General features: G+C 46.2%; 43 protein-coding genes (1 of these 43 only partly in view). 29 read left to right on the top strand and 14 right to left on the bottom strand.

Going from position 1 to position 57671, the window contains the following annotated elements; genetic code table 11:
* Positions 1 to 16 precede the first annotated feature (16 nt).
* Positions 17 to 595, top strand: a complete 579-nt coding sequence (locus BLV62_RS05740; protein WP_089759607.1) for an NADPH-dependent FMN reductase — start codon at positions 17 to 19, stop codon at positions 593 to 595.
* Positions 596 to 597: 2 nt separating this feature from the next.
* Here the strand turns inward: BLV62_RS05740 and BLV62_RS05745 are convergent, their stop codons facing one another.
* A complete protein-coding gene (locus BLV62_RS05745; protein ID WP_089759609.1) occupies positions 598 to 2562 on the bottom strand; it encodes a sialate O-acetylesterase in 1965 nt (654 codons plus the stop codon).
* Positions 2563 to 2686: 124 nt separating this feature from the next.
* On the opposite strand from BLV62_RS05745, the gene BLV62_RS05750 reads away from it, so the two are divergent.
* From BLV62_RS05750 to BLV62_RS05770, 5 genes are all read left to right on the top strand, one after another.
* On the top strand, positions 2687 to 4936 hold the full coding sequence (locus BLV62_RS05750; RefSeq protein WP_089759611.1) for a heavy metal translocating P-type ATPase: 2250 nt from the start codon (positions 2687 to 2689) through the stop codon (positions 4934 to 4936).
* 94 nt (positions 4937 to 5030) lie between these two features.
* Positions 5031 to 5237: a heavy-metal-associated domain-containing protein gene (locus tag BLV62_RS05755; protein ID WP_089759613.1), complete on the top strand. Its 207-nt coding sequence runs from the start codon at positions 5031 to 5033 to the stop codon at positions 5235 to 5237.
* Between the two features lie 18 nt (positions 5238 to 5255).
* Entirely contained in the window at positions 5256 to 5756 is a 501-nt protein-coding gene (locus tag BLV62_RS05760) for a DUF3347 domain-containing protein (RefSeq protein ID WP_089759615.1), read from the top strand.
* A gap of 15 nt (positions 5757 to 5771) precedes the next feature.
* Entirely contained in the window at positions 5772 to 7979 is a 2208-nt protein-coding gene (locus tag BLV62_RS05765; protein WP_089759617.1) for a multicopper oxidase domain-containing protein, read from the top strand.
* A gap of 11 nt (positions 7980 to 7990) precedes the next feature.
* Complete coding sequence (locus BLV62_RS05770) at positions 7991 to 10072, top strand: copper-translocating P-type ATPase (protein ID WP_089759619.1); 2082 nt, start codon at positions 7991 to 7993, stop codon at positions 10070 to 10072.
* Here BLV62_RS05770 and BLV62_RS05775 read toward each other — a convergent pair.
* On the bottom strand, positions 10067 to 11395 hold the full coding sequence (locus tag BLV62_RS05775) for an amidohydrolase family protein (RefSeq protein ID WP_089759621.1): 1329 nt from the start codon (positions 11393 to 11395) through the stop codon (positions 10067 to 10069). The two genes, BLV62_RS05770 and BLV62_RS05775, sit on opposite strands and share 6 nt — an antisense overlap.
* A gap of 87 nt (positions 11396 to 11482) precedes the next feature.
* On the bottom strand, positions 11483 to 12478 hold the full coding sequence (locus BLV62_RS05780; protein ID WP_089759624.1) for a S1C family serine protease: 996 nt from the start codon (positions 12476 to 12478) through the stop codon (positions 11483 to 11485).
* Between the two features lie 153 nt (positions 12479 to 12631).
* Between BLV62_RS05780 and BLV62_RS05785 the strand changes: the two genes are divergently transcribed.
* The 13 genes from BLV62_RS05785 (at position 12632) to BLV62_RS05845 (ending at position 34713) form a co-directional block, all read left to right on the top strand.
* Positions 12632 to 13201, top strand: a complete 570-nt coding sequence (locus tag BLV62_RS05785; protein WP_089759626.1) for an RNA polymerase sigma-70 factor — start codon at positions 12632 to 12634, stop codon at positions 13199 to 13201.
* A gap of 89 nt (positions 13202 to 13290) precedes the next feature.
* Positions 13291 to 14289: a FecR domain-containing protein gene (locus BLV62_RS05790; protein WP_089759629.1), complete on the top strand. Its 999-nt coding sequence runs from the start codon at positions 13291 to 13293 to the stop codon at positions 14287 to 14289.
* A 176-nt stretch (positions 14290 to 14465) separates the two neighbouring features.
* Positions 14466 to 18053 (top strand): SusC/RagA family TonB-linked outer membrane protein, encoded by a 3588-nt coding sequence (locus BLV62_RS05795; RefSeq protein WP_089759631.1) that lies wholly within the window; start codon positions 14466 to 14468, stop codon positions 18051 to 18053.
* Positions 18054 to 18371: 318 nt separating this feature from the next.
* Positions 18372 to 19805: an alpha-L-fucosidase gene (locus BLV62_RS05800; protein WP_089759633.1), complete on the top strand. Its 1434-nt coding sequence runs from the start codon at positions 18372 to 18374 to the stop codon at positions 19803 to 19805.
* 115 nt (positions 19806 to 19920) lie between these two features.
* The gene (locus BLV62_RS05805) at positions 19921 to 20826 is read left to right on the top strand and encodes a sugar phosphate isomerase/epimerase family protein (RefSeq protein ID WP_089759635.1); all 906 of its coding nucleotides are present in this window, start codon (positions 19921 to 19923) and stop codon (positions 20824 to 20826) included.
* A gap of 58 nt (positions 20827 to 20884) precedes the next feature.
* The gene (locus BLV62_RS05810; protein ID WP_211117671.1) at positions 20885 to 22477 is read left to right on the top strand and encodes a beta-N-acetylhexosaminidase; all 1593 of its coding nucleotides are present in this window, start codon (positions 20885 to 20887) and stop codon (positions 22475 to 22477) included.
* Between the two features lie 147 nt (positions 22478 to 22624).
* On the top strand, positions 22625 to 23011 hold the full coding sequence (locus BLV62_RS05815; protein WP_089759637.1) for a VOC family protein: 387 nt from the start codon (positions 22625 to 22627) through the stop codon (positions 23009 to 23011).
* Between the two features lie 242 nt (positions 23012 to 23253).
* Positions 23254 to 24870: a hypothetical protein gene (locus tag BLV62_RS05820; RefSeq protein ID WP_089759639.1), complete on the top strand. Its 1617-nt coding sequence runs from the start codon at positions 23254 to 23256 to the stop codon at positions 24868 to 24870.
* Positions 24864 to 25502 (top strand): hypothetical protein, encoded by a 639-nt coding sequence (locus BLV62_RS05825; RefSeq protein ID WP_139169955.1) that lies wholly within the window; start codon positions 24864 to 24866, stop codon positions 25500 to 25502. The genes BLV62_RS05820 and BLV62_RS05825 overlap by 7 nt, the downstream gene beginning before the upstream one ends.
* 16 nt (positions 25503 to 25518) lie before the next feature.
* On the top strand, positions 25519 to 26649 hold the full coding sequence (locus tag BLV62_RS05830) for a hypothetical protein (RefSeq protein ID WP_089759643.1): 1131 nt from the start codon (positions 25519 to 25521) through the stop codon (positions 26647 to 26649).
* Positions 26650 to 26673: 24 nt separating this feature from the next.
* Complete coding sequence (locus tag BLV62_RS28270) at positions 26674 to 31104, top strand: DUF6443 domain-containing protein (protein WP_089759645.1); 4431 nt, start codon at positions 26674 to 26676, stop codon at positions 31102 to 31104.
* Positions 31105 to 31110: 6 nt separating this feature from the next.
* Positions 31111 to 31659, top strand: coding sequence for a hypothetical protein (locus BLV62_RS05840; RefSeq protein ID WP_089759647.1), 549 nt, complete (start codon positions 31111 to 31113; stop codon positions 31657 to 31659).
* A gap of 369 nt (positions 31660 to 32028) precedes the next feature.
* Complete coding sequence (locus tag BLV62_RS05845; protein ID WP_089759649.1) at positions 32029 to 34713, top strand: class III lanthionine synthetase LanKC N-terminal domain-containing protein; 2685 nt, start codon at positions 32029 to 32031, stop codon at positions 34711 to 34713.
* A 94-nt stretch (positions 34714 to 34807) separates the two neighbouring features.
* Here the strand turns inward: BLV62_RS05845 and BLV62_RS05850 are convergent, their stop codons facing one another.
* Positions 34808 to 36220 (bottom strand): hypothetical protein, encoded by a 1413-nt coding sequence (locus tag BLV62_RS05850; protein ID WP_089759650.1) that lies wholly within the window; start codon positions 36218 to 36220, stop codon positions 34808 to 34810.
* Positions 36221 to 36275: 55 nt separating this feature from the next.
* Here BLV62_RS05850 and BLV62_RS05855 point away from each other — a divergent pair, with 55 nt between their 5' ends.
* The gene (locus tag BLV62_RS05855; protein WP_089759652.1) at positions 36276 to 37322 is read left to right on the top strand and encodes a glycoside hydrolase 5 family protein; all 1047 of its coding nucleotides are present in this window, start codon (positions 36276 to 36278) and stop codon (positions 37320 to 37322) included.
* A gap of 175 nt (positions 37323 to 37497) precedes the next feature.
* Positions 37498 to 38109, top strand: a complete 612-nt coding sequence (locus tag BLV62_RS05860; RefSeq protein ID WP_089759654.1) for a DNA alkylation repair protein — start codon at positions 37498 to 37500, stop codon at positions 38107 to 38109.
* Between the two features lie 171 nt (positions 38110 to 38280).
* On the opposite strand, the gene BLV62_RS05865 is transcribed toward BLV62_RS05860, so the two are convergent.
* Positions 38281 to 39492, bottom strand: a complete 1212-nt coding sequence (locus BLV62_RS05865; RefSeq protein ID WP_089759656.1) for a thioredoxin family protein — start codon at positions 39490 to 39492, stop codon at positions 38281 to 38283.
* Positions 39493 to 39899: 407 nt separating this feature from the next.
* Here BLV62_RS05865 and BLV62_RS05870 point away from each other — a divergent pair, with 407 nt between their 5' ends.
* Entirely contained in the window at positions 39900 to 40832 is a 933-nt protein-coding gene (locus BLV62_RS05870) for an AraC family transcriptional regulator (RefSeq protein ID WP_089759657.1), read from the top strand.
* A 72-nt stretch (positions 40833 to 40904) separates the two neighbouring features.
* Positions 40905 to 41861, top strand: coding sequence for a bifunctional helix-turn-helix transcriptional regulator/GNAT family N-acetyltransferase (locus BLV62_RS05875; protein ID WP_089759659.1), 957 nt, complete (start codon positions 40905 to 40907; stop codon positions 41859 to 41861).
* Here the strand turns inward: BLV62_RS05875 and BLV62_RS05880 are convergent.
* Both BLV62_RS05880 and BLV62_RS05885 read right to left on the bottom strand, forming a co-directional pair.
* A complete protein-coding gene (locus tag BLV62_RS05880; RefSeq protein WP_089759661.1) occupies positions 41848 to 42837 on the bottom strand; it encodes a nucleoside hydrolase in 990 nt (329 codons plus the stop codon). The two genes, BLV62_RS05875 and BLV62_RS05880, sit on opposite strands and share 14 nt — an antisense overlap.
* Positions 42838 to 42845: 8 nt before the next feature.
* Positions 42846 to 43820 (bottom strand): family 43 glycosylhydrolase, encoded by a 975-nt coding sequence (locus tag BLV62_RS05885; protein ID WP_225889518.1) that lies wholly within the window; start codon positions 43818 to 43820, stop codon positions 42846 to 42848.
* Positions 43821 to 43970: 150 nt separating this feature from the next.
* Here BLV62_RS05885 and fucP point away from each other — a divergent pair, with 150 nt between their 5' ends.
* Positions 43971 to 45245 (top strand): L-fucose:H+ symporter permease, encoded by a 1275-nt coding sequence (gene fucP, locus BLV62_RS05890; protein ID WP_089759662.1) that lies wholly within the window; start codon positions 43971 to 43973, stop codon positions 45243 to 45245.
* Between the two features lie 249 nt (positions 45246 to 45494).
* The gene (gene cfa, locus BLV62_RS05895) at positions 45495 to 46652 is read left to right on the top strand and encodes a cyclopropane fatty acyl phospholipid synthase (RefSeq protein ID WP_089759664.1); all 1158 of its coding nucleotides are present in this window, start codon (positions 45495 to 45497) and stop codon (positions 46650 to 46652) included.
* A 17-nt stretch (positions 46653 to 46669) separates the two neighbouring features.
* On the opposite strand, the gene BLV62_RS05900 is transcribed toward cfa, so the two are convergent.
* Positions 46670 to 47122, bottom strand: a complete 453-nt coding sequence (locus BLV62_RS05900) for an SRPBCC domain-containing protein (protein ID WP_089759665.1) — start codon at positions 47120 to 47122, stop codon at positions 46670 to 46672.
* Between the two features lie 69 nt (positions 47123 to 47191).
* Positions 47192 to 47548 (bottom strand): hypothetical protein, encoded by a 357-nt coding sequence (locus tag BLV62_RS05905; RefSeq protein ID WP_139169956.1) that lies wholly within the window; start codon positions 47546 to 47548, stop codon positions 47192 to 47194.
* Positions 47549 to 48115: 567 nt separating this feature from the next.
* Between BLV62_RS05905 and BLV62_RS05910 the strand changes: the two genes are divergently transcribed.
* A complete protein-coding gene (locus BLV62_RS05910) occupies positions 48116 to 48607 on the top strand; it encodes a low affinity iron permease family protein (protein ID WP_211117672.1) in 492 nt (163 codons plus the stop codon).
* Positions 48608 to 48638: 31 nt separating this feature from the next.
* Here the strand turns inward: BLV62_RS05910 and ligD are convergent, their stop codons facing one another.
* Genes ligD through BLV62_RS05925 form a run of 3 tightly spaced genes read right to left on the bottom strand, consistent with a single transcriptional unit; the run spans position 48639 to position 52932 of the window.
* Positions 48639 to 50606, bottom strand: a complete 1968-nt coding sequence (gene ligD / locus BLV62_RS05915) for a DNA ligase D (protein WP_089759668.1) — start codon at positions 50604 to 50606, stop codon at positions 48639 to 48641.
* 2 nt (positions 50607 to 50608) lie between these two features.
* A complete protein-coding gene (locus BLV62_RS05920; RefSeq protein WP_089759670.1) occupies positions 50609 to 52210 on the bottom strand; it encodes an alpha-amylase family glycosyl hydrolase in 1602 nt (533 codons plus the stop codon).
* A 53-nt stretch (positions 52211 to 52263) separates the two neighbouring features.
* The gene (locus BLV62_RS05925; RefSeq protein ID WP_089759671.1) at positions 52264 to 52932 is read right to left on the bottom strand and encodes a Crp/Fnr family transcriptional regulator; all 669 of its coding nucleotides are present in this window, start codon (positions 52930 to 52932) and stop codon (positions 52264 to 52266) included.
* 110 nt (positions 52933 to 53042) lie between these two features.
* Here BLV62_RS05925 and BLV62_RS05930 point away from each other — a divergent pair, with 110 nt between their 5' ends.
* Positions 53043 to 54806 carry a chloride channel protein gene (locus tag BLV62_RS05930; protein ID WP_089759673.1) on the top strand — a complete coding sequence of 588 codons (1764 nt, stop codon included), beginning with the start codon at positions 53043 to 53045 and terminating at the stop codon, positions 54804 to 54806.
* 71 nt (positions 54807 to 54877) lie between these two features.
* On the opposite strand, the gene BLV62_RS05935 is transcribed toward BLV62_RS05930, so the two are convergent.
* Both BLV62_RS05935 and BLV62_RS05940 read right to left on the bottom strand, forming a co-directional pair.
* A complete protein-coding gene (locus tag BLV62_RS05935; RefSeq protein ID WP_089759674.1) occupies positions 54878 to 55744 on the bottom strand; it encodes a glycerophosphodiester phosphodiesterase family protein in 867 nt (288 codons plus the stop codon).
* Between the two features lie 85 nt (positions 55745 to 55829).
* Positions 55830 to 56279 (bottom strand): NUDIX domain-containing protein, encoded by a 450-nt coding sequence (locus BLV62_RS05940; RefSeq protein ID WP_089759676.1) that lies wholly within the window; start codon positions 56277 to 56279, stop codon positions 55830 to 55832.
* A gap of 368 nt (positions 56280 to 56647) precedes the next feature.
* Between BLV62_RS05940 and BLV62_RS05945 the strand changes: the two genes are divergently transcribed.
* Both BLV62_RS05945 and BLV62_RS05950 read left to right on the top strand, forming a co-directional pair.
* Positions 56648 to 57349, top strand: coding sequence for an RNA ligase family protein (locus BLV62_RS05945; RefSeq protein ID WP_089759677.1), 702 nt, complete (start codon positions 56648 to 56650; stop codon positions 57347 to 57349).
* Positions 57327 to 57671: the beginning of an AAA family ATPase gene (locus BLV62_RS05950; protein WP_225889519.1), read on the top strand. The gene runs 765 nt beyond the window's last position; the window shows 345 of its 1110 coding nt (coding positions 1-345); its start codon is at positions 57327 to 57329; the stop codon falls past the right edge of the window. Before BLV62_RS05945 ends, BLV62_RS05950 begins: the two co-directional genes overlap by 23 nt.

Here is a 57671-nt window from a genome sequence, read left to right on the forward strand (position 1 = left end):
GGTAATAACGATCATAATGAAATCACTCCCTAAGTTATTGGCTATTTGTGGCAGCACCCGGCAGGCTTCTTCCAATCATCAACTTATTAATGCAGTCAAAACGCTGGCAGAAGGAATATTCGAGATAACTGACGCCATGCCGTTGGTTAACATCCCGCATTTCAATCCCGATGAAGATATGGACCCAGAACAGGCTCCGGCGCCGGTAAAGGCGTTCAGGGAACAGTTGGAGGCGGCAGATGCAGTGCTGATCAGCACTCCCGAATATGCAATTGGAGTGCCCGGCACCCTTAAGAACGCCATCGACTGGACCGTTTCTTCCATGCACTTTTCTTCAAAACCCGTAGCGCTGATAACAGCAGGAACCTCCGGATATAAAGCCCACCAATCATTACTGGGAACGTTGCTGATCATAGAATCGCGGATAACAGAAGCAACGCAGCTGGTTATCCCCGCGGTTAAGACCAAAATAAACAGCCAGGGAATTATCACAGATGAACTAACGTTGAACAACGTACGTAAACTGGTTAATTCGCTGGCTGATATAACAGCGGGGAAAGAAGTTACCTTGCTTCCTTCCCCGGGTTTGAGATAGGTTTACAGTTGAACTGCGAACTTATTGGTTTCGGTAATACCTTTCCAGTTATCTGTTCTGAACGGAGCAGCTGGGAAACCTTCCTGGTTGAAGAGGTTATCTTCCAGGTTATTGTCTGCCCATCCGAAACGAACGGCAACAGGGCTGGCTACTTCATCTGAATAAACAACTACTTTATTGCCATCCAGGTATGCTTTCGCATAATGGAACTGCTGGTCGGCCCCTGCTACTTCAAAACCGCGGATATAGCCGTATTTATCGTTTACTTTTAACCCGCCGCCGACGTTGGTATAAGTGATGGTTACCTTATTGCCGTTAACGGCCATCGACTGGTAGGTTGGACCTGCGCTTACCTGCGCCATTTTATAAGTATCGTTAAGCGCAATGGCTGCCAGTCGTTTACCCACATCCTGTTTATTGCGCGGGTGAATGTCTGTAGGCTCACCGATGTCGGTGATCACCGCCATTCCTGTATTAGGCAGCTGCAAAGTGAGGGTTTGCGCTTCTCTTAACTCTGCCCAGGAGCTTCCCACTTTACTGTTGCCGTTGCTGGCGTTGAAAGATGCCAGTTGCACAAAGTAGAAAGGAAAATCGCCCTGTTTCCATAGTTTTCTCCAGTCCTGGATCATTAACGGGAAAGACTGGCGATATTCATAAGCCCTGCCTGCGTTGGTTTCGCCCTGGTACCAGATAGCGCCTTTGATGCCCAGTTGGAGGATAGGGTGGATCATGGCGTTATAGAGGAGGCATGGGTAACTGTTGGGTCCGAGGCTGGAAGCGCCTGGCGAAACTGCGGCAACCTGGAATCCCCATTCGCCGGCCAGTGGCTGTTTGCGGCCGTTTATTTCCAGGAACAGGTCATCTTTCTGGCCATATACGCCGCCATTCCCTGCATTGTCAGTTACTTTTATGGCAATTACATTTTCGCCGGCCTTTAATATGCCTGCCGGTACTTTATAGACCCGCTGTGCGCTGTAATCGTTGGTGCTGCCTACCTGTACGCCATTGATATAGGTAACGTCGTTATCGTCAATAGCGCCCAGGCTCAGGGTTGCTCCCTTACCTGCATCTTCTGCCGGAATGTTAACGGTTTTACGATACCATACCACGCCGTCGAAATCTTTCAGTTGTTTGGTTTCCCAGTAGCCAGGCAGGCTCATTTTAGGCCAGCTCTGATCATTCAGGCCGGCATCTTTAAAAGCGGCTGCTGTAGTAGCGTCAGGGAGTTTTCCCTGCAGGGTTGTAATCTTCCGGATAAGCTTGTCCCTGATCGCTCCATTGAGCGAGTCGAGGTTCAGCACAGGAGTCCGTTTCATCAGCTCGCTGAATGTGCTGCTGTTAGCCATGCCTTCCCGGCTGATCCAGGTTTCTACCATGGTGCCGCCCCACGAAGTATGGACAAGGCCAATAGGTACATGCAGTTGCTCATTCAAGGCTTTGGCAAAGAAATAGCCTACGGCGGTAAATTCGCCGGTATTGTCGGGCGACGCCGGTTTCCAGGCGCTTGGCTTTACATCATCTTTAGGCGTTGCGGAAACATCTTTCGGCAGGTAAAAATGGCGGATGTTCGGGTTAGCCGACTGGGCGATCTCGTTAGTAGCATTGAACACCCTGCTTACCGGCCATTCCATATTGGATTGACCGCTGCATATCCAAACATCTCCCATTACGATATCGTGCAGCGTAATGCTGTTATTCCCTTTTACAGTGAGGGTATAAGAACCGCTGCCAGCGGCTACCGGAGCCAGTTCTACTTTCCATTGACCATTTTTATCGGCTTTCACCGTTTTTGTCTGGTTATTGAACTGAACGGTGACTTTTTCATTTTTATCGGCCCATCCCCATACCGGGATAGGTTTATCGCGTTGCAATACCATGTTATCGCCGAAGATATTCGGGAGGCGTACATTGGCAAAGGCCGCAGCCTGCAGCAGGCTGGCGGATAATAAAAGAACTGTTTTCTTCATGTCGTGGACGATTTGAGCATGTCATAAATGTAATAAAGACAATCTTAAAATTATATACATCAAATACTAAATAATGTAAAAGGGAAGGAGCAGGGCGGTTCTACCTTTGTAAAAAAGAAAGAAGATGGCTACAACCCTATCAATACAACCGAAAGTTGCAAATAGTCAGAAGATCATAAAAGAAACATTCCCGGTGCTGGAAATGACCTGCGCCGCCTGTGCGGTAAGCGTCGAATCAATGCTCCAGGCTGTGCCTGGCGTAAAGGCTGCCGGGGTGAACTTTGCCAACCAAACCGCCTGGGTCGAATACAGCCCCCAGTTGGTCACTCCCGAGATGTTGCAGGGCGCTATCAGGAGCATTGGTTACGACCTGCTGATCAATAAAGAGAACCAGGAAGAAGAACAGGCGGCGGCACAACAACAGCATTACAGGAAGATCAAACAACGAACTATCTGGTCGGCTATCCTGGCGGCGCCGGTAATGATCATCGGTATGTTCTTCATGGATATGCCTTATGGTAATTTTATCATGATGGCACTGTCTGCGCCGGTAGTATTCTTCCTGGGCCGTTCGTTCTTCATCAACGCCTGGAAACAGGCCCGGCATGGCAAAGCCAATATGGATACCCTGGTAGCTTTAAGTACAGGTATTGCCTGGGTGTTCAGCGCTTTCAATACGCTGTACCCTGAGTTCTGGCACCAGCGCGGATTGCATGCGCATGTTTATTTTGAAGCGGCGGCAGTAGTGATCGCCTTTATCTCGCTTGGCAAGTTGCTGGAAGAAAGAGCTAAATCCAATACTTCTTCAGCCATTAAGAAATTAATAGGACTGCAGCCGAAAACGGTGATGAGGATCAACCAGGATGGCCAGCCTGAAGAGGTATCCATTTCGTTGGTACAAGCCCGTGATATACTGATGGTTAAACCCGGCGACAAGATCCCGGTAGACGGCGAGGTAGTGGAAGGGCAATCGTATGTTGATGAAAGCATGATCACCGGCGAACCCCTGCCGGTATCAAAAGCTGCCGGTGCAAAAGTATTTGCCGGAACCATTAACCAGAAAGGCAGCTTCAGGTTTGAAGCTGAAAAAGTAGGGGCAGATACCCTGTTGGCGCAGATCATTAAAATGGTGCAGGAAGCGCAGGGCAGTAAAGCGCCTGTACAAAAGCTGGTAGACAAGATTGCCGGCATCTTTGTACCCATTGTTATTGGCATATCTATACTCACTTTCCTTGCCTGGATTATATGGGGCGGCAACAATGCCTTTACCCATGCATTACTGGCGGCAGTAACCGTGCTGGTGATCGCCTGCCCATGCGCCCTGGGCCTTGCTACTCCAACAGCTATTATGGTTGGAATAGGCAAAGGTGCAGAAAACAATATGCTGATCAGGGATGCAGAGAGCCTGGAGTTAGCATATAAAGTAAATGCTTTAATACTTGATAAAACAGGCACTATTACAGAAGGCAAGCCGGAAGTAACGAATATCCATTGGCTGAAAGAAGACGGTGTTGCGGCCGGGGTATTGTATGCGATCGAACACCAGTCGGAACATCCGCTGGCGAATGCGGTAGTAGCATACTTCAGGGATGCAGATAAAAGAATAAGCCTTGAACATTTCGACAGTGTTACCGGCCAGGGAGCCGTTGGCATGTATAAAGGACAGCGATACCTGGTAGGTAATGAAGCGTTGATGAACGCTAACAAAGTGGCGTTGCCGGCCCAGGTATCAGCAACTGTACAAAGCTGGCAGGCTAGCGCTCAAACAGTTATCTTCTATGCCCGTGAAAAAGAACTGCTGGCCGTCATAGGTATAGCAGATAAAGTAAAACCAGGTTCAGCGGCGGCTATTAAAGCATTGCAGCAAAGCGGCATAGAAGTATATATGCTGACAGGCGATAATGAACACACAGCAGCGGCAGTGGCGTCGCAAACCGGTATTAGACAATACAAGGCGGAGGTAATACCTTCAGGGAAAGCGGAGTTTGTGAAAACCCTGCAGGCGGCAGGCAAAGTAGTGGCAATGGCAGGCGACGGGATCAACGACTCACAAGCCCTTGCACAGGCAGATGTGAGTATAGCGATGGGTAAAGGAACAGATATTGCCATTGATGTGGCCAAGATCACACTCATCACTTCCGATCTGAACAGCATCCCGAAAGTGTTGAAACTTTCTGCAAAAACAGTGAGCACAATTAAACAAAATCTCTTCTGGGCGTTTATATATAACATCATCGGGATACCGATTGCGGCAGGCATCCTGTACCCGGTTAACGGGTTCCTGTTGGATCCTATGATCGCCGGCGCTGCAATGGCACTGAGTTCTGTAAGTGTGGTAAGCAATAGCCTCCGGTTAAAAACGGCGAAACTATAAAGTGATAATTATATAAAAGGTTATATGAATTGTATAACAGCCGCCCCTCGTTATCATACTACTTTTACATCATCAAACTAAAACATTAAATAAAATGGAAGCAAAATTCAAAACGAATATCAAATGCTCAGGATGTATTGCAACAGTAACGCCGGTATTGAATGAACTGGTAGGACCAGATAACTGGCAGGTAGACCTGCAGAGCCCTGATAAAATACTGACCGTTAAAAAGGTTGAAGATAAAAGCGAAGTACGGAATGCTATAGAAAAAGCTGGATTTAAAGCGATTGATATAGCGTAATCTTTTAAAATATTTTTTATGAAGAAGATAATGTTTGCACTATTGGCAATGGTAACGGCGCTCTTACAAACAGCAGGAGCGCAGAACAGGAATGTATCTCCCCAGTTATCGCCTATCCTGACCCAGTATTACAGTGTTAAAGAAGCGCTGACAAACAACGATGCCGCCGCGGCGGCAGCCCGGTCAGGCAAGCTGGCGAAAACGATCCAGGATATTACTATCAGCGCTTTGCCTGCTGCAGAACAGGCAGCCTTTGAGCCGTTGTCTGGCAAGTTGCTGACTTCTGCGCAAACCATTGCCGGCGCCAATGATTTAAACAAACAACGGGACGCGTTTAAAACATTGTCAGACGATCTTACCATCCTGGTTAAAGCAGTGCCATTATCCGCCGGCCCTGTTTACCAGCAATACTGCCCCATGAAAAAGGCTTATTGGTTAAGTGATAACAATACGATAAAAAATCCGTATTACGGCAAGCAGATGTTGACCTGCGGAAAGGTTACAGGTACTATTGAATAGATTTAGTTAGATCGAATGAAAGCATTATTTCTGTATATCGCCTTTATGAGCCTGTGCAGCACGGTTGTTGCGCAGGCTTCTTTAACCGGGAACCAACCTAAGGTTGTAAGATATGATCTGTATGTTGGCGATACCATGGTTAACTACTCCGGCAAAACAAGACATGCGCTGGCTGTTAACGGAACCACGCCCGGCCCTACACTTTATTTCACGGAAGGCGATACCGCCGAAATCCATGTGCATAATACCCTCCGCGAAGAAACATCCATTCACTGGCATGGCATCATACTGCCTAACCAGTACGACGGCGTACCTTATTTAACCACTCAACCTATTAAAGCGGGGAAAACGCACATATTCAGGTTCCCCGTAGTACAGCACGGCACTTATTGGTATCATAGTCATACCATGTTGCAGGAGCAAAGCGGGCTGCATGGCGCTATCGTGATGCGCAAAAGAGGCGAGGAGCCGAAGAATGAATATACCTTACTGCTGAGCGACTGGACGGACCTGCACCCTCATACCGTGAACCGTTACCTGCATAACGCGAACGACTGGTTCGCCATTAAAAAAGGCTCTGTACAGAGTTATGCCGAGGCAGCAAAAACCAACCATTTTAAAACGAAACTGACGAACGAGTGGAAGCGCATGAACGCTATGGATGTAAGCGATGTTTATTACGAACGCTTCCTCTCCAATGGCCAGGTAACGGACAGTCAGCCACAATTTAAAGCCGGCGATAGCGTACATCTGCGCATAGTTAACGGCAGCGCCTCTACGTATTTCTGGCTGCGCTATTCCGGCGGTAAGATCACCGTTATTGCCAACGATGGGGCCGATGTACAGCCCGTGGTAGTAGACCGGCTGCTGATAGGCGTTTCCGAAACCTATGACCTGGTGGTACCCGTACCTGAAAATATGCAGTACGAATTTATGGCTACAGCGGAAGACAGGACAAGGTCTACTTCCCTGTGGCTGGGGCAAGGCATGAAAATGCCGGTAGGCGAACTCCCCAAGCTGAAGTATTTCGAAGGGATGAAGATGATGAATGATATGATGAAGATGAACGGGGACCTGGATACCAGCACAGGAATGCAGATGTCTAACCAGGTAATGGATATGAATACCGTTATGTATCCCGAACTGGACGCTCCGCCCGCTAATGATCACAGCCGGCATGGCCGGATGAAAGGCATGGACATGAATAACAGCGGCGATATTGTTACCCTGAACTACGGCATGCTGAAAGCGCCTGAAAAAACAACATTGCCAGACGGCCCGGTTAAGCTTTTGAATTTTGAACTAACGGGTAATATGAACCGTTATGTATGGAGTATCAACAACAAAACTGTTTCAGAAACAGACAAGATACTTATTAAGAAAGGGGAAATAGTGAGGATGGTGATCTTCAACAATACCATGATGCGGCATCCTATGCACCTGCACGGGCACTTTTTCAGGGTGCTGAACGGCCAGGGCGATTATTCGCCGCTGAAAACGGTGTTGGACATCATGCCGATGGAAGTAGATACGATCGAATTTAAGGCGACAGAGAGCGGCGACTGGTTTTTCCACTGCCATATTTTATACCATATGATGAGCGGAATGGGACGGGTGTTCAGTTATGAAGACTCGCCGCCTAACCCTGAAGTGCCTGACCCGCGGATGGCTTACAGGATGTTGAAGAAAGATGACAGGATGCTGCATGTGATGGGAAGGGTAGGACTGGAAAGCAACGGCAGCGACGGAGAACTGATTGTTGCCAATACCAGGTATCGTTTGTCTACCGAATGGAGAGTGGGCTTAAACGCAGATCATGGCTATGAATCGGAAAGCCATTTCGGGCGGTATTTCGGGAAGATGCAATGGTTGTTCCCATACATCGGTTGGGATGTCAGGTACCGGCGCATGAGAGAGGCCGAGAAGAACCTTTTTGGGCAAACCAATACAAAAGATTACAGGCAGGTGTTCCATGTCGGGCTTGAATATACGTTGCCCATGCTGATCATTGCAGATGCTTCGGTAGATACAGATGGAAGGATAAGAGTGCAGTTAAGCAGGGAGGATGTACCGGTGACAAGGAGGTTGAGATTTAACTTCATGGTGAATACAGACAAGGAATACATGGCCGGTTTCAGGTATATCGTTACCAGGCGCCTGGCAATTTCAACACATTATGATAGTGATATGGGATATGGAGCGGGAATAACATTAAGCTATTAAAATCCAGGACTATGGACCATCAGCATCATGAAGGGCATGCCGGTCACGGCGCCCATCAGCATCCGCAGGTGAAAGCAGGCGGTGAAATACAACATGAACATCACGAACATCATGGACAGCATGAAGATCATGGGCATCACGGGCATCATGACCATCACGCCATGATGATCGCCGACTTCAGGAAACGGTTTTATGTGGTGCTGGTACTGACCATACCTGTAATGTTATTGTCGAAGATGATCCAGCACTGGATGGGTATGGAAATAAGTTTCCCGGGAGATAATTACCTGCTGCTGGCTCTTTCTACCGTTGTGTTCTTTTACGGGGGATGGCCTTTCCTGAAAGGATTGTGGGATGAAATGAAAGCGAAGGATCCTGGTATGATGACCCTGATCGGCTTTGCGATCACTGTGGCATATGTTTACAGTGTAGCTACAGTCCTGGGCTTAGCAGGAATGGATTTCTTCTGGGAGCTGACAACCCTGATCCTGATCATGTTATTGGGCCACTGGATAGAAATGAAGTCTATCGTTGGCGCCAGCAGGGAGCTGGAACTCCTGGTAAAACTCATGCCGGATACTGCGCACCTGGTAAAGGGCGACCAGGTAACAGAAGTGAAGACAGCAACCCTGAAACCCGGGGATATAGTGCTCGTGAAACCGGGAGAAAAGGTAACGGCCGATGGCGATATAACAGAAGGCGCCACATCACTGAACGAGAGCATGTTAACGGGCGAATCGCGTCCTGTGCAAAAGAAAACAGGGGATAAGGTGATTGCGGGGTCTATTAACGGCAACGGGGCGATAAAGCTCAGCGTTACGCATAGCGCCGCCGACTCCTACCTTTCGCAGGTAGTGAAGCTGGTGGAAGATGCACAACGATCCAAGTCCAAAACCCAGTTGCTGGCGGATAAAGCAGCACGTTGGCTTACCATTATCGCTATCCTTTCGGGCATCATTACTTTCGTGTATTGGTGGTTCGAGAAAAAAGATATGTCGTTCGCGATCGAAAGAATGGTATCAGTAATTGTGATCTGTTGCCCGCATGCCCTTGGATTGGCGATTCCGCTGGTTATTGCCCGGTCTACCGCGCTTTCAGCCAGGCATGGATTGCTGATCAAGAACAGAACGGATTTCGAAAATTCCAGGAAGATCACTACCCTGGTTTTCGACAAAACGGGTACGCTCACTGTCGGCAAATTCGAGGTATCCCGGTTGCGGGTAATTGATGGGAGTTTTACAGAAAATGATCTTGTTCGTATAGCCGCTGCTGTTGAAGGAAGTTCAGAGCATCCTATCGCTACTGGTATCATGGAAAAGTCGAAGTCTATGGGCGTAAGCCTGCCTGCTGCAGCAGAAGTAACAGCTATTACAGGTAAAGGAATAAAAGGAAAGGTAGAGGGAAAAGAAGTACTGATCGTTAGCCCGGCATATATTGCAGAGCAGTTCCCGCAAGTGGATATAAACAATAATATTCAACCGGGAGAAACAGTGGTGTATGTGGTTGCTGATCAGAAGGTGGCGGGATATATTGCCCTTGCAGACCAGGTAAGGCCTGAATCCGCGGGCGCTATCACTGCACTGAAGAAAATGGATATCAAAACCGTTTTGTTAACCGGCGATAATAAAGTAGTAGGAGAGAGCGTATCCCGTTCGCTGGGTATGGATGGTTACATTGCGGAAGTATTGCCGCATCAGAAGCTGGAAAAGATTCAGCAATTACAGTCGCAGGGCGAGTTCGTGGCAATGACTGGCGATGGCATCAACGACGCCCCGGCGTTAGCGCAGGCGGATGTGGGAATAGCCATCGGAAGCGGAAGCGATGTAGCTGCCGCTTCCGCCGGTATCGTATTAGTGAACAGCAACCCTGAAGATGTGGTAAGCCTTATCCAATTTGGTAAGGCAACATATCGGAAAATGATCCAGAACCTGGCCTGGGCAACCGGGTATAATGTGATTGCCATGCCCCTTGCCGCAGGCGTATTATATCACCAGGGTATTGTATTGAGCCCGGCCGCAGGTGCGGTGCTGATGACCGTTAGCACGGTAGTAGTGGCTATCAATGCAGGTATGCTGAAGGTCCGCAGATCATAGCGGGCCTTTGCTCACCATAACTCCCGCCTTATATACCGCTGCAATGTTCTGGGTATGTTTTATGTTGGCTGCAGGATTGTGATGCAGGATCAGCAGGTCGGCTACCTTCCCTTTTTCGATAGTTCCGTAACGGTCGGATATCCCAATAGCCTTTGCCGCGTTTTTAGTGGCAACAGTAATGGCTTCCAATGGCGTTAACCCTGCTGCCACCAGCAATTGCATTTCAAGGTGTTCAGAAAAACCTTGCGCCCTCACGGGGTTAGCGCCTGAATCGGTGCCTAACGCAATGATAATACCCGCATCATACAGTTTCTTCACATTTTTAGTGGCATTTTGAAAAGCCTGTTCGTTTCTTGGCAGGGCTTTAGACTGCAGTTGCTCCTGCTGGTACCTGGTGCTGCTCAGTTGTTCGTGTACGCCGGCTTCCAGCGACCGGGTAAAGAACGGATCGTTGATCCAGGACGGCGAATGCGTATAGGCGATAGCGTATTGATCCAGCGCCAGGGTTGGTATATAGATGGTATGATGCTTCTTTAGTTCCTGGACGGTTGTATTATCTATTTCTTTATCACGGATACTGTGTGCAATAATGTCAAGGCCGTCTTTTACCAGCTGCTGCGCATCTGCTTCGTAGTAGAGGTGTGCGGCTACCCGGATATTGTGTTTATGCGCCTGGTTAATTATTGCCTGGTAGATGGATTCACTCATTTTATTGGAGCCGCCGCCGAAATTATCGACCCATAATTTGAGCACTTCAGGATGCATTAATGCAACGCTGTCGGTATTGGCAATGGCTTCACCGGGCGACTTAGGCCGGAATAAGTACTTCATTGGCGGGGGGCCTCCGGGTACGCTGAAACCGAAGCCGGCGGAGTGGATCCTGGCGCCGGGCAGAAGATCTTTCGTGGTAGAATCCCTTAGCCCGCTGTTGAACAGCATCGGTTCGTCTGATCCCATCACCAGTATATTCGTTATCCCGTAATCGGTATATTTTTTCAGTTGTTTCAGGATATTTTCCCTGGTGTAGGTGGGCGCATTTTTTTCGCTGCCTATCATGCCTATATGCACGTGTGCGCTGATGATGGCAGGCATAATTGTTTTGCCGGAGCAGCTGATCACGGCAGCGCCGGGAGCTTTCAGTTGTTTGCCAACTGCGGCTATGACGCCGTTCTTTACCAGGATGTCGGTATGGGTCAATGGCGTTCCGCCATTGCCATCTATCAACGTTGCATCTTTTAACAGGATGGTACTATCATCAACGGTAGTACGAAAGCTCAATAGCGGGAAGAGCAACAACAGGGTCAGGAAATAGTACTGTTTCATACTATTAAGTTAATCAATTCTGCAAAAAGAAAGGCCGGGCAAAAACCTTAGTTTCTGCCGGCCTTCACAACTATGGTAGGCTGACCGTTAAAATTTCATTTCGCCGGGGATAACCTGCACTGCCTGTTTATGTCCTCCCCGCAGTACATCTACACTTACTCTTTTTCCTATATGCTTGTCAGATAGCAGCAGGTGAAGTGCGTCCACTGATGACACCGGTTGTCCGTCGAAGGCAATGATGATATCGCCGATCCGGAGTTCCGAATTGTAATAGTTGCCGTCCGGAACTATCTCGTAAACATACACCCCGCTGTCGACAGTCAGTTTATTGGCGGCGATCATGCGGCTGCTGAGTTGCACCTGTTGAGCGGCAATACCTAATTGCGCTCTCCTGATACGGCCGTTTAAAATAAGCTGACCGGCTATCCGGGCGGCGAGGTTGGAAGAGATGGCGAAGCACAATCCCTGGGCTGCCGAGATCATGGCGGTATTCACCCCGATCACCTGGCCAAGGGAGTTCACAAGCGGTCCGCCGCTGTTACCAGGATTCAGTGCGGCATCCGTTTGAATAACATTGTCTATCAACCTGCCGTTGCTCGCTCTTAACGTGCGTCCGAGCGCGCTTACCACGCCGGTGGTGACGGTATATTGCAGTCCCATAGGATTGCCTATTGCGATGGCTATCTGGCCAACCTGCAAGGCGGAAGAATCACCCAGTTGCATAGCCTTCAATCCACTTTCGTCTACTTTCAGTACAGCAAGGTCCGTAGAGGGGTCAGTTCCTTTTATATCTGCTGTTACTCTTCTGCCATCAACAAAAGAGACTTTGATACTATCGGCATTTTCAACAACGTGATTGTTGGTGATAATAAAACCATCGGAGGAAATAATAAAACCTGAACCGGCGCCATTCTGAGAACGATCCTGCCTGGTACGCTGATCTTTTACTTTCTTTTCAACAGCTATATGTACTACCGATTCGGCTACTGATCCAACTACTCCCGTTACCGTCCTGGAGTAGGCATCTAATAATCCCGCATCCTGGGATGGGGTTTGCGATAAAAAAGAAATCAGTTGTTCCATGAAGTAAAGGCTTCAAATTTATCTCCAGATGCCTGTCGGTGTCTTTTTGGCATCGGTTAAAGAGGGGAACTGACAATTTTACTATTTTGCAGGCAGGGAAAATCATAATTATTTACCTATTTTGACGCTTTATGCGTTGTCTAATCAGGTAGTATGCCAGGAGTAGAATATCAGGAATGGTGGGATGCTGTATGTACAGTGAACGATGAAGCATCGTTTCGCCAACTGTTTAACCATTTTTATACAGGATTGGTCAGGTTTGCGATGGAACTGGCTGCCAGCAAAGAGGCTGCAGAAGAAGTAGTGTCTGATGTTTTCATACAGCTCTGGAAGAACCGCGGACAGGAAGAAAGGATACAGCATCTTAAAACCTACCTTTATACAGCCGTCCGGAACCGCTGCCACAATTACCACAGGGATGCTTACAAACACCAGTGGCAGGCCCTTGACGACGTCCCGGAACCAAGCACCGATGAAATACATCCTTTGCTGGAATATAAGGAAATGAAGGAATGTATAAACCTCGCCATCGCTTCCCTTTCTCCGCAATGCCGCACCATTTTTCGCCTCGTGAGGGAAGAGGGATTCAAATACAAAGAGGTGGCCGCAATCCTGGATATTTCTCCCCGGACTGTCGAAACCCAGCTGGTAAGGGCAACCGGCAGGTTGCGGCAGGCATTGCAACAATACAACCGGCATTTGCAGCAATTATCTCCCCGCTAAAATTTTTTTTACCCTCTTGTAGGTAATCCATTTCATTTTTGTGTCTCTACATCCGGGAGGCCAATTTCCTATTCAAATTAAACTGGTATATGGACAATCATCGTTTAGATGAACTGATTAGCGCAAAATTATCGGGAATGCTGGATGAACGGGGGCAGCAGGAGTTAGAGGCCCTGCTGCAGGAAAACCCTGAGCAACGATTGATCCTGCAGCAACTGGAAGATTATTGGAATGAGCAGCGCATACCGGCAGCGCCGGCGCCTCACCTGTTTGATGAGATGATGGAAAAGGCCAATGCCAGGCCAGTGCGCAGGCTATGGGTGCGCTGGGTGGCTGCCGCCGCTGTCGCAGGTCTTATCTGTACGGCAGGCTTCTTATACCGGTCGGGCCGGCAGGAGGCGGCGCAGGTGGTACAAACGGCAAAGGGAGAAAGACGCCATTTCCAACTGGAAGATGGTACAAAAGTTTACCTGAATGCGGATAGTAAACTGAGTTGCAGGATCGACCAGCAAAGCAGGGAGATCTGGCTGGAAGGAGAGGCTTACTTCGATGTGGCGAAAGACGCCCGTCGTCCTTTTACCGTGCATGCCTTATCGTTGCAGGTACGCGCCCTGGGAACTGCATTTAACGTGAAAGCCTACCCCGGCGACAAGCGATTGGAAGCAACGCTGGTAGAAGGATTGGTGGAAGTGACGGAAGAAAAGCATCCCGGAAGGAAGATCAGGCTTCAGCCGTTGGAGAAAATTGCATTCCAGGCAACTGACGTGGATGCAGGAAGCAACACGGTTGCCGCTGTAGTAACGCCTGTGAAACTCAGTACGCCTGTATTGGAGAATGCAGACAGTACAATCAATGAAACAGCCTGGATCAACAACCGCCTGCAATTTGATATGATGCGCTTCGAAGAGCTGGCCCAACTGCTGGAGCGTTGGTATAACGTAAAAATTATCATCCAAAATACAAAAGCGAAAGACTACATTTTCAGCGGCTCGTTTGGTACAGAAACAATCGACCAGGCACTGACCGCATTACAGTTAACAGAAGATTTCAAATTCGAACACAACGGCACGTCTATTATTATTCACTAAAAAACCTTGTTATTTAAGAATTCTAAACGTATGAAAAACTAAAAGAAGCAAAAACACTGTTCAATGAAAAAAACACAGGAAATGCTGCAAACATTTCCTGTGAAGGCTAATCTGCAAGGTCGTCCTTTTCGCGATCGGCATAACCTTGCTATTAATTCACCTGTTATCACAAATTTATGGAAAAAGTCAACCCGTCGGATGCCTGCCGTCGAAGACCGGTATTGCGCAAGTATGTACTCATTATGAAGCTATCATTCTTTATTGTATTCCTTTCCTGTATGCAGGTTGCAGCTACCGGCTACTCCCAGCGCCGGATCAGCCTTGATCTGAAAAATACAAAGATCAAACGGGTACTGGACCGGATTGCCGGTCAATCAACCGTCCATTTCCTTTACAGTAACCGGAAGGTAGACCTTCAGCAGAAAATAGATGTCCAGGCGCATGGCGAAGCCCTGGATGTTGTTTTGAATAAAGTTTTGGATGGAACAGGATTTACCTGGAAAGAACTGGACAATGAACTGGTGGTGATCATACCAGCCAACACCGCCTGGGATAATATCAAAGTGAAAGGCCGCATCGTGAGCGCCGACGAAAACGAACCGCTGCCAGGGGTTACTGTGCAGGTAAAAGGAACCAGCATCGGCACCCTTACCGATGCAGACGGGAAATTCTCTATAGACGCACCCGCTGGCGGGCAACTGGTATTCCGCTATGTAGGCTACGAAGTAATGGAATTGCCTGTTAAGGCGAATATGGACGTGCAATTGAAAAAATCTTCCAGCGCCCTTACAGAAGTGGTGGTGATAGGATATGGCGTTACCCAGAAAAAAGACCTCACAGGGTCCGTTGTCAGCGTTACTCCCAAAGAGTTTAACAAAGGGATCATCAGCAACCCGGTACAGGTACTGCAAGGTAAGGTGGCCGGCCTGGTGATCAGCAAACCAGGAGGCAACCCTAACGGGAAAGTGAGCATCAGCCTTCGCGGCGCTTCCTCTCTTTCTGCAAGCAGCCAACCGCTATTCGTGGTAGACGGGATTCCGGGCATCGATATCAATGCCGTACCACCCGATGATATCGTATCCATAGACGTACTGAAAGACGCATCCGCAGCCGCCATCTACGGTTCCCGCGGCGCCAACGGGGTGATCATGGTCACTACCCGCAGGGGTAAAGACGGCGCTCCGCAGGTCTCTTACAGCGGTTATATAGGAATAGACCGGATCTCCAATACTTACGATGTACTGAGCGCAGATCAATATCGCCAATACCTGAAAGATAATAACCTCGACGCCCGCGCATGGGACCTGGGTTCATCTACCGACTGGCAGAAAGCAGTAATCCGCACCGGCTTAAGCCACAGTCATAACATCTCTATGAGTGGAGGGAAGGATAATACCCGCTACAGCGCTTCTGTCAACTACCTCAACAACGAAGGCGTTGTACTTAATTCCGGTCTTGAACGTATTATCGGCCGCATCACCCTCGACCAGGGAATGTTCAATAACCGCCTGCGCCTCGGGCTTTCCATGAACTACGTAGGCGAGAAAAACCGCTATGCAGGGCAGGACCAGGACGGAAATGGCGATAACAGGATCTGGGAGCAGATGATCGCTTACAATCCTACCGCCCCTGTTTACAACGCAGATGGTACTTTTTACGAAAAACTGGATATCAACGACAACTACAACCCCGTTGCCCTGGCTAACCAGATCAAGCATCAGCGGGCAATGAATAAATTTATCGGGTCGGCCAAAGCGACCTATGATATCACCAAGCACCTGACCTACGACCTCTTGTTAGGCCTGGAACGCGCATCCAGCGACCGGGGACTTTATTATTCCAAAGAATCGCCGGTGATAGAAGGAGCAGGAAGTAATGGAACCGCTACCCGTGCTTCCAGGACCTGGGATAATAAAACCCTTGAAACCTATTTCACCTACAACCAGCAATGGCAAAAGAATACGTTGAAGGTAACGGCTGGTTACTCTTACCAGAATTTCTTCACTAACAGTATGTCGGCCGGCAATACCCAGTTCGTTTCCGATATCTTCAGTTATAATAACCTGGGAGCAGGGCAAGGCGATCAGCCCGCGGTTTCATCAGGCGCTGAAGAGAATTCGCTGGTTTCATTTATCGGCCGCGCCTTTTACAGCTACCAGGATAAATACCTGCTGACGGCTACTGTACGTCGCGATGGTTCTACCAGGTTTGGTAAAGACCGTAAATGGGGTACTTTCCCGTCAGCTTCCCTGGCCTGGCGCCTGACACAGGAACCTTTCCTGCAGAACAGCAGCTGGTTGCAGGATCTTAAACTGCGTGTAGGCTATGGCGTTACAGGTAACCAGGAGATCTCCAATTATAAGTCGCCGCTTACTTACGCCCCCGGCGGTAAAGTACTGGACAATGGCCGCTGGGTCACTTCCTACCAGATCGGGCAGAACGAAAACCCTAACCTGCGTTGGGAATCGGCCGCCCAGTTCAACGCCGGTTTTGACTTCGTAATGTTTAAAGGACGCCTGAACGGTACCATCGAATATTACGATAAAAGGACCAAAGACCTGTTGTTCAACTATAATGTTCCATCTCCTCCCTATCTCTTCCCATCTATGTTAGCTAACGTAGGTAAGATAAGCAACAAGGGAGTGGAAGAATCAAAGGTTGTATTGCCTACAAAAGACCAGATCATCGCACAGATGAAAGTCTTAAGGGCTTTTCATTATTATCTTGCCATAGATGCCTTCGGGAATATTCCCATCGTGACATCCTTTGCCCAGACAGACCCTCCAAGGAATACGCCCAGGGCGGAAGCATTTAAGTTCGTGGAGAAAGAGATACTGGATAACATCCAGGCATTGCCGGCAACTTTGGATACAAAAAACTATGGAAAAGTAACAAAAGGAATGGCTTTCATGTTGCTGGCGAGATTATATGCTAACGCCCAGGTATATACGGGAACCGCCAGATGGGCTGATTGCATCAAAATGTGCGATTCGGTGACCAGGCAGGGCTACCAGTTGGAGGCCGATTATTTCGCCAACTTTTCTACCCACAACGAGAACTCAAAGGAAAATATCTTCGTAGTGCCTTACGATGCGATCAACGCCAAAGGCATGATGCTGCATTACCTGACCCTGCATTACAACAACAGGTATACCTACGGGCTGCCAAGTTCGCCATGGAACGGCTGGTGTACTTTGCAGGCATTTTACGAATCGTTCGAAGATGATGATAAGCGCAAGACCATGTTCCTGGAAGGGCAGCAATACTCGCAGGATGGAACGCCGCTGAAAACAGAGCAGGGCGACCCGCTTATCTTTACCCGCACCATCGGCGACCTGGCCAATGCAAAACAAACAGAAGGCGTACGTATCGTAAAATACGAGATCCAGAAAAACACCCCATACGCCGACCAGGATAACGACCTGGTGATCTTCCGGTATGCAGACGCCCTGATGTTAAAAGCAGAGTGCCTGTTGCGTATGGGCCGGGAAGGAGAGGCGCTGGCGATTGTGAACAATGTACGGGCCCGCAACTTTGAAAGCGCTAAACCATTACCGGCATTAACGCTTGATATCCTGCTGGCCGAACGTGGAAAAGAATTTATCTGGGAAGGTTGCAGAAGACAGGACCTTATCCGCTTCGGGAAATGGAACAGCGCCTGGCAATTCCATCCGGCCGACGGGGAATACCGTAAACTCTTCCCTATCCCCCAGGCCCAGCTAGACGCCAACCCTAACCTCGTGCAGAACCCTGGCTACAAGTAAGGGTTTCACGCAGAGGGGCAAAGAAGGCAAAGAGGCATAAGGAATTTTTTTAAGAGGCAAAGGGTTATATTAAGAGAATTAAGAAAGCAAAGGAAGCGAAGATTGTGTTTTATAGCAAAAGGATCTTTGTTTCCCTTACTTACTTTCTTTCTTTCTTCTTAATCCTCTTAATATAACCCTTTGCCTCTTAAAAAAATTCCTTATGCCTCTTTGCCTTCTTTGCCCCTCTGCGTGAAATAAAGCTGTGTTAAAGAGAAAATAGCATTACTGTAGCTACCAGAAGTTATTAACTTTGGCAGTTCAACTAAAATTTTTGTTATGAAAAAATGCTGGATAGGAACTTTCCTGTTGTTGTTTAGCGTATCGTTGACTGCCCAGAAGAAATTTGAGGCAAACTGGAATTCTCTTAACACACGTGGAATACCTACCTGGTTTAACGATGCCAAGTTTGGAATTTTCATCCACTGGGGCGTTTATGCAGTACCGTCATTTGCTGTAGTAGCGCCGGGAGGATATTCCGAATGGTATTGGCATACATTGAACAGTGGGAACAAAGCGAACAAAGAATTTCACGAAAAGAATTACGGAAAAGATTTCCAGTACCAGGACTTCGAAAAGCAGTTCACTGCTTCTCTTTATAATCCTGCACAGTGGGCCGATATTTTCCGTCGTTCAGGCGCCAAGTATGTAGTGTTGACCTCCAAGCATCACGAGGGTTACTGCCTTTGGGACAGCAAGCAGGCAGATGCATCCTGGGGCCGGCCATGGAACGCAGTAACGGGTACGCCAAAACGCGACCTGTTAGGCGATCTTACAAATGAAGTCCGGAAAGCTGGCCTTAAAATGGGCTTCTATTATTCGTTGTATGAATGGTACAACCCATTATGGCTGAAAGACAGGGCAAAATATGTGGATGAAGTAATGACCCCGCAGTTTAAAGACCTGGTAACCAAATATAAACCATCCGTGATCTTTTCCGATGGAGAGTGGGAGATGTCGGATACCGCCTGGAAGAGCCCTGCTTTGTTAGCATGGTTATTCAATGAGTCGCCGGTGAAAGATGAAGTGGCGGTTGACGATCGTTGGGGTAATAACACCCGTGGACATAACAATGGCGCAACCTACCTGACCTCTGAATATGGCGCTGGAATGCAGCCGGGAGTGATCTGGGAAGAGAGCCAGGGTATAGGCCAATCGTACGGCTATAACCGTATGGAGTCGGCCGATGATTACAAGAAAAGCGGGGAGCTGATCCTGATGCTGGTAGACATTGTATCACGCGGCGGAAACCTGCTGCTGGATATAGGACCAACCGCTGATGGCAGGATACCTGTAATTATGCAGCAGAAATTGCTGGAAATAGGCAAATGGCTGGATGTGAACGGTGAAGCTATTTATGAAACCAAACCATGCAAGACCCCTTATCAATGGAGCGCCGGTAAAATTCCGGAAGGTGATAAGGAGGCGTATATGTCTAAGTTCAAGGTAGCGGAGCTGGTAAAACCTTCCAAGGAGCATGCAAATATTGAGCTGTTCTTTACCCAGAAGCCGGGAGTGCTCTACTGCTTTGTACCTGGCTACCGCGATAAGGTAGTGATCAGGGACTACAACAGGAAAGCGGCTGTAGAAGTATTAGGCGTTAAAAAGCCGGTCAAAACGCAGGTACAGGGCAAGAACCTGTTGGTAGACCTGTCGAATCTGCGCCCGGGCGACCTGGGAGAAGGTCCGATCGTGATAAAATTAAAAGGATAATACCCGTTTTTTACATCGAAGGGTCCGTTCTGTTTTCAGGCGGGCCTTTTTTTATGGATGGTACTGGAAAAGAAATTAAATTTTTTTAATTTTAGTGAAAACCCAGTTCCACGATATGAATAGAAGAGATTTCCTCGCCAAAGGTAGCCTCGCAGTCGCCGGCTTATCTTTATCCGCCCGCTTATCGGCCATGGCCGCAGCTCCTAAACCAATTTTAGGGATACAATTATACTCCATCCGGGACGACATGAAAAAAGACCCGTCCGGCACTTTGAAACAACTGTCGGCCATGGGGTATAAATATGTGGAACATGCCGGCTATAAACAGCGTAAATTTTATGGCTACGAGCCTAAGGACTTCAAAAAGCTGTTAGGCGATCTTGGTCTTTCTATGCCCAGTGGGCATAGCGTACTGGGCAAACAGCACTGGGACGCCGCAAAAAAGGATTTCACAGATGAATGGAAATACACGGTAGAAGATTCGGCCATCGTAGGACAGAAATATGTTGTGAGTCCCTGGTTAGATGAATCGCTTCGTAAGAACTACGACGAATTCATGGCCTTTATGGATGTTTTCAATAAAAGCGGCGCTTTATGCCAGAAGTCAGGAATGAAATTCGGTTATCACAACCACGACTTCGAATTCAGTCAGCAGATCAATGGTAAAAAGATATTTGACCTGATCCTGCAGAGCACTAATCCATCTTTGGTAGTACAGCAGCTGGATATTGGCAACATGTACCATGCAGGAGGAATCGCATTGGATATCATGAAACAATATCCCGGACGGTTTGAACTGATGCATGTGAAAGATGAGATCAAAACCCAGAAAGGTGAGATGGGGCATGAATATGAAAGTACTGTGTTGGGGAAAGGGATCATTCCGGTAAAAGAAGTGATTGATTTGGGAAAGAAGAATGGCACAAAATATTTCATCATCGAACAGGAATCTTACCAGGGCCAGGCGCCTATAGATGCTGTAAAAGATGATCTGGCAGTAATGAAGAAATGGGGATATTGAGATCCCCGTTTTTGTATGACAAGCTATTAAAACTGCATTTTTTTTATCAAATTGCGATATGAAAAAAATGCTTCTATTGGTATTGGCCGGCGTACTGGCTATGTATGCCGCCAATGCCCAGGAAACCTGCCCACTGATACCAAAGCCCGCACAGGCCAAGCTCAGCTCCGGAGCTTTTATATTGAGTAAAGAAACAGTGATACAATTGCAGGGAAAATCGCTTTACTCACAAGGCAAATATCTTCAACAGCAATTATTGAACCTCTACGGGGCTATGCTGCCAATTGTTACAAAGCCAGGAAAACATACTATCCTGCTCCGGGAAGATAAAAACGCGGGAAACGGGGAGGGGTATACGTTAAATATATCTCCCGGCGCCGTTAGTATTATGGCCGGCGATACGGCCGGGATAATCAATGGTATTGCCTCTTTTATACAATTATCCGTGTTCGGTACCTTTTCAGATCGCCAGTTAATGATTAGCTGCTGGCAAATTAAAGACCAGCCCAAATATGCCTGGAGAGGCGTACTCCTGGATGAATCCCGTTTTTTCTTCGGGAAATCGAAAGTGAAGTCGGTGCTTGACTGGATGGCTTTTTATAAGCTGAACCGTTTTCACTGGCACCTGACAGATGCGCCGGGATGGAGGATCGAGATCAAACAATATCCTTTGCTTACCACGGTAGGGGGAATAGGGAATCATAACAACAGCAAAGCTCCTGCGGCCTTCTACACGCAGGAAGATATCAGGGAGATCGTTGCTTACGCAGCGCAGCGAGGTATTACCGTGATCCCGGAAATTGACATGCCGGGACATGCCAGCGCCGCCAACCGCGCTTACCCGGAATTCGACGGTGGAGGAAGTGAGAAATTCCCGCAGTTTACCTTTAACCCGGGCAAAGAAGGCACTTACCAGTACCTGGCCAATATCCTCAAAGAAGTGAGGAAACTTTTTCCTTCAGGCATCATTCACCTGGGTGGGGATGAAGTAACCTTCGGAAATGCAGGATGGGACAGAGATCCGGGTGTTATCAACCTAAAAACCAAATACGGGTTGACAGATAGAAAACAGGTGGAGGATTATTTCATCCAGCGGATGGCTGATACAGTGATAAAACTGCGTAGCAAGGTAATGGCCTGGGATGAAGCGGCGTCGGCATCCTTATCGCCTGCCAGCACTATTATTACCTGGTGGCGGCACGATAAGCCTGAAACATTGAATATGGCGCTGGATAAGGGCTACAAGGTGGTACTGTGTCCGCGTATTCCTTTCTACCTCGACTTTGTACAAGACAGTAGTCATAAGATCGGTCGGCGTTGGGCCGGTAAGTTCAATGATCTGCAAACTGTCTATAATTTCGATGCCAATAGTTTGCCGGGTGTGAGCGCTCATGCATCACAGGTACTGGGAGTGCAGGCTTGCGTCTGGACAGAGACAGTACAGAATCCTGAGCGACTGGACTTCCTGTTGTTTCCACGGATTGCGGCGGTAGCGGAAACAGCCTGGAGTACAGATAAAGACTTTACAGATTTCGAAAAAAGGTTGCAGGGGCACCTTGATTTTTATGACCGGGATAACCTTTACTATTATGATGCCCGCAAGCCGCAGCGGCACAAGGAATCGGGAGTAACCTCTTCGTACCTGGATTAGCAATATTTGATTTGAGAGATAGCCGCTACAAACCTGGTAGCGGATTTTTTTGTCGGCTTAAATGGCGTAAATAGCCCGATGGATTTCTTGAATAGCCGCTCGTTCTATCAGTTGATGTTTTACTTTTGAGTGAACAAATTCGAGTATATGAATACAAAAAAGGTCTGGGCCAATTTCAGTGTCCAGGATTTGGAACGAACTACTAAATTCTATAAGCAACTCGGTTTTAAACAGAACGGCGAGTCGGCGCAGTTGACCAGCTTTTTTTTTGGAGATGATAATTTTATTATTCATTTCTTTTTGAAGAAAGTATTGGAAGCTGGCATGGGCGGAAATATTATCGATACTAAAACCGGCAATGAAATTATATTCACTCTTTCTGCCGAAAGCAAGGAAGAAGTTGATAAATGGGAAGAAGAAGTGAGGCAGGCCGGAGGAACGATAATAGCGAAGGCGGATGAGGCGCGGGATGGATACAGCGGTTTCGTGTTTGCAGACCCGGATGGGCATAGGTTTAATGTTTTTTGTATGTAGGGTATGTTTAGCTTGACATTAATTTTTCGATAACAGGCTGCTTATTAAAGCGGCCGGCGTAGCATACTTGCAAAATGCACCTACTAGTTAAGTTGCGGGAGAATTTTTTATTTTACCAATAAATTTTTTATTATTTTAGTAAGTAGATTCAAGTGAAATAGTTGTATTGTTTGTTGCAGGAAGTCGATTATTATAGCCCTTTAAATATTCTGTAGTAGTAAAAAATATCTCAATATCCCGCTATGAAATATAGAATTCTCTGGTTAACCTTATGTCTGTTTGGAGGCCTTGATGTAAGTGCCCAGTATAGTTTCAGTAAAATTGGCAGTGTTTTAAATGCGAAAAATGACGGACCTGGAAGTTTGAGTACCAGTGCGGTATTTGATGGAGTTGACCATGCTGGCGGTATTCTACAGGTCTCTATACCTATTTATGAAGTCAAGGGACGCTCTTTGTCCATGCCGTTAAACTTGACTTACTCTGCAACAGGAATTAAACCTAATAATGCGGGAGGAATTGTTGGACTTGGATGGTCTTTAAATATTGGCGGGAGTTGGACCAGTAGTGGCGCTTCTGGCTCGTACTCTCTGCCTATTGACGAAGCGGCCTTGCAAGGAGGCAGCGACTATGAACTAAAAAAAGCGCAGGAGGCGCTTGATAACATTACTATATCCATACCAAGTATTGATGCTGTCAACTTTCCGGGAGGCGGCGGACAATTTTTTACATCCGATAACGGGAATTACATATCAGCTCCTTTTAATCCTTTGTTAAGCTTGGGTAACTCGACATTAATAGACGGGCACGGAACGAGGTATTACTATGATTTGGTTGGGTCACGTGAGACCTGGAAATGGACATTTTACAGGAAGGACCATGACTTCATCAACAATAGAGATACACTTAAATTTGTTGACTCTATAGATAATAGACCATCTGGAGGCGTTTGGCGGTTGAAATACATGATTTCTGCTGACCAGAAGGACACCATCCAGATTAAATATGACCAAAATAATTTTGTTCACAGAAGTGCTGCGGACACGATGTACTCTGAGGCTGCCGCTGTGTCAATGATATGCAAGTTTAATGGTATCGACCCAACCAGCCCATTCGAATGTGATAACAGGTATATCGTCCAGGAACCTAACCTGACAAAAGCTGGATCCGGGGCTAGCAGGGACGAGCAATTTCCCTCAAGAATCCTGTTTGCGGGAGGGCGAGTTGAACTTTCTTCCCGGTGGGGAATGTTAGATACACTGAAAGTATTCTCGAATGCCGGAGTGAGATTAACGAAAGTGATATTTACCTACGATACATTGACAAAGTTCAGAACAGCCTGGGACCTTACTCGCGACGACAGGTATATCCTGGCAAAAGTTGACTATTATGATTCGAAAGATAGCTTAGTTAATAACTATAGCTTCAGTTACTATCAGGATCTTCCGTTTCCGGCCGATTTTCAATCGAGGGCCTTGGATTACTGGGGGTTTTATAATGGAGCCACAACAAACAGGACACTGCTGACATACCCTCCCTACCTGGTGGGCAGCCAGAAGTATGGAATAGTAATGAATTTACTATCACCAGAAAAGAAAATTTCAAATACTATGGTTTCGAATGGCCAATCGACCGTCCGGCGTTGCAGGCAATTCAGTTGGCAGAGCGGCGACCGGTTTCTCTTGCTGCCCGTGTGGGAACGCTTAAATCAGTTACGAGTGCAACTGGGGCCAGGTATATTTACACTTATGGCCTGCATGAATATTGGGCCCAGGGAACTAACGGCAGTTTCTATAAGACTACCGGCGGCGGACTCAGGATCCAGGAGATACAATACAGGACATCTGATGACAAAATGGTAAAACGACGTCTCTATTTTTATGGAAGCGACAACAACGACAGGTTTGACCGGGTTGCGCCTCCTGGCCCGATGATGTATTTAACGCAGAAATATGTTTATGGAGTTAATAGTGATAGAACGCAAAATGTTGATCAATACTTGTTGTTGTCTTCGCCCGTCAACGAAACTAGTGTCTATAACGGAAGTCTCGTGGCCTATAAAAATGTAATGGAGGTAGAATATGATTCTAATTATATAGCCAGAGGGAAAACAGAATATTATTTCAAAAGGTTTACGCATGTTGGTGGGAAAATAGTTGGACCAAATTATGGAACTGGTTATATACCGTATTATGATGAGAGTTTTGCGCATTCTTTGCTGGAAAGAAAGATGATTTATGCATTCAATGATACTCCAAATGCAATAGGATTCAAATTGATTCGCGAGGAAAGAACTTCTTATAAAAAATTTGAAGACACGCAGAAGCGGAACTTTCAGAAAGTAGATCTTGGCCGGATCAGGGTTGGTAATTTCAAGCCAGCCCCTTTATATCAATCAACGGCTTTTTGCGTACCCGTACGCCGTTATGATCCTTATGCCACAGGGCCAAATAAGTTTTATTGGGATGAGGGGACGCCAGGCAGTTGCGAATGACAATGTTTTTAGTTTAATGTTGCCCGAAGATCCCAACGATAAATGGTACCCCGAAAAATACTATTTAAACCAGATGCAATACAATTCATATACCTACAAGCCGGATACCGTGACAACAGTAGATTATTATGGGACAGATAGCCTTGTGCATAAGATAACATATAAGTATGAGAATATGGCGCATCTGCTTCCTACTACTGCAACAGAGATTGTATCATATGCACCAGGTACAGAAGGATATCTGAAGCGTTTCAAGTACCCTCAGGACATTGCTTCTATAACAAATCCTGCTCTTTCGAGCGTCGATTCGACAAATATCAGAAAATTAGAACAGTTACATATATGGGACCAGCCTATTGAGCAGGAAACATACAAAGATGGCGTTTTCCAATTTAAACAACGCACTGATTTTGCCACTTGGACCGGCGGATTGGTTTTGCCCTCCCGCCAGAAGATCAAGTTAGGCACATATAACGTTGACACTGTTTCCACTGTTTATCAATACGATCAGTATGGTAACGTTTTGCAACAGGCGAATGATAAGGATATTCTATTGTCTTACATCTGGGACTACAATTCGCAACAGGCAATTGCTGAAGTGAGTAACGCTGCATATAGTGATATTGCTTATACAAGCTTTGAGGCAGAAGGCAGCGGAAATTGGATAATTCCTTCGGCCTTAAGAAATACAACAAGCGGGGCTACAGGACAACGATCATTTGATATGTCTAATGCAGGGGCAACAGGGATCACCAAATCTGGTCTGCAGGCCGGGACAACTTATAAAGTCTCGTATTTTACAAAGAATAGCGTTCCCGTTACTATTAGCGGAACACAGGGAGCGGTGACTAAAGGGAATACTATAGCCGGTGGATGGACTTATTATGAGCATAGGGTATCAGGCGTAACATCTGTTAAAATAACAGGAGCCGGGCTGATAGACGAATTAAGGCTACATCCTGAAAGTGCGCAAATGGTGACAGCTACTTATACTCCGCTGGTAGGCCAGACCAGTTCGTGTAATGCAAGGGGACAAGTGGCATACTTCGAATATGACGCCGCAAATAGACTTAAGCTGGTTAAAGACCAGGATGGTAAGATATTAAAACTCTATGACTATCAGTACCGGGCGCCATTAACCCGTTAATCCTAACCTTTGAAATTAAGTAGCATGTTAAACTCATACATCCGCACGATAATTGTAACTATATTAATTTTAGCAGAGTATGACACCGTGAGTGCGCAAAATATCCCTGTTGTTTCTAATCCGGTACCCGCCAGTCCTGTTAAACTGCCGCCCCCATATACTGCCAATAGAATCAATTTTGTTCGTACATGGGAACCAGCAGTTGCTTTAACAGATACGGCGTTTATAGCTTCTCCGTCAAGAACCATTTCGGAAGTTAAGCAAACGACCGCCTATTTCGATGATTTTGGTCAGCCCATGCAGACGGTGGTAAGAGGAATTAGTCCGGCGGGTAAAGACCTTGTTCAGCCGCAAATACTGGATATGTTTGGAAGGGAACAGTATAAGTACCTACCCTATATTCAACAGAGCGGCAATACAACAGATGGTAAATTAAAATTGATCCCTTTTGCTGCACAGAAAGCGTTTTATAGTGATCCAAACCTGAACCCTGGTGTAAGTGGTGATAGTGTTTTTTATAGTGAAACTGTTTTCGAACAATCGCCCCTGGATAGACCTGTAGCCGCCTATAGCCCGGGAAATGCCTGGTCGAAACATCCAGCGAATCCAACTGCAGACCATTATGTACGTTTTCAGTACCGTACTAATACAGTTGCGGACTCTGTCAGGATCTGGAAAATAGCAACTGCAGGAGGACTACCAAGTACAACATCCATTTATGGAACAGGAACCTTGTCTGTATCTACAACTATTAATGAAGATAATCAGGCGGTAATAGAGTATAAGGACTTACAAGGAAAGACTATTTTGAAGAAGGTCCAGTTAGATAACTCACCATCAACCAATACGCGTGGTTGGTTGTGCACCTATTATATTTACGACGCTTTCGATAACCTGGCTTGGGTCATTCCTCCTTTAGCATGTGAGAAAGTATTGAATAACTGGAACATTAGCGCTGTACGGGATCTTTGCTTTGAATACCAGTATGATAACAGGAATAGGATGATAGTAAAGAAAGTTCCGGATGCAGGAGCAATTTTTATGGTGTATGATGTAAGAAACAGGTTGGTCTTTTCACAAGATTCCGTCCAAAGAAAAGCGTCTCCCCAGGAATGGTTGACTGTTTTCTATGACGATCAGAATCGGCCGGTATCTACAGCGCTTTATAAAGCTAACACGACCCGTACTGCTTTGCAGGCAGCAATGAATAACGTTTCAAATGTAAAGCAGGCAATAAGTCAACAGACCGGTGTTTTTAATTTGGCTCTTGATACCTATGATGGATCTGCGACACTGTATGAAGCCATGAACCAGATTGAGTTGCTGCCCGGTTTCGATTCAAATAATTCCGAACTTATCTTACAGATCAATCCAAATGGTACTATTGCTACTACTGTTACCGTCAGCAACCCGCTTCCAAACATCCCGGCAAGTGCCCTTACCCCATTAACTTATACGTTTTACGACAATTATGACTTCCCAGGAAAGCTTAATGCTGTTCCGGCAGAATTTAGCCAACTACCTAATACGGCCGGGGCAGAGATAGTTAGCGCGCCCGATAACATGACCCCCGGCTTGGTTACCGGTACCCGTACCCGCATTTTAGGTACCAATCAGTGGTTAACTGCAACTAATTATTATGACAAGAAGGGGCGTATAGTGCAGGTGCTTGCCGAAAATATCAGTGGCGGTGTGGATATTTCTACGTCTCAATATGATTTTGGTGGCAAGTTGCTCGCTGCATTTGCCAGGCACAGGAATATTCGTAGTACAACGATACCTGAACTAACTGTTTTGACCACAATGCAGTACGATGGAGCAGGAAGACTGTTGTCTGCTGTTAAAAAATTAAATAATAATAGTAGTCTTGAACGAACTATTTTTAGCAATAAATACAATGAATTAGGTCAATTAGTTACCAAGCGGTTGGGTGTAACCGGTACAAATACCCAATTGGAGCAGCTTGACTATGAGTATAATATACGCGGTTGGTTAAGAAGCCTTAACAAAAATTACCTGAACACCACTAACAATACAACCAGCCATTTCGGAATGGAATTGAATTACGATAGGGGATTTCAGTCAAAATTCTATAGTGGAAACATAGCTGGTATCCGGTGGAAGGGGTGGAACGATAAGATTCCAAGGGCTTACGGGTTTGATTACGACAATGTCAGCAGGTTAAAACAGGCAGATTTTACACAGCAGAATAGTGGAAGCAGTAACTGGACAAATAACCTTGTTGATTTCACTGTAAGTAACCTTAACTATGATGCGAACGGTAATCTGTTAAAGATGAAGCAAAGGGGAATGGTTGGAACTAGTCCGGCTACCATTGATGACCTCAACTACAGTTATAAATCGAATAGTAACCAGCTTACAGCGGTTTCGGATACCAGCAACACGGCCAGCGCGAAATTAGGAGACTTTATAAATGGCACCAATACCGGCAACGATTATACTTATGATGGTAACGGCAATATGGTCTCAGATCAAAATAAAAAAATCAGTTCAATTAGTTATAACCATTTAAACCTTCCACAAAAAATAAGTATCACTGGAAAGGGAGTGATTAGTTATGTTTATGATGCGGCTGGTACAAAATTAAGAAAGATTGTTACAGACAGCACGGGAAGTAGTGTAAAAACTACAACAACCGATTATATCGGATCTTATGTGTATCAAAATGATAGTCTACAGTTCTTAGGGCATGAAGAGGGGCGTATAAGGGTTGTTTATGCTGCTGGTGTTTCACCGGCCTATGTATATGATTATTTTGTTAAAGACCATTTGGGAAATACGAGGTTGGTATTAACGGAAGAATCCTCAACAAGTAGTTACCTGGCTACTATGGAAACCGGCAATGCCCCGACTGAAAACCAGTTATTCAGTAATCTTGATCAAACCAGGTCACCTAAACCGGTTGGTTATCCGAATGATAGTGCCAACAATGAATCGGTGGCCAAACTTACCGCAACCGGAAATGGTAAAACAATTGGCCCGTCACTGGTGCTTAGGGTTATGGCGGGAGACACTGTGCAAATTGGTGCAAAAGCTTTCTACAAATCATCGGGTCCTAAAGAGAATAAAGAACAGTCTACTCCTGAGAATATTTTGGCAGATCTTGTTAACGCTTTTGGCGGATCAGAAAGTCCAGGTGTTGAACATGGTGGGTCAAATATAGTATCTACTCCTTTTAATAGCAATTTTTATAACAATGATTACAGGAGGCTGAAGGAGAAAGAGCCAGGGAATAATGACAATTACCGGCCTAAAGCCTATTTAAACTATGTGCTTTTTGACGATGAGTTTAAGCTGGTCGATGATAATAGCGGAGTTAAACAGGTGAAATCTACGCCGGATGAAATCCAGGTATTGTCGAATGACAAAATGGTGGTGAAAAAGAGTGGATTTTTGTATGTTTACACTAGTAATGAAGGTACGGAAAGCGTATACTTCGATGATGTGATGGCTACTTTGGCAACAGGGCCGGTGTTGGAGGAGACGCATTATTATCCGTTTGGACTCACCATGAGTGGGATATCTTCTAATGCGCTCAAAGGCGCAAATTATCCTGAGAATAGGCTGAAGTATAATGGGAAGGAACTACAATCAAAAGAGTTCGGAGATGGTAGTGGGTTGGAGCTGTATGATTATGGGGCGAGGATGCAAGATCCGCAAATTGGTCGTTGGTGGGTAATAGATCCATTAGCGGATAAAATGAGAAGATTTAGTCCATATGTTTATGCCTTTGATAATCCGATAAGATTTATTGATCCAGACGGGATGGCTCCTTGGGATAACTTTGTATTTAATGAGAAGGGTAGATTCTTAAGAATCGATAAGAATAATCAACCTGATAAAATTGTAGTTGAAAATTCCAAGACGCAGAAGGTAGAAGGTCAGTACGAGTTTAATGACCCGAAAGAAGATACTAAAGCAATTAAAGAAGGGAAAGTAACTCGGTTGGTTTTTATTTCGAGCGATCAGATAGGAGAACAAATGGATCAGAATGGTGTAAATAATACAACCGAAAATAGATTTGTTTACGCCGAGAGAGAAAGTAGACCTGCAGGAGATAAGTCATTACTTTCAGGAGTTAGTAATGGAAATTTGGATCAGGTGACATTCCCCTTGGTAAAGCCAGGTGCGTTGCATGTTGTAAAAGGGAATGGTGCCAATCTTGATGGTGTAGGGTATAATAATTATGATTTTGGTAATTTTTTGTGGGGCCAAGCTGGCCGAAAGCTGGGATTTAATATCAATACATTAAAAGATGCAGCCCATTTGAATAATGCAGTAAATGCACGGTCGGATAATCAAAACATGAAAAATAATACTCTTCTAGATTCTCCGGCAGATCAGAAAGCGATTACTGAAGGTTATTATTATCCGGAAGGAGTTCCGAGGGTTGTATTGCCGGACGTTCGGCGTATGCTTCCAGGTAAAATTTAACAATGTATGAAAATATGTTTTCTGGCTTTATTTGCTTTTTTATTGCTGAGTTGTTGTAACCAGACGAAGGGCTATAGGGAGAAGTGTAGTGAAAAGATAAATCAACTGGAAAGAAGTGATCTTGATCTTTTTAGGGGTGTTTTTATAGAAGCCCGTGTAGAGAGGAATGACACCTTTATTGTTTACTCCTTTGTAAAGGAATTAAATGGGCAAGAATTTTATTTGCCTAATTTTTCCCGCTATGATAGTATGATGATCAGTAATTCCAAAAATTTTGATGTATTAAAATATGGTCAATATTTTGGTTATTCAGCGCCTCAAGCGGCATGGCAGTATTCAAAAGAGTATGCAGATAGCATAATTTCAACATTTGAAAAAATGCGTGTATCTAGTGTGCTGGGAAGAAATGAAGGGATGCTCGTTTTTTACTTCGATGATAAGACTTACTTAGCATATGTACCTGATAAAACTAAAATAATTAATGAGTTTTGGAAAGAAAAAATGCAGACACTAGATAGTGTTAAACCTGGCTGGTACTTTGGAGAGGATAAATAAAGGATAGTTAACGTATTGCAATAAAGTGTAATAGTTAAGATTGGATCCGACAGTCGGGTTAATATTTTTAGGCAGCTGGCGGTATATCGTCCAGCTGTTTTTCTTTAGCCAAAGATAGTGTTTCTTCAAAAGTCTGCATCGGGGTAGAGACTATCATTTATAGAATCAAGCTGATTTGCTGCTTATGATAGAGCCAGTCTGATAATAGTATTTGCCATGTGTGAAAATTCCGCGTATGAACTTTCCCTGCTTTATACTCGAGTACTATCCCCCCTTGCCGTATTATAGCAGTCCTTCCCCTTAACTTACACCATCTATGACCAACTGCGTTTCCCTAATTCAAAACCCTCAAAAAAACCGTTCTATACAATGCAGGATATCGCAAAAGAACTACCATTTTCAGACATCGAAGCAAAATTTAAGGAGTTCCAGGACTATAGAACCATCCTGGATGAATTTGGCCTGTCGTATACCGACGACGAATACTACTGGCAGGTAGGTGAGGTAGAAGCCCCCCAGGGATGGATATTGCATTTGTCGGCCGTTCGTACGCAGATCGCAGACCTGTTCCGCCTGGTGATCCCTGAACTGGTCAGCGAAGATGTGCCCTTCAGGATCGTAAAAGATAATGAAGTGGCCAAATTGATGATGTATGCCAACCTGGGCGTAGGAAAACTGGGAAAGATCATGGCCGTCTACCCTAAAGAACATACGGATATAGTGTTACTGGCGCACAAACTGGTAACCCTGACTAAAGAGTTCAGGGGACCTGCAATTTTAACGGACCGGCATTTAGGTGGTACTGTCTACACCCGGTATGGAAGTTATAAAGGTATCCGGAACAAAGACAACCCCGCAGATCTTAACAGGTATATTTATAGCCCCAGTGGCGAACTGGTGCCGGATGAATATCTAATTCCCTTCGCTGTTCCTCCGCATTTAACATGGCCGTTTGAGGCTATCACCGATCCGCTGCCTCCTCCTTTGCCGAAACTCTGGAATAACGCATATAAACCTCTTTTCGTGGTAAGACAGAATGTAAAGGGGATGGTGGTCAGGGGTATCTACATGAAGTCTTTCCTGAACGTGAAGTATTGTATTATTAAAGAAGGTAAAATGGGGATGTGGGAAGATGAGTGGGGTAGAGATATCCAGGACAGGCTGCAGTGGCAATACGACCTATGCAACGACTTAAGCAATGATATCCCGTTTCCTAAGATCTTCGACCTGTTTAAAATGAACGGCGATATGTACCTGGCCATGGAATATGTAAAAGGTAAATCGCTGGAAGAGATCGTGGTGGCGACTTATAGCGGATTAAGCTGGTCAGAACTGCCGAAGTCAAGTAAACTCACACTGATCGATTACCTGGTCAGGATAGTGGCTATCATCAAGAAATTCCATGAAAGAGGGTATGTGCACCGTGATATCAACGGGCATAATTTCCTGATTGATAAAAAGAATAATATCAAACTGATTGATGTGGAGTTAGCCTACTCGATCAAAGATAACAGACCTGATCCGGCATTTAAATACGGGTCAGACGGCTTTGTTTCCCCCCAACAAGACAGACACCAGGTACCTACCGTGCATGAAGATATTTATGCGCTCGGAGGATTGATCAGCTTCGTACTAACCGGCCTTCATCCAAACAAATACAACAAGCTTGTCAGCGCATACACGAAAGAGCACTTCCTCGCATTGAACGACGACGAAGAATTAGCAGCGCTGGTTGCCCAAACCCAACTATTCGATATAAACGAAAGACCTTCAATAGATACCCTCCTGGCAGAACTCAACAGGTTTAACACGAAGGTGAAAGCACAAAAAGATTTCCCTAAGATCAAGGTTGGGAAACTGGATGATGCCGCCATCGGTACACTGATAAACAATGGACTGGAAGCCCTGGGTACTGAAAAGTACATAGAACCCAATGCAAAATGGCATTCGCCTATCGTAGTGAATGATGCGGCGTTAGGCGTACCGCAGATGGAGCGCACCTATATTGCCGGCGTTTACAACGGGATGGCCGGCACTTCGTATTTTGTTTCGCTGGCCAGCGCACTGGGGTATGATATTTCCAACCTGAAAAAAGTATACGGGAACTGTATTGAATATCTTACAAAAAAATACCTGAGAGATAAGAAGGAATTATCCCCCGGTATTTATGAAGGATGGGGAGGATTGGCCGTTACCATATTGCAGGGAGTCAATTCCGAACTGCTGCCGGGCGACGACGAAAACGGTAACATGATAGGCAACGCCTTTGCCAATGTAGCTGGCGGTATGGATCTGGGCACCGGGCTTGCAGGACAGGGTATTGCCCTGCTTTTATGTGGCGAAGCCCTGGGAATGGAAGCGATATACCCGATATTGACGCATTATACGGAAGCGATACTGGATGCGCAACAACCCGATGGCGCCTGGTTGGGCGCTGCCGGTAGTCCTTACGAAAATATTAAACACCCCGGGCTGGCAGTTGGAACCGGCGGTATTTTAATATACCTGATGGGATACGCCAAACAATTCCCTGATGAAAAAGTGACGGCGGCTATTAAGAAGGGATTGGACTGGATGATCAAACAGGCAAAGAAAGAAAAGAACGTATATACCTGGAAGTTATCCAAGGAGCCTACCCAGCCCGATCGTTATAGTCGCGATATCGGCGCTCCCGGCATTGCGCTCACCTTCATTTATGCCTATCATCATTTTAAAGACCCTTTGTATAAAGAAGTGGCTACCGGAACATTATTGGGGATCAATGAGCAGCCATGCCTGGTGGATTTTACTCTAACAACGGGCCTGGCAGGGCTGGGAGATGTTTACCTGGAGGCGGCAAAAGTATTTGGGGAAAGCATCTGGCAGGAAAGGGCGGATTGGATCGCTCACTTTTTTAAACATACCCAGGTAAAACACATGGATGGTTCAAAATACTGGATCCCATTGGTGAACCCTGATAGCCCGGCCGAATTGATGACTGGCTTCAGTGGAATTATGTACTTTTTGCTGAAATATCAGCATCCTGATAAACTAGCTCACCTTTTCTTGCCATAAACAACAGTCTCGGCTCTATTTGTTGATGGGGGATCTGTTCCTGTTCCGGGAACGATCCCCTTTTATTTTTATTAATTAACATGGCATTTACACTTCACACTTTCAATTGCAGTAATTTTTCGCTCATTATGAGTAAAAAACTAAAGCAAATGATCATAGGAAATACCTGGTAACGGAAAACAATAGGGGAGGCGAGGATACTGAATCCTGCGTTGGCTGCCAGGAGAATTACCATCAGCCATAAACATTTTTCAAATAAGGGATCCGGGCTTCGAAGCCGGCGGGTGGCAACCCATCGTATTAAAGTCCAGATGGTATACAGGTTAAGCGCCATGAAGAGCATAGGGAATAACATCAGTATCCATCCCTGCGCTGTCCAGGATATGGCTTTTACTTCCTGGCTGCGATACCTGAACCAATGGACGGCCGATTGGCTAACGGTATTAGCCCCCGTGTTGTAGACTTCCAGCTTTTCCAATGGAGGCAGGAAATAGTTGAAAGTATTGGGAAGAAGGAAATACCTGGCAAAAGCAAAAGGATGATGTTTGATAAGGAAGCTGCCATAGCTGCCATAGACGGGAGCTACAGCGCCCCAGCTTTGAAAACCTGCCGTGGTATCTGTTATTCCCGGCGCTTTTAAACTGAGGAAGTATTTTAAAGGAGCGTATGGATATTTAATGTAGAAAGCGCCCTGAGTAGGACTTACATGTTTAAGTTGTTCAGGAATACTGTCGAAGTACTTATGTACTTCCTTGTCAAATTCTTCTGTACCGGCAGGAGGGGTGGCTGTAACCTTGATGAAAGGATACATGTAAAAAGCATTGTTGGCCAGTTGCCAGCCTCCGAATACAGAAAACTGGGCATGACCGGTTAACGCCCTGGATTGATTGCGGGTATGTATTACAAACGCAGTGATCAACAGTAATGGAAGTATTATTCCTGCTACTTTAACGGCAGGTTTAAGATGACTGAGCAAATATGCGATCATTGAAACCAGGGGGTAATACATCGCGTTGTATCGCAATGTAAATGCAATAACGATCAGCAGTGCATGTAGGAAAATGATTGAGATAGCAGGACGTTGTATTAACTGCAGCAGTTGTATGGCCCATAAGAGGCTGACCGAAAGGAACAGGGCATCGCTGGAAATATAATTGCTCAGGTACAGGTGCAGTGGATTAAAGAAGAAACAAATAAATAGCGTCTTCACTACCCATGGCGCGGGGGCGAAATACTGTATGATCGTATGCAGCAAATAGAATAGAACGCCTTGCAATAACAGGTATTGAAACGCTACTACTGCGGTATCTGAAGTGGTGATATGATGAAACAGCGCCAGGAATTTGGAATAGCCGATAGGCCAGATACTGACATCCAAACCCATTTGCGCAGCGCTGATATAACTGTAAGAGTCGGAGAAATAATCGGCATACGGATATAACAGTTTGAATACAACAAGCTGGATGATACTGGCTAATAGGGCGGTAACAACGTGTTTGCGGTTCATAAATGGTTTATTGAGGGGTGGTAGTTGGCATATAGTAATATACAAAATATAAGTTATGAAATATCTCTTCTCCTGTTGTGTATCCTTGTTAATCCTCACTGCAGCAAAGGCGCAGGAAAGGTGGCCCGTTTCCCGCGCCAATGACTGGTATCAGCAGCAACCCTGGATCACTGGCGCTAATTTCCTTCCTTCCACTGCGGTGAATCAGCTGGAAATGTGGCAGGCCGAAACTTTTGATACAGCAACGATCAACCGGGAACTGGGATATGCGTCGGCCATCGGTTTCAATACTATGCGCGTATACCTGCACCATGTAGCCTGGAAGCAAGACAGTGCCGGGTTTAAACAACGGATAAACGAATATTTAACCATCGCTTCCCGCCTGGGGATCAAAACCGCTTTCGTATTTTTCGACGATTGCTGGAAAGATCAGTACCATGCAGGGCCGCAGCCGGAGCCCATTCCCGGTGTTCATAACAGTCAATGGCTTAAAGACCCCGGCGGACTTATAGATCAGCAACCCGCGTTAATGGATACGCTGGAAGTTTATGTAAAAGATATTATAACAACTTTCGGGCGCGACGACCGGGTGCGGTTCTGGGACCTCTATAACGAACCTGGTCACTTTGGGCATGGCGATAAAAGCTGGCCTTTGCTTCGCAATGTAGTGAAGTGGGCGAGAAATTGTCAGCCTATGCAGCCAATAACAATTGGAATTTATAACCCGGCATTTACCGGGTTCAATGAATTTCAGATAGCCAATTCCGATATCATCACTTTTCATAACTACAGGGACAGCAGTTCCATGATCGCGGCCATTGACAGCCTTCAACGATACAACCGGCCCCTGATCTGTACCGAGTATATGAAGCGACCCAACAACAGCACATTTCTTACTCATATGCCGGTGATGAAACGTAAGAAGGTTGGCGCTATTAACTGGGGACTGGTGGCCGGCCGGTCGCAAACTCATTATCCGCAAGGGAACAAAGGGGGAGAGCCGGTACCTGAGCTCTGGTATCATGATATTTTCTACCCGGATGGCCGGGCATTTGATCCGAAAGAAACGGCATTTATCCGGGATATGAATATGGCGCCGTAGGCTGGTTAACATTGTGTTGTGCAGAAACCATCTTCCCCGTTTTACTTTTTATTCTAACATGGATTATTTTGAATTGATACAGGTCAGAGGATGTTTACATTATGCTATTAGTAAGGGATGAAGAAGTAGTATGTCGAATAAATATCTACCTTCATGACAGATAAACCCTTTTAGTATGTTATCCTCCATCATCGCCCCATTGAAAGATCTGCAGCATGGTTTCAAACCCATTGTGGATGCAGGAAATAAAATATTGCAGAACGATGCATTGCAGCCCCTGGAGATCGCGGTATCGGTACTTTCGTCGGGCGCTTACCAGGAACGGGGACTGGGAGTGTATTTACTCGGCAGGCTGTCTTTAAATCACCCCGCGGCATTGGAGCTGTTGCTGAAACATGTGGTGAACGACCCGAGCTGGCAGGTGCAGGAAATGCTGGCCAAAGCGTTGGACGATTACTGCCGTATGAAAGGATATGAAAAAGCCCTGCCGGAAATCAAGCAATGGATCAAGGCGCCTCATCCTGCCCTGAACAGGGCTGTTATAGAGGGTCTTAGAATATGGACAAGCCGGCCATACTTCAAAGAGCACCCCGAAGTAGCAGTAACGTTGATCAGCAGCCTGGTTACTAAGCTCCCCCAAAAAGACAATATTTACCTGACCCGTTCAGTTGGCAATGCACTGAGAGATATAAAAAAGAAGTACCCCGACTTAGTAAAGAGAGAAACAGGAAAATGGAAATTAACAGATCCGGCAATTGCGACTGCTTATAAGCTGGTGTATAAATAACGGATAAATAAAGGATGTGGAATGCCAAAAGGGTTAAGGTGATGGGATAGCAAACGCCAATGAAAGTGAGGCACATGGTATAAAAAAACGACTGTCCGAAAAGCAATACAAGTTCTTGATAAAAATATCTCAAACTTTCAAATACCGCTTTTCAAACAGCCGTTCTTACTATTAATTTCCTTTCATCTTAGCCAACGTTTCAGCAAATGTCTTCTTCTGGTTATCAGGCACCGCGTTCAGCGCTTTTTCTTCCCAGGCAATCGCTTCATCCTTCTTGCCTAATTTGAAAAGCAAGTTGGCATATGTATCAATGTAATTTGGATTTTCCTCTTTTTCGATTGATCTTTTACTCCAGTTCAAAGCCTCTTTCAGATCGGCTTCTGCATTTCCCATTTCAAACACTGTCCAGGCATATTCGTTCAGTTCGTAAGGATTGGATTTATGACCGAATTTCTTCATGTAGGAAGTAATGCTTTTAACGGTTTCCTTATCATCCCTGAAAGCGCTGTAGTACATGCACTTTGCTTTTGCTACTGTTTCGTCGGCGATCCGTGGGTATTTTCCCCTGACGGATTTGTCGAAAGCCGCCCAGTCAGGTACCTTTTCCTTGCTGGCGCCGGAGCTGCGCAGTTCTTCAATGGTTGCGATAGACACCAGTTTGTTTTCGGCTGCATCTTTACCCATCACCTTATTCACCTTGTCAGCGTTTTTGAGAAGAATGTCAAAGCCTTTGCTCTTGGAAGAAGAGGTCGATTGCATGATCAGGTCCAATGTTCCAGGGTTGTAGATATTTGGCTGGATAGCCAGGTATTGCTGGAAAACAGAGTCCAGGCCGGCCTGGTCATATTTTTCAAGCGCCAGCACCGATAATTTGCGGAGGAAAGCCGTATCGTTGCGGTGCTCAGGATACTTTTTCAGCTGTGTGTAATACTGGCGTTCAGGTACCAGCGCATCTTTACAAACTTCGATCAGTTGATCAGCTTCGCGGCCGCCTACAAAACGGTCGGCTATTTCCCCATTCGGTGCAAATACCAGGAAAGTAGGATACGCCATGATCTGGTGTTGGGAAGCTATTTTATCGGCATCGGCATACCAGCTTTTAACAAACTCGTTATCATTGGGCGTTTTATCCATCTGCACTTTTACATTGATGAAGTTTTCGTTCATAAATGCGCCTACTTTCTCCTGGGGGAAGATGTTGGCCGTCATATATTTACATGGGCCGCACCAGGTGGTGAAGCAATCGACAAAGATGTATTTGTTCTCCGCCTTTGCTTTGGCTTTGATCTGTTCCCAACTGGATTCATGGTCGAAATGTGTGCCCTTCTCCTGCGCTATACCCAACAGGGGAGAGAAAAGGGCCAGAAATATTAACTTTTTCATGTGGTGGTTTTGATTTGGTGTTAAATGTAAATTACATTTTGCAGCGGCAGATAATTTCCCACTTAATTTTTGTTTTTAATAACGTACTAGATAAACTGGTGTGGCTTTCCGCAGGCCGGTAACCCGGCTGGATATACGGGATGTTGATCAATAAAACTGTTTACTGTAGCGCTTCAGCCCGTAAAAGAGAGGGGTAATAAATGATAAAAGAGGCCCTCTGTCCGTTATCTCGAAAGGCCTCTTTTGAATACGAAATGGATGTTCTTGTAACAGGTATCCGTAGCGCAAAAGTGCCAAACAAAATCTTATGTTGCTGTAAATTTCGTACTTATCTATAGCACATTTGTACCTGTATTTTCTGCAGGCAAAATAAATTATGTTAAATTGTCGAAGGTAAACCACTTATTATGCCCGTAAAAAGTTACTTACAAGCAGTTGACTTTACCAATCCAAAGTATTTGCAAAAACTGGTAGAGAACCGCCGGGTCTTTAACCTGAAGAATTGTGAGTTGAATATATTTGAAAGCTACCAGCAGGCATACCGGGTACCGCTTACCTTTAACGATTTTGTGATCACGAGTATGGTGCAGGGGAAGAAAGTGATGCATTTGTACGATAAACCATCTTTCGAATACCTGCCAGGCGAAACTGTGATTGTTCCGGCCAATGAAACCATGATCATAGATTTTCCCGAGGCGGCCAACGAAACACCTACGCAATGCATTGCCTTGTCGGTAGATGAAACCTATATCAGGAGCACTGTTCAGTACCTGAACGAATACTACAACCCGGGCGATGGAGAAAACAGTAACTGGCGCCTTCAATTTGATAAATATCACTTCAATAACGATGCGGATGTAGCAAGCCTGATCAATAAACTTGTCAGGATCTGCACCAGCTCCGAAGCATCGCGCGATATCTTCGCAGACCTCAGCATGAAAGAACTCCTCATCCGGTTGCTGCAAAGCCAGCAACTGTACAGGGTAGCAGAGGAGAAGGATCATCACACCAATAACACCCGCCTGCATTTCGTTCTTCACTACATTAACGAGCATCTTACAGAAAACATTTCCATAGATATGCTCTGCCGGAAGGCCTACCTTAGCCGGAACCTTTTCTTCAAATGGTTTAAGAACCAGTTTGGGATCACTCCACTTCAGTATATTAACCGGGAACGACTGAAACTGGCCAAACAACTGCTGGCCAATACCTCTTATAGCGTAAGCCAGGTAGGCATACAATGCGGCTTTAAGGATACCAACTATTTTGTACGGCTTTTCAAAAGCGCAGAAGGCATCACTCCCGGTACTTACCAGGCCATCAGTTCCTACAAAAAATAAAAAATTAGCCTTCCCTGATAGCTGGAATTAATTTTCGTTGTAAATTACGTAATCAGTTACGTAATTAGTTGTATGGAATTTTTTAATAAAACAGGAAAAATGGCGATAGGCAGCCGGCTTCGCCTCCTGACAGAGAAACTAACGGAAGATGCCGCTTCCGTATACCAGGCTTATGGCCATAATTTCCAACCGAAATGGTTCCCTGTTTACTTCGCCTTATTGGAAGGAGGGGCCAGCACTATCACCCAGCTCGCGAAGGAGATCGGTCATTCTCATCCCTCCGTCAGCAAGATCATTGCAGAAATGGTGAAAGCTGGTTTGGTAAAAGAATCGAAAGACCCAACCGACAAGCGAAGAACAACCGTTGAACTTTCCGCAAAAGGTTGGGAGCTGGAAGGTGTCATGAGAGAACAGTTTGAAGATGTAAGCAACGCGATAAAAGAACTAACCGCCCAGGCGAATAACGATCTTTGGCAGGCCATCAGCGAATGGGAATACCTCCTGGAACAACAGCCCCTATCGGAGAGGGTAAAGGTTCAGCGAAAAAAGAGAGAAAGCGGTTATGTCCGGATCGTTCCTTTTACTCCCGCTTACAGGAAGGCATTCAGGGACCTAAACGAAGCCTGGATCACCAGGTATTTTAAAATGGAGGAATCAGACTACAAGTCTTTGGACCATCCCGATACCTATATTTTAGACAAGGGAGGATACATTGCCGTTGCCCTCTATAAAGAAGAGGTGGTGGGAGTTTGCGCTCTCATAAAGATGCAGGACCCCGACTATGACTATGAACTGGCTAAACTGGCGGTATCACCGGCGGCACAGGGCAAAAATATCGGCTTCCTGTTATGTGAAGCGATTATAGAAAAAGCGAAGGAGCTGGGCGCAAAGAAGATCTATCTTGAAAGCAATACCATCCTGAAACCTGCTATACAGCTATACCATAAATTGGGTTTCAAAAAGGTTACAGGTCGCCCAACTCCTTACGAACGTGCCGATATCCAGATGGAGCTGGTTATTTCTGCTTAGGGCCTCGCTGCATCAGGTCATTGATCAGCGCTGTCACTTCCGGAACGGGCATTTTTACCTTCAGGTAATAATGCCCGCTCCCTGAATTATCCCAGTCGTTGTCGCCGTTCGGCAAACCTATGATCCGGCCTGGCTGCACATCAAAGTAAGGAGCTGCACCCATCACGCCAACCAATACGGCTGTCTGGTCCCAGCTCATTCTTCCCTGTGCATCTTCCGCCGCCTTGGGAATAGCAATGGCAAAGGCGTCTTTCACCGGGCTATGATTGATCTGCTGGTTATGGATCAACGGCAATCCCGTTTTGATCTTTTCCCCGATTTCAAATCCGCTGAATACAATTTCACCGGGCCAGTTGGAAAACACGTTCAGGGAAGCGGTACTATCGCGCATCACGTTGAATTCCCTTCCTTTCGGGAACGCTCCCGCCATGCTTACCAGTTGCTTCACTTTCTTTTCTACCAGCTCCTTTCCACTCAGTTTGCTGTAAGCGTCAGGTCCTGATTGCAACAGGTTGGATAGGTTGGTGAAAAAGCCAACAGTGATGATGGTAACGCTTTTGTCCGGCTGTTTTGCCAGTATCTTCCTGTACAACGCTACGGCATCAGGTACTTCATCATTGCTTTTAATGCGATGCGGATAGCGGGCCAGCAACGTATCCGACCAATGCTGCCAGTCGGCTTCACTCAATGCTTCGCCTTTGGGTACGCCTATGGGAATGTCCGGCCGTTTGAAATAGGTGTTGAATACGTTCAGTACTGATGCAATCCCCGGGTATTTGTTGCTGGCAACAGTAGCAAGTATCCGGGCTTTGTTGTCATTGGCGAGTGCATGCAATACGGCGATAGCGCCCACATCGTCATAATCCGGTCCCATGTCGGTATCGAAGATAACGGCCTTTGGCGCCCGCGACTGGCCGAATCCCTGGATGTTGCAGCAAAAAAGCAAACCAGCCAGGATGGTGTATGTAAATCGCATATTCTTTATTAAAAGGATGGAGAATCTGAATGCAAAGATGGTTGTTTGTCTTTGATCACAGGCCAGTCATTCACCCATTCAATTTTATCCAGCAACATTTCCCGGCCTTTGGTGTTTTCCCTGCTGAAGGCATGGTATACAAACCAGGTCTGGTGTTTTTTATCTTCCACTATATCCCCGTTATGTCCTGGTCCGGCAAACGTGCCGTTACCTTCCAGCAGCAGCGTACCGCCGCCTTCCATCAGTGAGCGGCCGTTCTGATCAAGATACGGACCTTTGAGGGATAAAGATCTGCCAACTTTCACCCGGTAAGTGCTTTTAACTCCTTCACAACAGGTGCCGGCAGAGCCGAAGTAGTAATAATATTTACCTCTCTTATAAATATAAGAGCCTTCGTACTGGTTATCTGCCAGTTGAAACTTTTCGCCTTTGACATGCGTACCATCTTTTGTCAGCTCAATACCATAGATACCGTGAAAACTTCCCCAGATCAGGTAAGGCGTTTGTTTGTCGACATACAGGAAAGGATCGATCGAATTAGCTACGCCGATCTCTTTACTATAGAACAGGCTTCCCAGGTCGGTGAACGGGCCTTCCGGTTTCTGGCTTACTGCTACGCCGATGGCAGGATTAGGATCGCCCCACAACGACCAGGAATAGAACATCAGGTATTTCTTCCTGTAGTAGGTAACATCAGGCGCCCAGATGCCGCCTCCGTCTTTCTTCCAGTCGGGGCGCTTTTCAAACGCATCTCCCACGAACGTCCAGTTAACGAGGTCCTTGCTTTTCACAACGGGAATAGTGTATTTGCCGCCGTTGGTAGCATAGGCGTAGAAATAGCCATCTGTGGCCTTCACTAAATTTGGATCAGGGAAATTGCTCCTGTAAACCGGATTGGCATATCCCGTGTCTGATTGGGCCGCCTGGCCCATGCTGCTAAGAGTGAATGTGCTGGCTACAGCCAGAAGTAAAAGTGTTTTCATATCTTGGAAGCGAACAAAATAAAAATTTTTGTTTCCCTTCTCCCGAAAAATCCATGAATGGCAAATAATAAATACTATTTCAATTCTTGAAATGTAGCTGTATATTAGTGGGCTATAGCCACGTTATAGGCCCACAAAAATTTAAATTTTATGATTTCACCTGAATCTTTGGAACAGGATACCACGTCAACATCTTCGGCTAAATCATCTGCGCATTTAGCGAAGTTTACAGAGAAAAAATATTTGGTTACACTGGCATTTGTTACTTCCCTGTTTATGTGCTGGGGAATTGCCCTGACAATGGGAGATGTATTGAACCGGCATTTCCAGAGTGTATTAGGTCTTACAAAAGCACAGTCAGGACTTGTACAGTTCTCCATATTCGGGGCATACGCCATTATGGCGATCCCTGCTGGGATTTTTATAAAGAAAGTAGGATATAAGAATGGTGTGTTGCTGGGATTAACATTATATGCACTGGGTGCTTTCCTCTTTGTTCCGGCGGCCAATGCCAGTTCATTCGGGATCTTCCGTATTGCCTTATTTGTGCTGGCATGCGGCATGGCAACCCTCGAAACGGTAGCCCATCCTTTTATGGCGGCGTTGGGCGATCAGCGCACCAGCGACCAGCGTATCAACTTTGCTCAATCCTTTAATGCTGTCGGCGCTTTTGTTGGGCCAATGATGGGATCTTATTTCCTGCTCCGCGAGAGAAGCGAAGCGGCAACAGACTCCCTTGGCGCTGTAAAACAGTTGTATATCTGGATAGGTGTGGCCATTGCCGCCATTGCTATCGCTTTTGCCCTGGTAAAGGTACCGCCGGTAAAAGACCCGCACGATGAAGATCAGCCGCTGGAAAAAACCGAAGCCGATACCAAAAGTTTATTTGCCCATAAGAATTTTGTATGGGCGGTAGTGGCGCAGTTCTTTAACGTAGCTGCGCAAGCCGGTACCTGGGCCTTCTTTATCAACTACGGCCACGAAAAAATGAATTATACAGATGAGAAAGCAGGCAAGCTGTTCTCTGTATTTATGTTAATGATGTTGCTGGGCCGTTTTGTAGGTACTTCCCTGATGAAATTCATCTCACCTAACCGGCTGCTCGCTGCCTTCGCTTTAGGCAATGTGCTCATGTGCCTGATCGTAGCGCAGGGATGGGGTATGATTTCCTTCATCGCCTTACTGATGATCAACTTCTTTTTCAGTATCATGTACCCAACTATTTTCAGCCTTGGGCTGAAAGACCTGGGACCGAAAACCCGCCAGGCCTCTTCATTTATCGTAATGGGTATGTTCGGCGGCGCGGTATTCCCGCTCATCATGGGCCATATTGCGGATACCAATATAGCTACCGCTTACTACCTGCCCATCATCTGCTACATTGTCATCTTCCTCTACGGCGCGCGACTCTACAAACTCCGGTAGTTTCACGCAAAGGGGCAAAGTTTGAAAAAAGGGGCATAAGATTTTTTTTAAGGGAAATAAGAAAGCAAAGAAGGAGGAAATTATGTTATATAATATTGTGTTATATAGCATTATACTATCTTCGCTTCCTTCATTTCCTTTGCTTTCTTATTTCCCTTAAAAAAAATCTTATGCCCCTTTTTTCAAACTTTGCGCCTTTGCGTGCAACCACGCGCGTGGGTTGTGTGTTTCATATAGAAATGTGTAGCCATGAACGCGAAAAGTATTGTTACCCGTCTCCTTGATGCTGCCGGTATTACTCCTGATGGCAGCGCACCTTATGATATACATATTAATAACGAGCAGTTCTACACGGAGGCCCTGCATAAAGGTTCGCTGGGCCTGGGCGAATCATATATGAAAGGGTACTGGGATAGCGAGGCGCTGGACGAATTTTTTGCCAGGATATTGTCTGCCCGGTTAGATGAAAAAATAAAACGAGACCTTGGATTCAGGATGCAGATACTGCTGGCCAGGCTATTTAATTTTCAGCGGCCTAACAAAGCTGTGGAGAATGGAAGCCGGCACTATGACCTGGGCAACGACCTGTTCGAACTGATGCTGGATAAGCGGTTGACGTATACCTGCGCATTCTGGGAAGGCGCCAGGAACCTGGATGAGGCCCAGGAGAACAAGCTGGATCTGACCTGCCGTAAACTTAACTTACGGCCAGGGATGCACGTACTGGATATTGGCTGCGGCTGGGGTAGCTTTGCTCAGTTCGCTGCTTCAAAATACGGGGTGAAGGTGACAGGCGTTACCATCTCCAAAGAGCAGGTGGCGTTGGCTAAAGAAAAGTGTAAAGGTTTGCCGGTCGATATCCGGCTAACGGATTACAGGGCGCTCGACGAGAAATTTGATGCAATTGTTTCGCTGGGAATGTTTGAGCATGTAGGGTATAAGAATTACAGGACCTATATGGAAGTAGCGCATCGCTGCCTGAAAGACAACGGCTTGTTCCTGTTGCATACGATAGGAGGCAATGTTGCGAATGCGTTTACAGACCGCTGGTTGAATAAATACATCTTTCCTAATGCCATGATCCCGACCATGGGATTGATAGGCCAGAGTTTCGAAGACCTTTTTGTTATGGAACACTGGCAGAATTTCGGGGTAGACTATGATCGTACTTTGCTGGCCTGGTACGAAAATGTGCAGCGGAACTGGGACCGGTTGAAATCGAAATATGACCAGCGTTTCTTCAGGATGTGGAAGTATTATCTACTTTCCTGCGCCGGCTCATTCAGGGCGCGTACCAGCCAGTTATGGCAGATGGTGCTAAGCAAGGAAGGAGTGCCCGGAGGGTATAAATTTAAGAACAGGGCAACGGTACCCGGGTATGCAACTGTAACGGGGAACGTTGTATGAACATTCCCCGTTTCCTGTTATTTTTTCATATAATCAAACGCTCCCTTACGGAGGTTGATGTTGTATTCTAAATAAGCTTTCATGCAGGAGAGGAAGTTAGACCAGCCGTAGGCATTGCCGTTCAGCCATTTTATTCCTTCTTCATTATTATCCAGCTTTCCTTCTGTAACTGTTACCAGGGTAGCATTGCCTGGCCTGGGTTCCAGCGTGATATTGACGTCTGTAAAATGCCCTCTTACTCCTTCCCATTGAAATGCAACTTGTTTATCTTCCACAACTGTTACTACCTTAATATCCATCTTTTCATCGAACTCCGGGAACTGCCAGGTGATCGTTTTACCTGCCGCTAAAACGTCAGACCCGTAAGAAATAAAGTAGTTCGACATTTTCTTAGGGTCAATAATGGCTTCAAATACTTCGTGGGGTGTTTTGCTGATCTGTATAGATCCCTTGATTTCAAGTTTTTCCATAATGAAAGATTTAAGAATAGAAAGAGAACAGCAATTTACAAAAACCAATCAGGAACCCAATAAACACTTTTATTGTTCCTTTCGTTTGTCTTCCATATGTTTTTCATAATTCTTCAGGTTCACAAGGAAAACCAGCAGGATGATAATGATAGTAACCAGTATAATATAGGCTGCCACAAATGGGAAATTGGAAATAGTCATCGGCATCAGGCTGGGTTCTTTTTCCAACGGGCGAAGAGCGGGCGTGTCTCCCGCCGGCGTTTTACTGGCTTCTTCCTGTACAGGACTGCTCACGGGCCTGGAAACATCGGACGGAGGAACAGCGTGCACCCCGATAAGTGTTTTGCTTTCTTCAGGAAGCGCTGCCCGGGTTTTAAAGGTTATCAGCAACAATAATAGGAGTAGGAGAGATGTTTTATTGCTCATGTCGCAACTTTTTTATGTCATCCATTAAAATGTTCATCGCAATAGCAGCAGTATCCCGGTGCTAACCGTTGATCTACATGGCAGGAACGGGTTCAAAACTCCACATTCTGGCTACGGGAATAGCTGATATGTGGATTTGTCTACTTGGTTCATGTTGGGCTGTTCACAAGATCTGTCAGGTAGCGGATATGCCATAACAGTGATTTTCTTTACCGCCATTACATGAAAAAAGAGAAAATGAATTAAAGGGAAATACCCGGCATAACAATGATTGTATTTTTCTCTGTTTATCCATCATCATCAGCCGGTCCTGTAACTCTTTAAGTATTAGGAAATAGTTGCCAATGCAGGGATTGAACGGCTGCCGGGAGTAATGCAGAAAATGTGACTTCACCTTTGGGTACAAAGTTTTCAGGATTGCTGGGTTTGTTCATAAGAAGTTTGTTTCGTCTCAATAGAATACAATTAACAGGCTGTAAGTGTTTGCTTGATAATTATATAAATAATGTAGTAATATGAGCCGGACTGGTGCAAAAGTTGTTATGGCTCAATTAAATGTTTCAACTTATGAAAGAGTTAACAACAAGTAAAAGCAGACACCTGTTTGAAAAGATGTCAGAGAAGGTGATTTCGATGACAGGCAGCCCCCTGGCGTTCTTTATAGCCCTTGGCACTATCATCGCCTGGGCGGTAAGCGGCCCCATATTCAATTACTCCGATACCTGGCAGCTGGTGATCAATACTGGAACTACCATTATCACGTTTTTAATGGTATTTATCATCCAGAAATCCCAGAATAAGGATTCGAAATCAGTGCAATTAAAACTGAATGAATTGATTGCGGCAAATAAAATGGCCAGCAACAGGTTGATCGATGTAGAGAGTTTGTCGGAAGAAGAACTGGATATCCTTCATAAATATTATTGCCTCATGGTGGAAGAAACCAAAAAGCGGGTGAATGTGCATGAATCCCATTCCGTGGAAGAGGCCATAGGTGATGCATTGAGCAAACATGAGGAGGACCTGAGAACAAGGAAGAAGAAAATGGACCAGGAATAGCATCCCACCGGTTAGCAGTTCCGGCTTCCTGTTATGCCTGTAACAACTGTTGCAGTTGCTGAAGGATCTTTTTCATATTGATACCTTTTCCCAGCAACCCTTTTAAAAGATCTCCTTCTGTTTCCAGGCGCTCTTTCATATTGTAGATATTGAAGTCCCCGATCTTTAACCCTTTTTTTACTTCTTCCCAGCGCAGGGGGGCCGATACCGTGGCTCCGGGCTTAGGGCGAAGGGAATAAGCCGCCGCCATGGTCTGTATCTGCCGGTTCTGCAAAAAATCCAGGTAGATCTTTCCCTTTCTTTTTGAAGGATTCCTTTCAATACTGGTGAATTTAGGTAATTGCCGGTGTACCAGTCCAACGATCAGTTCAGCGAGCATCCTCGACTGGTCAAATGTATATTTAGCGCCCAGCGGGATCAGTATATGCATGCCCGTTGATCCGGAGGTTTTTACGAAAGATGGCGCGCCAATACTGTCTAACACTTCTTTTACCACTTGCGCACATTGTATTACCTGGTTAAATGAATTGGTATCAGGATCGAGGTCGATTAAGCAATAATCAGGAAAGTCCGGTTTGGTAGTGCGGCTATGCCAGGGATTCAACTCAATACAGCCCATATTGGCCATATAAAGCAGGGTGGCAAGGTCTTCACATACAAGGAACTCTTTGCGGTTGCCGTCCGATTCGCTGATATAAGGAAACCTTGGTATCCAGTCGGCTACTTTATCTTCTACATTTTTCTGATAGAAGTTGAAACCTTTAATACCTTCCGGAAACCGGTTCAGCGACTGCGGGCGGTCTTCCAGGTAAGGAAGTATGTAATCGGCTATGTCGGCGTAATAGTTGATCATATCCCGTTTCGTGATCCCTTCGTCAGGCCAGTATAATTTGTTGAGATTAGTAAATTTAAGGAGTTGGCCTGCTACTTTCGTTTCTACCTGGTCTTCAGTTCCTGACAGGAAAAGACCGGATGCCTGCTTTTTCTTCCTGGTAGTTGCAGGCGGGGGCACTGTCTGCACATTTTTTTCATCTTTCGCTCTTTTGTCTTCCCTTAGCCCGACGAAAATGGGCTGCCTCAGGATACCGTCCCTGGTCGCTTCAGAGAACTTTACTTCGCATACCAGCTCTGGTTTCAGCCAGGTTGCAGGCATATTGGTTTTAGGCGCAACGGCAAAAGGACTGCGTTCTGTGATCAGGGGCTGGAATTTTTGATAGAGTGATTTCAGCAACTCGTCGTTAAATCCTCCGCCGGTATGGCCAATGTATTTAAGCTGGCTGCCTTCATACTTGCCCAGGATAACGGCGCCGAAATTCTTCCTGCTGTTCCTTCCTTCCGTGTAGCCGCAGATGATAGCATCCATTTTATGGGTGTATTTGATCTTCAACCAGGAGGCGGTACGCCGGCCAATGACGTATTTGCTGTCCATGGCTTTTCCCATGACGCCTTCCAGCCCCTTGCTCACCGCGGCTTCATAAAACGCTGTTCCCTGGCCGGTTATATGGTTACTGAAGCTGACAAGATTGCTGGCAGGAAGTACAGCGGCCAGGATCTCTTTTCTTTGAACCAGTGGCAGGTTGATGAGCGATCTTCCTTCGTACCATATAATATCAAAAACATAATAAACCAGTCGGGCGCTTTGTGTATGCTTGAGGTAATTCTGCAACACCTGGAAATCGGGATTGCCATTATCGTCCAGCGCTACTATTTCTCCATCCAGTACAGCATTTAGATTCAGCTTTTTAAGTTCCCTGTAGATAGCTGAAAATTGCTGGTTGAACGACTGGAGATTCCTCGACATTAAGTTTACATCGTTGCCCGAGAGATAGGCAACAGCGCGGTAGCCATCCCATTTGATCTCGAACAGCCAGTCGTCGTTGTCGAAAGCCTTCGTGGTGGCCGTTGCCAGCATGGGCTTGAAAGGTTGCGGGAAATCCTTGCTCACGCTGCCTTTCAGCAGTTCGTTCACCGATGGAGTTAATTTTTTCCTTCTTGCCATTATTATTTTTTTAATCGTATAACCAGTCCTTCATCGCCTAACAATGCAATGGGCGACTGCACTTCTGTACCTTCCCTGTTCACTTCCGTTGCTACAACAACGGTACCCGAATAACCGGTGCTTTCTGTTTCAAAAAAAGCAGGACGATGGGTCAGGTTTAGTATTATCAAAAAGCTGTCCTGGTTTTCTACTTTTCGTATATACGCCAGCAGTTGGTGGTTGGCAAGTACCTCTTTATAACTGCCCAGTTGCAGCGATGGTTCGGCATGCCGCAACGCGATCAGGCGCCTGTACAATTGCAGCAGGCTACCGGGTTGCGCCCGTTCTGCCTGCACATTGATCCGCGGGTAGTCAACGGCCACAGGCAGCCAGGGGCGGGCAGCAGAGAAGCCGGCATATTCGCTGTCGTCCCATTGCATTGGGGTACGTACCGGGTCCCTGCTCATTTGTTTATCTGGCATCCGGAGGCCTTGCGGGTCGCGGGTCTCAGCGGGCAATACAGGTACGTCTTTCATGCCTGTTTCTTCCCCGTAATAAATAGTAGGCGTACCCCGTAAGGTAAGCAGCAGGAGAGCTGCAACAGGTGTTTGCTCCCTGCCGATCCGGGTAGCAAGGCGGGGCCGGTCGTGGTTGCCCAGCACCCAGTTTGGCCAGCCATCGGCGGGCAGATGCTGTTCGTAGGAGTTGATAGCTTCCGAAAGTGCGGTAGCTGTCCAGGGCAGGGAAAGCAGCATGAAGTTGAAAGGTAAATGGGCGCCCGATTGATTCACGCCATAATAGGCCATCAGTTTATCCAGGGGCAGGTATACCTCTGCAATCATCACCCGGTCGGGGTATTCGTTGAATACCTTTCGCATGCCGCTTACTATCTCGTGCACGGCCGGCTGGTCGGTCGAGTAAAGGGGCAGCAGCGTATCGTATTCGGGCATACTGGATTCATACGCCGGGTTAGGCGGGTTATCCGGCCAGGTATCGTCTTTGATCACATGCCAGAGCACATCGATCCTGAAGCCGTCAACGCCTTTATTCATCCAGAACCTGATCACATCGTACATGGCTGCCTGCACTTCAGGGTTCCGCCAGTTAAGATCGGGTTGTTCTTTCAGAAAGCCGTGGTAGTAGTACTGTTGGGTGTTTTCGTCCCATTCCCAGGCGCTGCCGCCAAAAACGCTTCTCCAGTTGTTGGGCGCAGTGCCATCTTCTTTCGGGTTCCGCCACAGGTACCAATCCCTTTTCGCGCTGGAACGGGAGCTCTTTGATTCGATGAACCAGGGATGCTGATCGGAAGTATGGTTAGGTACAAAATCCAGGATGAGTTTCATATTTCGTTGATGCACTTCCTTTAGCAGGCGATCAAAATCTTCCATTGTACCAAAAAGCGGGTATATGCCGGTATAATCGGAAACATCGTATCCGAAATCGGCCATGGGAGAAGGAAAGATAGGAGAGAGCCAGATGGCGTTAATGCCCAGCCATTGCAGGTAATCGAGCCGCTGGATAATGCCATTGAGATCGCCCACGCCATCGGCATCGCTGTCCTGAAACGAACGCGGGTAGATCTGGTATATCACGCCTGTTTGCCACCAATAAGTCAGCTGTTCCATAGCAGTAAGATTGTTCTGTTGATGGAACGAATAACTATGGCGCTTTGTTTCGTTTAGGCTGAAGCTATATTTTTTAGTTTTTTGTCTTGCAGTACCGTGATGTTCTTCCCGTCTACTTCTATGAGTTGGTCCTGCGACAGTTCCTGCAGGTTGCGGTAAACTGTTTCGTAGGTAGTGCCTATATAGGAAGCGAGATCTTGCCGGCTGATATTGAACGGCTGGTTATGGTTCAGGTGATGCAGGTGAAGCAATGCGTCGGCCAGCCGGCCTTTTACTTCCTGGTGCACGAGGCTGCTCATCTTTCTTTCTATCTCCTGCAGTTCATCTGCAAAAAACTCCATTAGTTTAACAGAAACAGCAGGATTTACTTTCATAGACGCCGCAAAGAACGGGAGCGGTACAAAACAGACGGTGGTGTCCTCCATTGCGGTGGCTGAAATGCTGTAGATCTTTTCTGCACTGGTTAATCCCCTGTGCCCCAACACATCTCCTTTCTGGGCAAATCGCAGGATAAGCTCCTTGTCGCCCCATGGTTTATGGACCTTCACCCTTCCGCTATATAAGAAAAATATCCCTGTTACAGGTGTGCCTGCTTCAAAGATACTGGCGTTCTTTTTAAAAGATAAGTGTTGCCTATGTTCTGCGATCGCGGGTTTCCACTCGGCCATGCTTTGCTGGCAGAGGAAGCAGGTACGCAGATCACAGTTATTACTCTTCTTCATGGCCGCAATAGTAATATTTTTTCACCTGATTTTGTTAAAAAATGTTGTTTTATATGATTTAGATCATACTTTTGTAGTGATTTTATGAGATTTACTATATTTTTTGTTGTATGAGTCATGTTTTAGAGACGCCCTATAAGCGGGTGTTCTATATTAGCCTGCAAGCTGTTGTAAATGCGTTAGTTATAGGCTTCGTCGCAAAAGGGCTGGTGTTATTGATCAACCTGTTTACCAACCTGTTCTTTTACGGGAAATTCACCATTGCAGATAGTTCCCCGGCCGATAATCACCTGGGCCTTTGGGTGATCGCCATTCCAATCGTAGGAAGCCTGATCGTGGGAGTGTTGGCGCGTTATGGGAGTAAAGCTATCAGGGGGCATGGCATTCCTGAAGCGATGGAGAATATTATTTTAAATGAAAGCAAGATACCGCCCCGTATCACCTGGTTAAAACCTTTGTCTGCCGCTATTTCAATCGGAAGTGGAGGGCCTTTCGGGGCAGAGGGGCCTATCATTGCTACCGGCGGCGCTATTGGTTCGCTTACCGGCCAGATCATCCACATCTCTTCTGCAGAACGTAAGGTGATCCTTGCCGCAGGTGCATGCGCCGGTATGTCGGCTATTTTCGGCAGCCCGCTGGCGGCTATTTTGTTAGCGATAGAATTATTGTTGTTTGAATTTTCTCCCCGTTCTATCATTCCCGTTACCCTCTCCTGTATCACCGGTGCAGGCATGCACTTCTGGCTGTTCGAAAAAGCCCCGGTATTTGAAATGCCGGCTATCCCCGTAGCCAGCAACAGTGCGTTGGTTGCTTATGTAGTAATGGGAGTATTAACAGGCGTTCTCGCGGCAGGTGTGTCCAAATCTGTTTACTGGGTAGAAGATATGTTTGAAAAGCTGCCTGTTCACTGGATGTGGTGGCCGGCTTTCGGCGCGGTAGCGGTGGGCGTTGTAGGATACTTTGCCCCGCATACTATGGGTGTGGGGTATGATAATATCAGGAACCTGCTTACAGGCCAGTTGCCTTTGGTATTGTTATTCTCTCTCTGCCTGTTAAAATACCTTTCCTGGGTGATCGCTTTGGGCAGCGGTACTTCCGGTGGAACGCTGGCGCCTTTGTTTACTATTGGCGGCGCATGGGGCGCCCTCTTAGGAGTACTGGCCAGTCATTTATTCCCCGGAATAGGAATTAATATAGCTACAGCCGCGCTGATAGGGATGGCGGCTTTATTTGCCGGTTCTTCCCGCGCGTTGTTAACAGCTATCGTATTTGCCTTGGAAACTACCGGGCAGCCTAATGGCCTGCTGCCGTTGATCGCTGCCTGCAGCACCGCTTATTTTGTATCCTTCTTCCTGATGAAGGGAAGTATCATGACAGAAAAGATCAGGCGCAGGGGTATAGAAGCGCCTATTCATTATACGCCCGACCTGTTGCAAAGCTCTTTTGTGAATGCGGTTATGAACACCAAACCGGTGTTCGTCAATGAATACAGCGGGCAGGAACAACTCCGGCAGTTCCTTGACAGGAATTCTTCTTATTATCTCCAATACCTGCCGGTAACGGATGCAGCAGGAGTGTTTAAAGGGTATGCCGACCTGACCAAAGGGGTGATCAGCCCGGCAGGACACAACTACTTTGTACGCCCTACTGATACGCTGCAGGAAGTAGTAAAACTGTTGCAGGTATCCAAGCTGGATGTATTGGCAGTGTTAGACGAAAATAAACATATAGCCGGCACCGTTACAGCGGCCAACGTGATCACGATCTACGAAAAGAAAATAAAGAACGAGAATCGCTATCATTCTGCGTTTTATGGCGACAGACAACTGTTACGCGTAATGGCAAAGAGCAAACGTTTCTTTGCGATGAAATAACGATCATCTTCTGACAGTGGAATTAGGATGACAAACGAAAACGGCCTCCATATCGCTGGAGGCCGTTCTTTTTATTTGTGCAGACCTTTTTTCCGAAGGTAAGCCAGTAGCTTTTCAGGATGGTCTGTTTGTATCACATTGGCGTACTGCGCATCTTTCCTTAACTGGTCGAAGCCGGAATCCGCCTGCTTTTCTTCCATCTTATCATATTTCCCCAACGCATTGATCCAGACACGGGTACCTTTTTTCAATACCCGCATCATAGTGGTGTCATTGTAAAAAGAATCGTCCACATGCAGAACAGGGAATTTGCCGCCCTGGTCGCCCATGGCCAGCGCTTCATAGGTTTCATCTACATTGTGAACCCTTGGCATGATAGGGATCTTTGGATTGATGGCGCGTACTTTAGCTGCGTCTTTATGGTCGTACAGGAAAAAAAGCACCTGGTCTTCCATCTTATGCGCAACAATTGCATCAATGGTTTTGCCCATTGCATAATCTTCATCCGCTTTGAAGTCGATGTCAATAAGGATCTTGTCTTTCGCCAGCTTTAATACCTCGTCAAAGGTTGGTATTTTTTCCGCCGTTGGCTTGCCGTTGAACAACAACGGGAATTTTTGCAGTTCAGCATACGTATAGTCGCTGACTTTTCCTTTCTGTCCTGTTGTTCTTAAAATAGTGGCGTCGTGCATGATCACCAGTACGCTGTCTTTCGTAGCCCTTACATCAATTTCTGCAATATCAATTCCCTGGTTGATAGCTTCTTTGACTGCGGCGAGCGAGTTTTCAGGATACTTGCTATGTGCCGCCCTGTGTGCAGCTACCATTACATGTCCTGGCTTTTTACGGAATTCATTTAGAATGATGTCTACTGGTCTTGTCTGTGCATTGGCATAGAGAGAAGCAGCACAAAAGAGTAATAGGAAATAGCGCTTCATGTTCCGAATTGTATTGGATTTATAATTAGGTATAATGATCGTTCACTGACAGGTATAGGACAATATAGTAAATTTTTTTACTAAGTTACAGATGTGCTTTGGCTTCCTGCAGTAATCGTTGTTGCCGCTCGTTGATCAGTTGCATGGCGTCATCGAACGTAAACCAGCCGGCTTTATCTATTTCGGGGAACGATTGCCGTTTGCCCGAATGCGGCGGCCATTCAATATCGAAAGTATTGCACTTTACGGCTGCGGGGTCCAGGTCGCCGAACGCCATCCAGCACCATACTTTTTTATTGTTCTTTTGTACGACCGGCTGCAGGGCAATAAAAGGTCCGGAAGGCGCATAGCCTGTTTCTTCTTCAAATTCCCGGCGGGCGGTAGCAAGCAGGTCTTCTCCTTCCACAGGTTCTCCCTTGGGTATGGTCCAGAAACCGGCATCTTTCTTTTTGAAGAATGGGCCGCCTGGATGCACCAGCAAAAATTCAGGCTGCTTCCCTTTTCTTACTAGCAATATACCTGCACTCTCTTTCATGTTTCTGAAGTTACGAAATTGTCTAGCTACTTAAAACCTCCTTAAAAAACAAATTCAATGATAAATATCATCTTTTAATCTGTTCTTCGCTGCTACATTTGTAATGTTCTTCATGATTTAACAATTGCTGATATTTTAATGCAGGTTTCATAAGATAGGATTTAAGGCTAATCAGGTTAGTAAAGTGCAAGCAAATTAAAAAGGGTCATTCCGGAAAGTGGCCCTTTTTTCGTTTTTATCCCTATCTTTGCGTCCTTTACCCAAACTTCTCAACACTTTGAGCCATGTAAGGTCAATAACATACTAGTCTGAAAGCTGCCCCTCCCCGGGGCACAGGATTGTTATTCCCTTAACTTAAATTTTGTAACATGGCTGTTTCAAGAAAATATGGCCGGACCTACCATTACCCGTTTTCGCCTGGTACAACCAGCGACGATCGTATTGCTGCCAATTACTGGCGGCATATAGAAAAGATGCCGTTGGTACTGCATACAGAAAAACTGGATGGAGAGAATAATTGTTTGTCGAGATACGGCGTATTTGCCCGCTCGCATGCCGCTCCAACTACCAGTCCCTGGACCGAAAGCCTGCGTAGGTTCTGGCAATTGATAAAAGACGACCTGGGCGACCTGGAAATATTCCTGGAAAATCTATACGCAATACATTCCATTGCCTATCGCAACCTGGAGCATCACTTTTATGTGTTCGCGATCCGGGAACACGACAGGTGGCTGAGTTGGGAGGAAACTGTTTTCTACGCTTCCATGCTGGAGCTGCCAACAGTGCCCGTAATCGGCTATTCCAGGCCCGATGCAGGGAAAGAGGCGTATGAAGCCCAGGTGCGGCAGATGACTGCCGGCAGAGGGGCATTAGACCCTTATGATGTGATCACCGGCGAAGCCACTACGATGGAAGGCATCGTATCGCGCAACCCGGATGGATATAGTATAAATGATTTTGCCGCCAACGTTTTTAAATACGTGAGAAAAGGACACGTAAAAACGGACGAGCATTGGACACGGAACTGGAAACGTGCGCCATTAAAATATGAAGGAGGTAATTATGTTTAGTGTAATAAAGAACAGGGACCGGAACGCAGCATGGCAATACACTTTTATGCAGCAGATGAGTGAAACGCCGCAGGACAAAAGGCATCATGCCGAAGGTAACGTGGCCGTACACACGCAAATGGTGCTGGATGCGCTGGAAAGCGATCCGGCATACCAAGTCCTGGATGAAGAAGAACGCATGTTGTTATGGGCGGCATCGTGGCTGCACGATATAGGGAAAATACCAACTACGGTTGTTGATGAATCAGGGATCAGTTCTCCCGGTCATGCCCGTGTTGGCGCTGCTATGGCCCGGCAGTTGATGTACCGGGGCGGTGACGTT

This window comes from Chitinophaga terrae (ex Kim and Jung 2007) (genome assembly GCF_900107795.1).
GTDB classification, from domain to species: domain Bacteria; phylum Bacteroidota; class Bacteroidia; order Chitinophagales; family Chitinophagaceae; genus Chitinophaga; species Chitinophaga terrae.

Excerpts from the sequence above, each read along its gene's own strand:
- BLV62_RS05740 (WP_089759607.1), top strand. The coding sequence starts at position 17 with ATGAAATCACTCCCTAAGTTATTGGCTATTTGTGGCAGCACCCGGCAG.
- BLV62_RS05745 (WP_089759609.1), bottom strand. The coding sequence starts at position 2,562 with ATGAAGAAAACAGTTCTTTTATTATCCGCCAGCCTGCTGCAGGCTGCG.
- BLV62_RS05750 (WP_089759611.1), top strand. The coding sequence starts at position 2,687 with ATGGCTACAACCCTATCAATACAACCGAAAGTTGCAAATAGTCAGAAG.
- BLV62_RS05755 (WP_089759613.1), top strand. The coding sequence starts at position 5,031 with ATGGAAGCAAAATTCAAAACGAATATCAAATGCTCAGGATGTATTGCA.
- BLV62_RS05760 (WP_089759615.1), top strand. The coding sequence starts at position 5,256 with ATGAAGAAGATAATGTTTGCACTATTGGCAATGGTAACGGCGCTCTTA.
- BLV62_RS05765 (WP_089759617.1), top strand. The coding sequence starts at position 5,772 with ATGAAAGCATTATTTCTGTATATCGCCTTTATGAGCCTGTGCAGCACG.
- BLV62_RS05770 (WP_089759619.1), top strand. The coding sequence starts at position 7,991 with ATGGACCATCAGCATCATGAAGGGCATGCCGGTCACGGCGCCCATCAG.
- BLV62_RS05775 (WP_089759621.1), bottom strand. The coding sequence starts at position 11,395 with ATGAAACAGTACTATTTCCTGACCCTGTTGTTGCTCTTCCCGCTATTG.
- BLV62_RS05780 (WP_089759624.1), bottom strand. The coding sequence starts at position 12,478 with ATGGAACAACTGATTTCTTTTTTATCGCAAACCCCATCCCAGGATGCG.
- BLV62_RS05785 (WP_089759626.1), top strand. The coding sequence starts at position 12,632 with ATGCCAGGAGTAGAATATCAGGAATGGTGGGATGCTGTATGTACAGTG.
- BLV62_RS05790 (WP_089759629.1), top strand. The coding sequence starts at position 13,291 with ATGGACAATCATCGTTTAGATGAACTGATTAGCGCAAAATTATCGGGA.
- BLV62_RS05795 (WP_089759631.1), top strand. The coding sequence starts at position 14,466 with ATGGAAAAAGTCAACCCGTCGGATGCCTGCCGTCGAAGACCGGTATTG.
- BLV62_RS05800 (WP_089759633.1), top strand. The coding sequence starts at position 18,372 with ATGAAAAAATGCTGGATAGGAACTTTCCTGTTGTTGTTTAGCGTATCG.
- BLV62_RS05805 (WP_089759635.1), top strand. The coding sequence starts at position 19,921 with ATGAATAGAAGAGATTTCCTCGCCAAAGGTAGCCTCGCAGTCGCCGGC.
- BLV62_RS05810 (WP_211117671.1), top strand. The coding sequence starts at position 20,885 with ATGAAAAAAATGCTTCTATTGGTATTGGCCGGCGTACTGGCTATGTAT.
- BLV62_RS05815 (WP_089759637.1), top strand. The coding sequence starts at position 22,625 with ATGAATACAAAAAAGGTCTGGGCCAATTTCAGTGTCCAGGATTTGGAA.
- BLV62_RS05820 (WP_089759639.1), top strand. The coding sequence starts at position 23,254 with ATGAAATATAGAATTCTCTGGTTAACCTTATGTCTGTTTGGAGGCCTT.
- BLV62_RS05825 (WP_139169955.1), top strand. The coding sequence starts at position 24,864 with ATGGTAAAACGACGTCTCTATTTTTATGGAAGCGACAACAACGACAGG.
- BLV62_RS05830 (WP_089759643.1), top strand. The coding sequence starts at position 25,519 with ATGTTGCCCGAAGATCCCAACGATAAATGGTACCCCGAAAAATACTAT.
- BLV62_RS28270 (WP_089759645.1), top strand. The coding sequence starts at position 26,674 with ATGTTAAACTCATACATCCGCACGATAATTGTAACTATATTAATTTTA.
- BLV62_RS05840 (WP_089759647.1), top strand. The coding sequence starts at position 31,111 with ATGAAAATATGTTTTCTGGCTTTATTTGCTTTTTTATTGCTGAGTTGT.
- BLV62_RS05845 (WP_089759649.1), top strand. The coding sequence starts at position 32,029 with ATGCAGGATATCGCAAAAGAACTACCATTTTCAGACATCGAAGCAAAA.
- BLV62_RS05850 (WP_089759650.1), bottom strand. The coding sequence starts at position 36,220 with ATGAACCGCAAACACGTTGTTACCGCCCTATTAGCCAGTATCATCCAG.
- BLV62_RS05855 (WP_089759652.1), top strand. The coding sequence starts at position 36,276 with ATGAAATATCTCTTCTCCTGTTGTGTATCCTTGTTAATCCTCACTGCA.
- BLV62_RS05860 (WP_089759654.1), top strand. The coding sequence starts at position 37,498 with ATGTTATCCTCCATCATCGCCCCATTGAAAGATCTGCAGCATGGTTTC.
- BLV62_RS05865 (WP_089759656.1), bottom strand. The coding sequence starts at position 39,492 with ATGAAAAAGTTAATATTTCTGGCCCTTTTCTCTCCCCTGTTGGGTATA.
- BLV62_RS05870 (WP_089759657.1), top strand. The coding sequence starts at position 39,900 with ATGCCCGTAAAAAGTTACTTACAAGCAGTTGACTTTACCAATCCAAAG.
- BLV62_RS05875 (WP_089759659.1), top strand. The coding sequence starts at position 40,905 with ATGGAATTTTTTAATAAAACAGGAAAAATGGCGATAGGCAGCCGGCTT.
- BLV62_RS05880 (WP_089759661.1), bottom strand. The coding sequence starts at position 42,837 with ATGCGATTTACATACACCATCCTGGCTGGTTTGCTTTTTTGCTGCAAC.
- BLV62_RS05885 (WP_225889518.1), bottom strand. The coding sequence starts at position 43,820 with ATGAAAACACTTTTACTTCTGGCTGTAGCCAGCACATTCACTCTTAGC.
- fucP (WP_089759662.1), top strand. The coding sequence starts at position 43,971 with ATGATTTCACCTGAATCTTTGGAACAGGATACCACGTCAACATCTTCG.
- cfa (WP_089759664.1), top strand. The coding sequence starts at position 45,495 with ATGAACGCGAAAAGTATTGTTACCCGTCTCCTTGATGCTGCCGGTATT.
- BLV62_RS05900 (WP_089759665.1), bottom strand. The coding sequence starts at position 47,122 with ATGGAAAAACTTGAAATCAAGGGATCTATACAGATCAGCAAAACACCC.
- BLV62_RS05905 (WP_139169956.1), bottom strand. The coding sequence starts at position 47,548 with ATGAGCAATAAAACATCTCTCCTACTCCTATTATTGTTGCTGATAACC.
- BLV62_RS05910 (WP_211117672.1), top strand. The coding sequence starts at position 48,116 with ATGAAAGAGTTAACAACAAGTAAAAGCAGACACCTGTTTGAAAAGATG.
- ligD (WP_089759668.1), bottom strand. The coding sequence starts at position 50,606 with ATGGCAAGAAGGAAAAAATTAACTCCATCGGTGAACGAACTGCTGAAA.
- BLV62_RS05920 (WP_089759670.1), bottom strand. The coding sequence starts at position 52,210 with ATGGAACAGCTGACTTATTGGTGGCAAACAGGCGTGATATACCAGATC.
- BLV62_RS05925 (WP_089759671.1), bottom strand. The coding sequence starts at position 52,932 with ATGAAGAAGAGTAATAACTGTGATCTGCGTACCTGCTTCCTCTGCCAG.
- BLV62_RS05930 (WP_089759673.1), top strand. The coding sequence starts at position 53,043 with ATGAGTCATGTTTTAGAGACGCCCTATAAGCGGGTGTTCTATATTAGC.
- BLV62_RS05935 (WP_089759674.1), bottom strand. The coding sequence starts at position 55,744 with ATGAAGCGCTATTTCCTATTACTCTTTTGTGCTGCTTCTCTCTATGCC.
- BLV62_RS05940 (WP_089759676.1), bottom strand. The coding sequence starts at position 56,279 with ATGAAAGAGAGTGCAGGTATATTGCTAGTAAGAAAAGGGAAGCAGCCT.
- BLV62_RS05945 (WP_089759677.1), top strand. The coding sequence starts at position 56,648 with ATGGCTGTTTCAAGAAAATATGGCCGGACCTACCATTACCCGTTTTCG.